This window comes from Capnocytophaga haemolytica, from assembly GCF_001553545.1.
GTDB lineage: Bacteria > Bacteroidota > Bacteroidia > Flavobacteriales > Flavobacteriaceae > Capnocytophaga > Capnocytophaga haemolytica.
In genome coordinates this window covers 1,335,169-1,390,187 of the sequence record NZ_CP014227.1, presented here as the reverse complement: position 1 = coordinate 1,390,187, position 55,019 = coordinate 1,335,169, and the positions used below count along the sequence as shown (strand labels likewise).

Annotated in this window: 64 protein-coding genes and 1 other RNA gene (2 of these 65 only partly in view); 21 read left to right on the top strand and 44 right to left on the bottom strand. The window is 42.2% G+C overall.

Annotated features, from left to right (window positions below; translation table 11 throughout):
• On the top strand, window positions 1-148 hold the 3' portion of the coding sequence (locus AXF12_RS06230) for a succinate dehydrogenase/fumarate reductase iron-sulfur subunit (protein WP_066429271.1). It extends 596 nt beyond the left edge of the window; only the last 148 of its 744 coding nucleotides appear in the window; its start codon lies off the left edge, out of view; it ends in the stop codon at window positions 146-148.
• An 84-nt stretch (window positions 149-232) separates the two neighbouring features.
• On the opposite strand, the gene AXF12_RS06225 is transcribed toward AXF12_RS06230, so the two are convergent.
• Entirely contained in the window at window positions 233-835 is a 603-nt protein-coding gene (locus tag AXF12_RS06225; RefSeq protein ID WP_066429270.1) for a DUF4254 domain-containing protein, read from the bottom strand.
• Between the two features lie 81 nt (window positions 836-916).
• On the opposite strand from AXF12_RS06225, the gene AXF12_RS06220 reads away from it, so the two are divergent.
• The 5 genes from AXF12_RS06220 to AXF12_RS06205 all read left to right on the top strand — a co-directional run bounded on the left by AXF12_RS06220 (window position 917) and on the right by AXF12_RS06205 (window position 4,245).
• Window positions 917-1,468 (top strand): glutathione peroxidase, encoded by a 552-nt coding sequence (locus AXF12_RS06220; protein ID WP_066429268.1) that lies wholly within the window; start codon window positions 917-919, stop codon window positions 1,466-1,468.
• A 341-nt stretch (window positions 1,469-1,809) separates the two neighbouring features.
• Window positions 1,810-2,757, top strand: a complete 948-nt coding sequence (locus tag AXF12_RS06215) for a VirK/YbjX family protein (RefSeq protein WP_231909935.1) — start codon at window positions 1,810-1,812, stop codon at window positions 2,755-2,757.
• A gap of 7 nt (window positions 2,758-2,764) precedes the next feature.
• Window positions 2,765-3,481 (top strand): bacillithiol biosynthesis deacetylase BshB1, encoded by a 717-nt coding sequence (gene bshB1 / locus AXF12_RS06210; RefSeq protein ID WP_066429263.1) that lies wholly within the window; start codon window positions 2,765-2,767, stop codon window positions 3,479-3,481.
• Window positions 3,482-3,509: 28 nt separating this feature from the next.
• A complete protein-coding gene (locus AXF12_RS11890) occupies window positions 3,510-3,704 on the top strand; it encodes a membrane or secreted protein (RefSeq protein WP_074860692.1) in 195 nt (64 codons plus the stop codon).
• A complete protein-coding gene (locus tag AXF12_RS06205) occupies window positions 3,697-4,245 on the top strand; it encodes an RNA polymerase sigma factor (protein WP_066431818.1) in 549 nt (182 codons plus the stop codon). The genes AXF12_RS11890 and AXF12_RS06205 overlap by 8 nt, the downstream gene beginning before the upstream one ends.
• 88 nt (window positions 4,246-4,333) lie before the next feature.
• On the opposite strand, the gene AXF12_RS06200 is transcribed toward AXF12_RS06205, so the two are convergent.
• The 6 genes from AXF12_RS06200 to mutL all read right to left on the bottom strand — a co-directional run bounded on the left by AXF12_RS06200 (window position 4,334) and on the right by mutL (window position 11,295).
• Window positions 4,334-6,181: a DNA topoisomerase IV subunit B gene (locus AXF12_RS06200; protein WP_066429261.1), complete on the bottom strand. Its 1,848-nt coding sequence runs from the start codon at window positions 6,179-6,181 to the stop codon at window positions 4,334-4,336.
• Window positions 6,182-6,197: 16 nt separating this feature from the next.
• Complete coding sequence (locus AXF12_RS06195; RefSeq protein ID WP_066429259.1) at window positions 6,198-7,451, bottom strand: NAD(P)/FAD-dependent oxidoreductase; 1,254 nt, start codon at window positions 7,449-7,451, stop codon at window positions 6,198-6,200.
• A 27-nt stretch (window positions 7,452-7,478) separates the two neighbouring features.
• Window positions 7,479-7,829 (bottom strand): 4Fe-4S binding protein, encoded by a 351-nt coding sequence (locus tag AXF12_RS06190; protein ID WP_066429258.1) that lies wholly within the window; start codon window positions 7,827-7,829, stop codon window positions 7,479-7,481.
• 116 nt (window positions 7,830-7,945) lie between these two features.
• Complete coding sequence (locus AXF12_RS06185; RefSeq protein ID WP_066431817.1) at window positions 7,946-8,662, bottom strand: carboxypeptidase-like regulatory domain-containing protein; 717 nt, start codon at window positions 8,660-8,662, stop codon at window positions 7,946-7,948.
• Between the two features lie 34 nt (window positions 8,663-8,696).
• Complete coding sequence (locus tag AXF12_RS06180) at window positions 8,697-9,461, bottom strand: rhomboid family intramembrane serine protease (RefSeq protein ID WP_066429256.1); 765 nt, start codon at window positions 9,459-9,461, stop codon at window positions 8,697-8,699.
• A 1-nt stretch (window position 9,462) separates the two neighbouring features.
• Complete coding sequence (gene mutL / locus AXF12_RS06175) at window positions 9,463-11,295, bottom strand: DNA mismatch repair endonuclease MutL (protein WP_066429254.1); 1,833 nt, start codon at window positions 11,293-11,295, stop codon at window positions 9,463-9,465.
• Window positions 11,296-11,773: 478 nt separating this feature from the next.
• Here mutL and AXF12_RS06170 point away from each other — a divergent pair, with 478 nt between their 5' ends.
• The 3 genes from AXF12_RS06170 to AXF12_RS06160 are packed head-to-tail and all read left to right on the top strand — an operon-like array spanning window position 11,774 to window position 15,884.
• Window positions 11,774-13,291, top strand: coding sequence for a S41 family peptidase (locus AXF12_RS06170; protein ID WP_066429253.1), 1,518 nt, complete (start codon window positions 11,774-11,776; stop codon window positions 13,289-13,291).
• Window positions 13,292-13,327: 36 nt separating this feature from the next.
• A complete protein-coding gene (locus AXF12_RS06165; RefSeq protein ID WP_066429252.1) occupies window positions 13,328-14,812 on the top strand; it encodes a S41 family peptidase in 1,485 nt (494 codons plus the stop codon).
• A gap of 25 nt (window positions 14,813-14,837) precedes the next feature.
• Complete coding sequence (locus AXF12_RS06160; RefSeq protein ID WP_066429250.1) at window positions 14,838-15,884, top strand: ferredoxin--NADP reductase; 1,047 nt, start codon at window positions 14,838-14,840, stop codon at window positions 15,882-15,884.
• On the opposite strand, the gene rnpB is transcribed toward AXF12_RS06160, so the two are convergent.
• The 3 genes from rnpB to lptB all read right to left on the bottom strand — a co-directional run bounded on the left by rnpB (window position 15,884) and on the right by lptB (window position 18,430).
• Window positions 15,884-16,187, bottom strand: an RNA gene (gene rnpB, locus AXF12_RS06155) — RNase P RNA component class A. The two genes, AXF12_RS06160 and rnpB, sit on opposite strands and share 1 nt — an antisense overlap.
• Window positions 16,188-16,369: 182 nt before the next feature.
• Window positions 16,370-17,593 carry a peptidase T gene (pepT, locus tag AXF12_RS06150; protein WP_066431815.1) on the bottom strand — a complete coding sequence of 408 codons (1,224 nt, stop codon included), beginning with the start codon at window positions 17,591-17,593 and terminating at the stop codon, window positions 16,370-16,372.
• Between the two features lie 99 nt (window positions 17,594-17,692).
• Complete coding sequence (gene lptB / locus AXF12_RS06145; RefSeq protein WP_066429248.1) at window positions 17,693-18,430, bottom strand: LPS export ABC transporter ATP-binding protein; 738 nt, start codon at window positions 18,428-18,430, stop codon at window positions 17,693-17,695.
• A 431-nt stretch (window positions 18,431-18,861) separates the two neighbouring features.
• On the opposite strand from lptB, the gene AXF12_RS06140 reads away from it, so the two are divergent.
• The 5 genes from AXF12_RS06140 (at window position 18,862) to AXF12_RS06120 (ending at window position 23,104) form a co-directional block, all read left to right on the top strand.
• The gene (locus tag AXF12_RS06140) at window positions 18,862-19,209 is read left to right on the top strand and encodes a type II toxin-antitoxin system RelE/ParE family toxin (RefSeq protein ID WP_066429245.1); all 348 of its coding nucleotides are present in this window, start codon (window positions 18,862-18,864) and stop codon (window positions 19,207-19,209) included.
• Window positions 19,175-19,477, top strand: coding sequence for a helix-turn-helix domain-containing protein (locus AXF12_RS06135; RefSeq protein WP_066429244.1), 303 nt, complete (start codon window positions 19,175-19,177; stop codon window positions 19,475-19,477). The genes AXF12_RS06140 and AXF12_RS06135 overlap by 35 nt, the downstream gene beginning before the upstream one ends.
• Window positions 19,478-19,502: 25 nt before the next feature.
• Window positions 19,503-19,970 (top strand): DUF805 domain-containing protein, encoded by a 468-nt coding sequence (locus tag AXF12_RS06130; RefSeq protein ID WP_074860695.1) that lies wholly within the window; start codon window positions 19,503-19,505, stop codon window positions 19,968-19,970.
• 224 nt (window positions 19,971-20,194) lie between these two features.
• A complete protein-coding gene (locus tag AXF12_RS06125) occupies window positions 20,195-22,027 on the top strand; it encodes a DUF262 domain-containing protein (RefSeq protein WP_066429243.1) in 1,833 nt (610 codons plus the stop codon).
• 519 nt (window positions 22,028-22,546) lie between these two features.
• Window positions 22,547-23,104, top strand: coding sequence for a hypothetical protein (locus AXF12_RS06120; RefSeq protein WP_066429241.1), 558 nt, complete (start codon window positions 22,547-22,549; stop codon window positions 23,102-23,104).
• 101 nt (window positions 23,105-23,205) lie between these two features.
• On the opposite strand, the gene AXF12_RS06115 is transcribed toward AXF12_RS06120, so the two are convergent.
• Complete coding sequence (locus AXF12_RS06115) at window positions 23,206-23,862, bottom strand: hypothetical protein (RefSeq protein ID WP_066429239.1); 657 nt, start codon at window positions 23,860-23,862, stop codon at window positions 23,206-23,208.
• Window positions 23,863-23,910: 48 nt separating this feature from the next.
• A complete protein-coding gene (tatC, locus tag AXF12_RS06110; RefSeq protein WP_394336592.1) occupies window positions 23,911-24,714 on the bottom strand; it encodes a twin-arginine translocase subunit TatC in 804 nt (267 codons plus the stop codon).
• Window positions 24,715-24,992: 278 nt separating this feature from the next.
• On the opposite strand from tatC, the gene AXF12_RS06105 reads away from it, so the two are divergent.
• Genes AXF12_RS06105 through AXF12_RS06090 form a run of 4 tightly spaced genes read left to right on the top strand, consistent with a single transcriptional unit; the run spans window position 24,993 to window position 27,361 of the window.
• The gene (locus AXF12_RS06105; protein ID WP_066429235.1) at window positions 24,993-25,277 is read left to right on the top strand and encodes a hypothetical protein; all 285 of its coding nucleotides are present in this window, start codon (window positions 24,993-24,995) and stop codon (window positions 25,275-25,277) included.
• A gap of 46 nt (window positions 25,278-25,323) precedes the next feature.
• Window positions 25,324-25,560, top strand: coding sequence for a hypothetical protein (locus AXF12_RS06100; protein ID WP_066429230.1), 237 nt, complete (start codon window positions 25,324-25,326; stop codon window positions 25,558-25,560).
• Window positions 25,561-25,565: 5 nt separating this feature from the next.
• The gene (locus tag AXF12_RS06095) at window positions 25,566-26,075 is read left to right on the top strand and encodes a DUF4252 domain-containing protein (RefSeq protein WP_066431813.1); all 510 of its coding nucleotides are present in this window, start codon (window positions 25,566-25,568) and stop codon (window positions 26,073-26,075) included.
• A 2-nt stretch (window positions 26,076-26,077) separates the two neighbouring features.
• Window positions 26,078-27,361 (top strand): dihydrolipoamide acetyltransferase family protein, encoded by a 1,284-nt coding sequence (locus tag AXF12_RS06090; RefSeq protein WP_066429229.1) that lies wholly within the window; start codon window positions 26,078-26,080, stop codon window positions 27,359-27,361.
• A 58-nt stretch (window positions 27,362-27,419) separates the two neighbouring features.
• On the opposite strand, the gene mazG is transcribed toward AXF12_RS06090, so the two are convergent.
• The gene (gene mazG, locus AXF12_RS06085; protein ID WP_066429226.1) at window positions 27,420-28,205 is read right to left on the bottom strand and encodes a nucleoside triphosphate pyrophosphohydrolase; all 786 of its coding nucleotides are present in this window, start codon (window positions 28,203-28,205) and stop codon (window positions 27,420-27,422) included.
• Window positions 28,206-28,544: 339 nt separating this feature from the next.
• On the opposite strand from mazG, the gene AXF12_RS06080 reads away from it, so the two are divergent.
• Complete coding sequence (locus AXF12_RS06080; RefSeq protein ID WP_066429224.1) at window positions 28,545-28,949, top strand: HU family DNA-binding protein; 405 nt, start codon at window positions 28,545-28,547, stop codon at window positions 28,947-28,949.
• Between the two features lie 576 nt (window positions 28,950-29,525).
• Window positions 29,526-30,722 (top strand): pyridoxal phosphate-dependent aminotransferase, encoded by a 1,197-nt coding sequence (locus AXF12_RS06075; protein WP_066429223.1) that lies wholly within the window; start codon window positions 29,526-29,528, stop codon window positions 30,720-30,722.
• Window positions 30,723-30,851: 129 nt separating this feature from the next.
• Here the strand turns inward: AXF12_RS06075 and AXF12_RS06070 are convergent, their stop codons facing one another.
• The 3 genes from AXF12_RS06070 to AXF12_RS06060 form a co-directional block, all read right to left on the bottom strand.
• Entirely contained in the window at window positions 30,852-32,198 is a 1,347-nt protein-coding gene (locus tag AXF12_RS06070; RefSeq protein WP_066429221.1) for a TolC family protein, read from the bottom strand.
• Window positions 32,199-32,205: 7 nt separating this feature from the next.
• Window positions 32,206-32,823, bottom strand: a complete 618-nt coding sequence (locus tag AXF12_RS06065) for a TetR/AcrR family transcriptional regulator (protein WP_066429219.1) — start codon at window positions 32,821-32,823, stop codon at window positions 32,206-32,208.
• A gap of 174 nt (window positions 32,824-32,997) precedes the next feature.
• Window positions 32,998-33,855, bottom strand: a complete 858-nt coding sequence (locus tag AXF12_RS06060) for a hypothetical protein (protein ID WP_066429217.1) — start codon at window positions 33,853-33,855, stop codon at window positions 32,998-33,000.
• A gap of 279 nt (window positions 33,856-34,134) precedes the next feature.
• Here AXF12_RS06060 and AXF12_RS06055 point away from each other — a divergent pair, with 279 nt between their 5' ends.
• Complete coding sequence (locus tag AXF12_RS06055; protein ID WP_066429215.1) at window positions 34,135-34,425, top strand: AAA family ATPase; 291 nt, start codon at window positions 34,135-34,137, stop codon at window positions 34,423-34,425.
• Between the two features lie 92 nt (window positions 34,426-34,517).
• Here the strand turns inward: AXF12_RS06055 and AXF12_RS06050 are convergent, their stop codons facing one another.
• The 28 genes from AXF12_RS06050 to AXF12_RS05915 all read right to left on the bottom strand — a co-directional run.
• Window positions 34,518-38,771 (bottom strand): tape measure protein, encoded by a 4,254-nt coding sequence (locus AXF12_RS06050; RefSeq protein WP_066429214.1) that lies wholly within the window; start codon window positions 38,769-38,771, stop codon window positions 34,518-34,520.
• Window positions 38,772-38,786: 15 nt separating this feature from the next.
• Window positions 38,787-39,236 carry a hypothetical protein gene (locus AXF12_RS06045; protein WP_074860698.1) on the bottom strand — a complete coding sequence of 150 codons (450 nt, stop codon included), beginning with the start codon at window positions 39,234-39,236 and terminating at the stop codon, window positions 38,787-38,789.
• Between the two features lie 22 nt (window positions 39,237-39,258).
• Complete coding sequence (locus AXF12_RS06040; RefSeq protein ID WP_066429213.1) at window positions 39,259-39,978, bottom strand: ParB N-terminal domain-containing protein; 720 nt, start codon at window positions 39,976-39,978, stop codon at window positions 39,259-39,261.
• Window positions 39,956-40,645, bottom strand: coding sequence for a phosphoadenosine phosphosulfate reductase domain-containing protein (locus AXF12_RS06035; RefSeq protein ID WP_066429212.1), 690 nt, complete (start codon window positions 40,643-40,645; stop codon window positions 39,956-39,958). The genes AXF12_RS06040 and AXF12_RS06035 overlap by 23 nt, the downstream gene beginning before the upstream one ends.
• Window positions 40,646-40,901: 256 nt before the next feature.
• On the bottom strand, window positions 40,902-41,387 hold the full coding sequence (locus tag AXF12_RS06030) for a hypothetical protein (RefSeq protein WP_066429210.1): 486 nt from the start codon (window positions 41,385-41,387) through the stop codon (window positions 40,902-40,904).
• Between the two features lie 155 nt (window positions 41,388-41,542).
• The gene (locus AXF12_RS06025) at window positions 41,543-41,743 is read right to left on the bottom strand and encodes a DUF6722 family protein (protein ID WP_066429208.1); all 201 of its coding nucleotides are present in this window, start codon (window positions 41,741-41,743) and stop codon (window positions 41,543-41,545) included.
• Between the two features lie 99 nt (window positions 41,744-41,842).
• Window positions 41,843-42,163, bottom strand: coding sequence for an SH3 beta-barrel fold-containing protein (locus AXF12_RS06020; RefSeq protein ID WP_066429205.1), 321 nt, complete (start codon window positions 42,161-42,163; stop codon window positions 41,843-41,845).
• Between the two features lie 365 nt (window positions 42,164-42,528).
• Complete coding sequence (locus AXF12_RS06010) at window positions 42,529-43,236, bottom strand: phage regulatory protein/antirepressor Ant (protein ID WP_066429201.1); 708 nt, start codon at window positions 43,234-43,236, stop codon at window positions 42,529-42,531.
• A 4-nt stretch (window positions 43,237-43,240) separates the two neighbouring features.
• Complete coding sequence (locus AXF12_RS06005; protein ID WP_066429199.1) at window positions 43,241-43,585, bottom strand: hypothetical protein; 345 nt, start codon at window positions 43,583-43,585, stop codon at window positions 43,241-43,243.
• Window positions 43,586-43,976: 391 nt separating this feature from the next.
• Window positions 43,977-44,384 carry a hypothetical protein gene (locus tag AXF12_RS06000; protein WP_066429197.1) on the bottom strand — a complete coding sequence of 136 codons (408 nt, stop codon included), beginning with the start codon at window positions 44,382-44,384 and terminating at the stop codon, window positions 43,977-43,979.
• A gap of 47 nt (window positions 44,385-44,431) precedes the next feature.
• Window positions 44,432-44,617: a type II toxin-antitoxin system HicA family toxin gene (locus AXF12_RS05995; RefSeq protein WP_066429196.1), complete on the bottom strand. Its 186-nt coding sequence runs from the start codon at window positions 44,615-44,617 to the stop codon at window positions 44,432-44,434.
• A 192-nt stretch (window positions 44,618-44,809) separates the two neighbouring features.
• Window positions 44,810-45,454 carry an antA/AntB antirepressor family protein gene (locus AXF12_RS05990; RefSeq protein ID WP_066429194.1) on the bottom strand — a complete coding sequence of 215 codons (645 nt, stop codon included), beginning with the start codon at window positions 45,452-45,454 and terminating at the stop codon, window positions 44,810-44,812.
• A gap of 1 nt (window position 45,455) precedes the next feature.
• Window positions 45,456-45,722: a hypothetical protein gene (locus AXF12_RS05985; RefSeq protein ID WP_066429193.1), complete on the bottom strand. Its 267-nt coding sequence runs from the start codon at window positions 45,720-45,722 to the stop codon at window positions 45,456-45,458.
• 19 nt (window positions 45,723-45,741) lie between these two features.
• On the bottom strand, window positions 45,742-46,185 hold the full coding sequence (locus AXF12_RS05980; protein WP_082752977.1) for a VRR-NUC domain-containing protein: 444 nt from the start codon (window positions 46,183-46,185) through the stop codon (window positions 45,742-45,744).
• Window positions 46,160-46,375, bottom strand: a complete 216-nt coding sequence (locus AXF12_RS05975; RefSeq protein WP_066429191.1) for a hypothetical protein — start codon at window positions 46,373-46,375, stop codon at window positions 46,160-46,162. The genes AXF12_RS05980 and AXF12_RS05975 overlap by 26 nt, the downstream gene beginning before the upstream one ends.
• A gap of 13 nt (window positions 46,376-46,388) precedes the next feature.
• The gene (locus AXF12_RS12085) at window positions 46,389-46,589 is read right to left on the bottom strand and encodes a hypothetical protein (RefSeq protein WP_143324998.1); all 201 of its coding nucleotides are present in this window, start codon (window positions 46,587-46,589) and stop codon (window positions 46,389-46,391) included.
• Between the two features lie 22 nt (window positions 46,590-46,611).
• Window positions 46,612-46,803 (bottom strand): hypothetical protein, encoded by a 192-nt coding sequence (locus tag AXF12_RS05970; RefSeq protein WP_143324999.1) that lies wholly within the window; start codon window positions 46,801-46,803, stop codon window positions 46,612-46,614.
• Between the two features lie 22 nt (window positions 46,804-46,825).
• Window positions 46,826-47,731 carry a hypothetical protein gene (locus AXF12_RS05965; protein ID WP_143325000.1) on the bottom strand — a complete coding sequence of 302 codons (906 nt, stop codon included), beginning with the start codon at window positions 47,729-47,731 and terminating at the stop codon, window positions 46,826-46,828.
• Window positions 47,628-48,599: a DUF6291 domain-containing protein gene (locus tag AXF12_RS05960; protein ID WP_066429183.1), complete on the bottom strand. Its 972-nt coding sequence runs from the start codon at window positions 48,597-48,599 to the stop codon at window positions 47,628-47,630. Before AXF12_RS05960 ends, AXF12_RS05965 begins: the two co-directional genes overlap by 104 nt.
• Before the next feature lie 216 nt (window positions 48,600-48,815).
• Entirely contained in the window at window positions 48,816-51,095 is a 2,280-nt protein-coding gene (locus tag AXF12_RS05955) for a DNA methyltransferase (RefSeq protein WP_066429181.1), read from the bottom strand.
• Window positions 51,096-51,248: 153 nt separating this feature from the next.
• Complete coding sequence (locus AXF12_RS05950) at window positions 51,249-51,983, bottom strand: hypothetical protein (protein WP_066429179.1); 735 nt, start codon at window positions 51,981-51,983, stop codon at window positions 51,249-51,251.
• A gap of 17 nt (window positions 51,984-52,000) precedes the next feature.
• Window positions 52,001-52,417, bottom strand: coding sequence for a hypothetical protein (locus tag AXF12_RS05945; RefSeq protein ID WP_066429178.1), 417 nt, complete (start codon window positions 52,415-52,417; stop codon window positions 52,001-52,003).
• A 32-nt stretch (window positions 52,418-52,449) separates the two neighbouring features.
• Complete coding sequence (locus tag AXF12_RS05940; protein ID WP_074860704.1) at window positions 52,450-53,223, bottom strand: KilA-N domain-containing protein; 774 nt, start codon at window positions 53,221-53,223, stop codon at window positions 52,450-52,452.
• Between the two features lie 17 nt (window positions 53,224-53,240).
• The gene (locus AXF12_RS05935; RefSeq protein ID WP_074860707.1) at window positions 53,241-53,630 is read right to left on the bottom strand and encodes a hypothetical protein; all 390 of its coding nucleotides are present in this window, start codon (window positions 53,628-53,630) and stop codon (window positions 53,241-53,243) included.
• Window positions 53,627-53,875 (bottom strand): hypothetical protein, encoded by a 249-nt coding sequence (locus AXF12_RS05930; RefSeq protein ID WP_066429177.1) that lies wholly within the window; start codon window positions 53,873-53,875, stop codon window positions 53,627-53,629. The genes AXF12_RS05935 and AXF12_RS05930 overlap by 4 nt, the downstream gene beginning before the upstream one ends.
• A gap of 2 nt (window positions 53,876-53,877) precedes the next feature.
• Window positions 53,878-54,129 (bottom strand): hypothetical protein, encoded by a 252-nt coding sequence (locus AXF12_RS05925; protein WP_066429176.1) that lies wholly within the window; start codon window positions 54,127-54,129, stop codon window positions 53,878-53,880.
• A 12-nt stretch (window positions 54,130-54,141) separates the two neighbouring features.
• The gene (locus tag AXF12_RS05920) at window positions 54,142-54,618 is read right to left on the bottom strand and encodes a DUF3127 domain-containing protein (RefSeq protein WP_066429174.1); all 477 of its coding nucleotides are present in this window, start codon (window positions 54,616-54,618) and stop codon (window positions 54,142-54,144) included.
• A 12-nt stretch (window positions 54,619-54,630) separates the two neighbouring features.
• On the bottom strand, window positions 54,631-55,019 hold the 3' portion of the coding sequence (locus AXF12_RS05915; RefSeq protein ID WP_066429172.1) for a hypothetical protein. It continues 265 nt past the right edge of the window; 389 of the gene's 654 nt are visible here — the last part of the coding sequence; the start codon falls outside the window, past its right edge; it ends in the stop codon at window positions 54,631-54,633.

Genomic DNA, 55,019 nt, shown 5'->3' with positions numbered 1-55,019 from the left:
TGTGCTGAATATGGTGAACCAGATGGAGCACGAAGGCTTTGGTAACTGTACCAACACAGGAGCTTGCGAAGTGGAATGTCCTAAGGGCATCTCATTGGAGAATATTGCGCGCCTCAACCGCGAATACCTCAAAGCAAGCATTAAATAGGCATTATTGTTGTTAAGGTTTGAATAAAAAAGCTGTCGGCTTAGGTGCTGACAGCTTTTTTTATCAATTTATGGGGAAAGTTAATTATTTTCCGCGCAAAACGGGGTTCAATTCCTCGTCGTTGTACATTTTCATCTGTTTATAGACCTTCATATACTTGCGTCCAGCAGTAATATCGTCTAAAAGGCAGTCAAGAGCCTGTGAAAGGTCGGTTTTTTGCTCCAAAAGTACATCGAGCTTTTCCTGACACTTAGCACGATGCTCTGGCGAGGCATCTTGGCGGTTTACCTCCTCCTGCATGTGATAAATCTTCAATGCCAAGATAGAAAGCCTATCCACTGCCCACGCTGGACTCTCGGTGTTGATAGTTGCCTCAGGAAGTGGCTGCACATCCTTGTATTTTTCCAGAAAATAACTGTCGATGTACTCCACCGTGTCCGTCCTATCTTGATTGGAAGCGTCTATTTGGCGTTTTAGCACGAGAGCCGCCGCGGGATCAATGTCTGGGTCGCGAATAATATCCTCATAATGCCATTGCACAGTGTCAATCCAGTTTTTGCGATAAAGCAAGTGCTCCAACAGCGAAGATGAGGGATAAGGATTGGTAAAAGGCTGATAAACATCGTCTAAGATGTGATATTTGGCGATGCTTTCTTCAAAAATCTTAAAGGCTTTTTCACTAAACATAAATGTAATTTTTTGCAAATATATAAAAACTTATCCAATTGTAAGCTTTTTTTGCGTAACTTTGCAGCCAAAAGAAATATTATGACACGAATTATTTTTATTATCACTTTATGTATCAGCTTTATGGAAAATCTACAAGCACAACAAAACAACGACAAAACCATCTACCAATTCACCGTAACGGACATCAGCGGCAAGGAATTTCCGATGGTAAGCCTCAAAGGCAAGAAGGTGATGATCGTTAATACGGCATCAAAGTGCGGACTCACGCCTCAATACGAGCAATTGGAGGCTTTGTACCAAAAATACAAAGATCGTGATTTTATTATCGTAGGTTTTCCCGCCAATAACTTCTTAAAGCAAGAACCTGGCAGCAATGACGAAATAGCGTCCTTCTGCAAGATCAATTATGGCGTAACCTTCCCGATGATGAGCAAAATATCGGTAAAAGGCAAGGATATGCACCCTCTTTACCAATTTTTGACCCAAAAAAGCAAAAATGGCTTCGAAGATAGCAAGGTAAGCTGGAATTTTCAGAAGTATTTGATAGGAAAAGATGGCAAATTGGAGAAAATCATCGACCCAAAGACGCTGCCTAACGACCCAAGCGTGATTGAATGGATTGAGAAGTAAAAACACCCAGTTTTAACTAAATTTGTAGTAGCTTTAAATAAAAGTATACAATATTATACGTAGAATAGATAATTTTAGTACTTTGGCATATAATATGAGTCGTTTAGAATACAAAATAAGTTGTTCAGTATACAATATTAGTGTAAAAACACACGACTTGAGCCTTCCGACACGCAACATGAGTCTTCCGACATACGATTTAAGTCCTCCGACGCACGACTTAAGTCTTCCGACACACGATTTTAGTCTCCAGCCATACAACTTAAGCTCTCAGCCATACGATTTAGGTCTCCAGCCATACAACATCAGTCATTTTTAATTCAATTTCAATTTATAGGTAGATGATGACGACAAGAGAAATGATAAAAATTTCCTTAGACCTTACAGAAAAAGGGTTCAAAGGAGAAAATCCGAAGTATATTGCCAAACAAAAGAAGAAAATACTCTTCCACACGCTTCTTAGCCCAAGTTTTGCAAAAAAATGGTTCGATATCATCCTTTCTAAGGAGCATAATTGGATCACAGAACACCGTCCGCGTTTGTATTTTAAGCCTTTTCGCGTGTATATGTCCACCCGATGGCGAAAACAACGCAGATTGGAGGCGTTAGAGAGCTGTTACTCCTTCGTAAAGCAACATTCATTCCTTTTTAAGGTAATTACAACTGAAAATCCTATAAAAATAGCTGAGTTTTCACTAAAAAACAGCGAAAACAAGGGTGAAGTCTTCATCGGATATAACGAACGCTTTAGAAAAGAGGGTGAATTTTCCATTTCTGTACACTGTCCGCCTTTTGAGCAGGCTATTTGCGAACTTTCTTTCCTTATTGAGGAAGAAAATACAGGGGAATGGGTTTGTAGAATGGGCTGCGTGCAAGGAAATAAGGCTTCGGAGACGGAAAATAGCATCAAAGAGCTACAAAAGCAAATGTATGGGCTTCGCCCTAAGGCATTTATGGTTTTTATAATGCAAGAAATCACCAAAGCCTTAGGTTGCTCAAAATTATACGGAGTGAGCAACAAAATACAGGCACACAACAAAAAACACTTCATTCACATCGGGTTTTTACACAATTTGAGCTTCAATTACGACGCTCTTTGGCGCGAGGTCGACGGAAAGCCATCAGCAGAGGGCTGGTTCTTGCTGCCACGCGAATTACATCGAAAAGATATGAGTGAAATCAAATCTGCCAAAAGAAATCTCTACCGCAACCGATATGAGCTCTTGGATAGCATCGCAAGGCAGATAGAGGACACTTTTAACGAAAAAAACACTAATAATTTATCATAAAACAGCTATGAAGTTAGATATCTTAGCCTTTGGCGCACATCCCGACGATGTTGAGTTGGGTTGTGGAGGAACGCTCGCCAAAGAAATCAGTTTAGGCAAAAAAATAGGCATTATCGACCTTACTCAGGGCGAATTGGGCACGCGAGGCTCTGCAGAAATACGTTTGCGTGAGTCTGAAGAGGCAAAACGCATCCTTGGGGCTTCAATTCGTGAGAATTTAGGCTTTGAAGACGGATTTTTCGTCAATAATAGAGAAAATCAGTTGGAAATTATCAAAAAAATCCGTCAATATAAGCCCGAAATCGTACTTTGCAACGCCATTGACGATCGGCACATCGATCACGGCAAGGGAAGTAAGCTCGTAAGCGACGCTTGTTTCCTCAGCGGGCTCAGACGTATAGAAACACTTCTGGAAGGCACACCACAAGAGGCTTGGCGCCCAAAACACGTTTACCATTATATACAATGGAAGAATTTACAACCAGATTTTGTGGTAGATATAAGCAATTTTATCCAAAATAAGCTCGATGCGGTGCTCGCCTATGCTTCTCAGTTCTACGACGCGAAAAGTAACGAGCCGACGACGCCCATTTCTGACAAAAACTTTCTAGAGAGCGTAAGCTACCGCGCTCACGACCTCGGACGCCTCATTGGCACGGATTTTGCGGAAGGTTTTACCGCAGAACGCGTCATTGCAGTCGATACGCTCACCAATTTGAAATAACACCCAATAATTATAAAAAACACACAATATGAAATTAATAATCATCACCATCGGACTCTTAGCCTTGGCAATTGGCGGAATGGCTATCAAGATTTGGGGCAAAAAAGGCGGCAAATTCTCAGGAACGTGCGCCAGCCAAAGCCCATACCTCAATCCTGAAGGAGAAGCGTGCAGCTTCTGCGGAAGACTACCAGATGAACAAGAATGCCGCAAAAATGGATAAAAAAACACTCGATGAAAGGATAAAAGCAGCCAAAGAAGGCGATCAGCGGGCATTTAGTGCGCTGCTGGACGAGTTTTGGCAAGATGTTTACAACTTTCAGCTAAAAAGAGTAGGAAATGAGGGTGATGCTGAGGATATTACCATCCAAACCTTTGCAAGAGCCTTTGATAAGATCCATAATTTTGACCCAGCATACAGTTTTAAGACGTGGCTAATCACCATTTCGAAGAATATACACATCGATATGCTCCGACGGCAAGATAGCGTGTTTTTACACTCGACCTCGGAAGAAAAAGAGGCAAAAACGATTGCCGATGATACACCTTCGATTGAGGATAGCCTGATAATGGAGCAACAATTCAACAATTTGCTCTATTGCATCAAGCAACTTAAAGATCCGTACCGAACTGCGATACAATTGCGCTATTTGCACGAGAAATCATACAAAGAAATCGCAGAAGAGATGCAAACATCGCTCAGCAATGTAAAAATAACCTTATTACGGGCAAAAAAAATACTCGCTGAGCTACTAAAACGATAAAACACACAAAAAATCAGCCCAGAATAGCTGTTTTCTCAAAAAAGAAACGATTATTCTGGGCTGATTTACATTTATACGTAAAAACAGACTAATCCACCTTGTCAATTTCCACCCTTAGATTGTCTATAATGAACTCTTGCCGTTCTGGAGTGTTCTTTCCCATATAAAAGTCCAAAAGTTGATCAGTATGGATGGTTTTATCCATCATTACAGGATCTAAGCGGATATTTTCACCAATAAAATGCTTAAACTCATCAGGAGAGATCTCCCCGAGCCCCTTAAAGCGCGTTATCTCGGGTTTTCCCTTCAATTTATCGATAGCGAGCTGTTTTTCATCCTCGGAATAGCAATAAATCGTCTCTTTTTTGTCTCGAACACGGAAAAGAGGCGTTTGTAATATATAAAGGTGCCCTTCTTTTATAATTTCAGGGAAAAATTGCAAGAAAAACGTGATAAGAAGCAACCTAATGTGCATTCCATCGACATCGGCATCGGTAGCGATCACAATATTGTTATAACGCAGATCTTCCATCGAATCTTCGATATTTAAAGCCGCCTGCAAGAGATTAAACTCCTCATTTTCATACACAATCTTCTTAGTCATCCCATAAGAGTTCAGAGGCTTACCTTTGAGCGAAAATACAGCCTGTGTGTTCACATCCCTCGACTTTGTGATGGATCCAGAGGCAGAATCGCCCTCAGTGATGAAAAGTGTGCTCTGAAGGTTGCGATCGTTCTTGGAATCGTTGAGGTGAATCCTGCAATCACGGAGCTTGCGGTTGTGAAGACTCGCTTTTTTGGCGCGCTCACGGGCTAACTTGCGAATACCTGCAAGATCTTGGCGTTCGCGCTCAGCTTGGATGATTTTTCGTTGGATAGCATCGGCGATTTCAGCGTTTTTATGTAAAAAATCATCAAGATGTTTGCCGATGAAGTCATTAATATACGTCCGCACGGAAGGCATCCCCTCTCCCATCTCAGTTGAGCCGAGTTTCGTCTTGGTTTGGCTCTCAAACACAGGCTCCATCACCTTTATGGAGATCCCTGCGATGATTGACTTGCGAATGTCGGAGGCATCATAGCTTTTTTTGTAAAAATCACGGATTGTTTTCACAAAAGCCTCGCGAAAAGCGTTCAGATGCGTACCTCCTTGAGTTGTATTCTGCCCATTGACGAAAGAATAGTACTCTTCGCTGTATTGTGTACGACTATGCGTGATAGCCACCTCAATATCCTCGCCTTTGAGCTGCACAATCGGATAAAGGAAGTCTTCCTCGTTGTTATTATCAGCGAGAAGGTCTTTAAGCCCATTTTCCGAGTAAAACTTCTCACCATTGTAAGTAATCGTGAGCCCAGGGTTCAGATATACGTAGTTTTTGAGCATTCGCTCGATATATTCGGTGCGATACTTAAAATTCTTGAAAATTGTATCATCGGGGATGAATGTGACGCAAGTTCCTCGGCGTTTTGAGCTTTCTTCCACGGGAAGATCCTCTAAAAGCTCCCCACGCTCAAAAATCGCTACTTTCGTCTGATTATCGCGGACGGACTCCACTTTAAAGTAAGAAGATAGAGCATTGACGGCTTTGGTACCAACTCCATTAAGCCCGATAGACTTTTTGAACACCCGCGAATCATATTTTCCGCCAGTGTTCATCTTCGAGACGACATCAACGACTTTGCCCAGCGGAATACCACGACCGTAATCGCGCACCTCTACTTTATTCTCGTTGATCTTAATATCGATGGTTTTGCCCGCTCCCATCACGAATTCGTCGATGCAGTTGTCAATAACCTCCTTTAAAAGGATATAAATACCGTCATCAGCTGAGGAGCCATCGCCGAGCTTCCCGATATACATACCAGGGCGCATACGGATATGCTCTTTCCAATCTAAGGAACGGATATTATCCTCGTTATATTGTATTTCTTCCATAGAGACTGACTTGTGCTTAGTTTTCGTTCATTTCCATACCGTTTTCCACAAGATAAGCCATATTTTTGATGATATTCTTGTGTTTTACTACAAAAGGATTGTTCTTATCCCAAACATAGCCCGCCAGCACGGAACATATCTTGCGTTTTACCTCTGGATTTTCTGGTTTGTGGAAGAATAGCGTTTGTAGGTTGCCTGTGTACCATTCTCTTACATAAGAGGTAAAGACATCGATACCACTTTGCATATATTCAGCATATTCTTTTTGCCAATCCACCTTTTCGCCTGCAAGCACTCGCTTTACAAGTTTTGCAGCCAACATTCCTGACTCTGTGGCAAAAGCTACACCAGAAGAGAAGACAGGGTCGAGGAATTCAGTACTATTGCCCGTAAGGACATAGCCATTGCCGTATAATTGCTTCACTGAGCAGGAATAACTTTGGATTTTAATCGGTGTGAAGAGGAATTCGCTATTTTGGAAGCGTTCTTTGTAAAAGTCAGAGGACTTTATCGCTTTACGCAAGGCTTCGGCAGTGTCGCCATCCTCTGATAGAGCGTTAATATACGAAGTAGGACCTACAATGCCTACACTTGTGTTGCCATTAGAGAAAGGTATCACCCAAAGCCAAACTTCTCTCTCCAAGATATCAAAAGAGATAAGCGTACCTTCCTCACCTGCAGGTCGCACGTTATCTTCTTTAATATGAGTGAATATAGAGGAGTGGTCGTCCAACTTTGATGGAGAATTGAGGTTAAGCAGGCGAGGTAATACACGTCCATAGCCACTGGCATCAATAACAAACTTTGATTCTATCTCATAACTTTCACCCTCTTTATTTTTTACAGTAGTAAGCTGCTTTCCATCAAAAAACTCTACATCTGTCACTTCTTGTTCGAACTGAAGGTCAACGCCCTTACGGATGAGCTCCTGTGCGAGCACATTGTCAAAGTCAGCACGAGGCACCTGCCAAGTCCAGCCCCATCCACCTGAAAAATTATCACTAAAATCAAAGTGGCAAACCTGTTCGCCACGGATAAAGCGTGCTCCTGGTTTTTTCTCAAAATTCATTGCTTTCAATGCTGGCAGAAAGCCTGCCTCATCAAAGTGATCCATCACTCTGGGGATAAGGCTCTCTCCTACTACCAAGCGCGGGAATTTTAGCTTTTCAACTACCTTTACTTTTACGCCATTGTTGTGTAAGTAGGCTGCTGAAACGCAGCCTGAGGGACCTGCCCCTATAACTAAAACGTCTGTAATTTCTTTTTTCATATTATTTCTTCTAACTCAATATTTCTATTATTCATTATGCAAAAAGCGTTTTTTTGCATATAGTTCTTCTTCAGTTTCTCGGTGATCTTCATCGGGTACACAACAATCCACTGGGCAGACAGCAGCACACTGAGGCTCCTCGTGAAAACCTATACACTCAGTACACTTATCTGTGATGATAAAGTAGTAATCATCACAGATAGGCTCTTGGGGTTCATCTGCATCAGCTTCTTTTCCACTGGGGGTAACAATATGACCTCTTAGCGCTGTTCCATCGCTATAACGCCAATTATCTGCCCCTTCATAGATAGCATTGTTAGGGCATTCAGGCTCGCAGGCACCACAGTTAATACAATCATCTGTTATTTTTATAGCCATTGTAGTTTTTCCTTAGTTTTTCTTTTTAGAGGGCAAAGGTACGATTTTTATTGTAATTACAGCTAATAGAAGGTGAGTTTTTCATATTTTTTACAACTATAGAACTCTCTATCAACTTATTTTTCAGAACTTTTCCTCTGGTATTCGCCCCACGCCTCAATAAGAAGGAACTCGAGCTTCTTATCTTCTTTTTTCTCAATAGCAGCGTGAAATTCGGGCTTATCCATCACGTAGTAAGCCAAGATAGCGCAATCCTCATCGGAGAGCTTGAGTTCTTTCTGCATAAAGTCATACTTGTGATCAAGGATATAATTGGCAACTGCACGGTTGCGATCATTTACTACAATCTGTTTGAGCATTTTACGATGCCCTGTGAGGCTATTAATCACCCAGTCTACCCCTAAGATGGATCCTCGACTGCTACTCAGGCGTTTTTCGTTATAGGTCATCTCCTGTGGGGTATGCTGCAATATACCCAGCTCTTGGGCAGTAATCTTTTTATACTTAGAGACTTCAACCTCACTAAGTTCGGTAACGGATTCTTTCATCTTCACAAGTAAGCCAGAGAACTGAAAATCAGCTTTGCTAACTGTATGATAAGCTGTCTGCATTGATACGTGAGTAAACTGTAAGGTCTGATTTACTGCTGCCTTGATCGTAAAATAACCATCGGCAGAAGTAGTGGTTACTTGCTTGGTATAGAGGTTCTGGATATGCACCCCACTTAATGGCAAGGTATCGCCTGCCATCACCCGCCCACGAAGCTCGTTATGGCTCTGGGCTGAGAGGTAGTAAGGCAGCAAAAGGAGTAGAAAGAGAAGATATTGCCTCATAATGGTATTGATTATCAGGTTTAGAACGATCCTATTAGCTATACCTAAATTGGTTATTATCAATGGAATTACCCTTACGCCAGTACCACATAATGACAAAGCCGATAAGAGCACCTCCCACGTGAGCAAAGTGGGCTATATTTCCACCGAAGAGCGATACCCCTGTTACTCCTGAGAAGAGGTCGAGTCCCACTAAGATCGGGATAAAGTACTTCGCTTTAATCGGCACTGGGAAGAATATCAACATCAGTGCTGCATCAGGAAACATAAAGCCGAAGGCTACAAGGATGCCATAAATAGCCCCCGAAGCCCCTACTGTTGAGACAATATATGACGATGCCATATTGTTAAAATCGCTTACTGTGATGACTTCCTTCCAAGCTTGTAGGTATTGTCCTTTATCGAAGAGTGAACGGATCATCTCCTCAGGTATCCCCTTCGCAGTAAGTGCATTGAGCCCCTGATGAAAGTAATAGTAATTGACCCCAGTATGCAGAAGTGCAGCACCAATACCACAGGAGAAATAGAAGAAGAGAAACTTTTGTGCCCCCCATATTTTTTCAAGTGGTGTACCAAAAGCCCAAAGCGCATACATATTGAAGAGAATGTGCATTACCCCTCCGTGCATAAACATATAAGTGATGTACTGCCAGAGATGGAAGTGGCTGTTCTCAAAATAGTAGAGTGCAAGCATTTGGTTGAGGTCAATGCCTGAAGTGCGCAACATTATTTCGGTTGCTAAGAAAAAGATGACATTGATGATGATAAGGTTCTTAACTATGGGTGTTATTCTTTCCATTCTATAAAAATTTATCTAAGTCGGTAAGTGAAAAATTTGTGTATATTCGTCTGCCAAAAGGTGAGAGCATCGGCTCTTGACAACTAAACAGGTTGTTGATAAGGCTTTCTTGCTCTTCCTCGGTGAGAGTTTGCCCTGTTTTGATAGCTAAGCTATAACTCATTCGCTTGGCAAAAGCCTCTTGCTGGCTATCCTCAGGAGAGGATTCTACCTCAAGGTGCTCGTGGATGATTTCAGTGAAAATCTTAGGGATGTCGCTGTCGGAAAGGTGAATTGGTATGCCACTGAGCACTATCCTATCCTCGAGGATATCTATCATAAAGCCAATGCTCTCAAGCATCGGTTTGAGTTCTTCTATCAGTTGTAGTTCCACCTTTTGGAAGGGGATTTCATAGGGGAACATCAGCTGTTGGCTCGCGGTGTACGACACCTCTAAGCGCTTGAGAAAATCCTCATAAAGTACTCGCTGATGGGCGCGTGTAATGTTAATGACAATCAACTCGCCCGCCAACGTGGTGATGAGGTATTTTTTGCCGAGTGAGATGATCTTTTTAGTTTGTGGAAGTGTAGGTTCCTGCTCAAAAAGTGAACTTTCAATAGCCTGACTTTCAAACTTCTGCTCTTGAATACCTGCGTAGAGACTCTCCCACGAGGCAGTCTTCTTACTGAAAGAAGGATACGCCTCCCCTCCTACTCTACTGCTGATCTGCTCATAGCTTTCCTCTTTAAAAGGGTTGAAATCGGGATTTACCTCCACGCGAGGCATCACCGACTCCTTATCTTTATAGGAGTAAGGCACGTCGAATATCGGGTCTTTATCGAAATCAATAGGCGGGGTGATCTGGAACTGCCCTAAGCTATGCTTTACTGCCGAGCGGAGAAGTGCGTAAATGCTATGCTCCTCCTCAAACTTAACTTCGGTTTTGGTAGGGTGTATATTGATATCAATCGTTGCGGGATCGACCTCTAAGTTGATGAAATACTCAGGTTTCTGATCGCTATGGATGAGCCCCTCATAAGCCATTGTGATGGCGTGGTGTAGGTATTGGCTCTTGATATAGCGATGGTTTACAAAGAGGTATTGGTAACCTTTGGTTTTACTGAGGTATTCGGGCTTGACGATGAAGCCACTGATCTTTACCAATGGGGTTTCTTCCTCAAAGATAGGCACGAGCTTTTCGTTCATCTTAGCTCCAAAAAGATTGACAATGCGCTGCCTAAACTGCGACGTCGGTAGGTTGAATAGGTTTGCGCCGTTGCTAAACATATTGAAGTGTATGGCGGGGTGCGCCAAGGCAACGCGGTAGAACTCGTCGAGAATGTGGCTAAGTTCAACGCGATCGGACTTTAAGAAGTTGCGGCGTGCAGGAATGTTGAAGAAAAGGTTCTTCATCGCAATTGAGGTGCCGTCAGGGCATACGCAAGGCTCGTGGCGGGTGATTTTGCTTCCCTCAATGTGGAGGGCTGTACCGAGCTCATCCTCAGGGCGCTTGGTGGTCATCTCGACGTGGGCAATAGCAGCAATGGAAGCCAATGCCTCGCCGCGAAATCCTTTGGTGGTAAGGTGAAAGAGATCCTCTGCCTGCTGTATTTTAGAAGTGGCGTGCCTTTCGAAAGCAAGGCGGGCGTCGGTAGTGCTCATACCTATTCCATTGTCGATGACTTGGAGGAGGCTTTTGCCTGCCTCCTTGATGATAAGCGTTATTTCGGTAGCGCCAGCATCGATAGCGTTTTCAAGGAGCTCCTTGGCGGCTGAGGCAGGGCGCTGAATGACCTCCCCCGCAGCGATCTGGTTGGCTACGTGGTCAGGAAGTAAACGTATTATATCACTCATTTTCTATCAAAATCACTATTATTAGTTATTTTTGCTGAAACTGACAGTTTTTTCAGTCATGCAAAAATCGGTTTTGTAGGGGTCGTTGTTCGGTCGTGATTCGATCGTCCTTCGAAGGTGCTTCGAAGTAGCTCCGTACAGCAAATCTTTCTACTTGGGGGGTGATAAATGACACCTACATTATTTTTATTGTTATTATTTTTCACTAAATTTTTGCAAATATAAAAAAAGTATTACTTTTGTGGAAATTATTTGTGTATAAATAACAGTGCTTTCCCATCGCTATATTTGATAATCAATATATTAGATTATTTTTATCTATGTAAAAATTAGTGCAGAAGTAGTGAAAAAAGCCTGTAAAGGCTATGGGTATACTCGTAATGTGGTCGGTAATTTTCTTGCTTTTTTAGGTGATTTTTTCGCTAAAAGAAGTGATGAGTTGCGAAGTATTATCTGTTTAGATTTATAAATTATTTTTATGGTAAAGAAATTTCTATTAGTAAGCCTTATAGGATTGAGCGTGCTCTCTTGTGGGGATGATTTTGATGATAAGCCAGTGGTTCCTCCTGTGAATAAGGAACCTGTAAATGAGGATCCTAAATCCGATAGTGAAGATGTGAATTTGCACGTGAAGGACTTCATTTGGCAGGGGTTGAACAGCTATTATCTGTGGCAAGGAGATGTAAAAGACTTGGCTGACAAGCGCTTCGGGGATTCAATTCCTGATTTGAAGAATGCGAAATACAAGAAGTTTTTAGAGGGTTATGATAACCCTAAAACACTCTTTTACAATTTATTGAATAACTATGGACGTATAGATAGGTTTAGCTATATCACTGATGATTACACGGTGCTTGAGGAGGCTTTTAAGGGTATCTCGCTGAGCTCGGGTATGGATTATCAGTTGATGGCTTATGATAACAATGGTGTGGTTGCAGTGGTGCGGTATGTGCTGCCTAATTCGGGTGCTGAGGCGGCTGGAATAAAGCGTGGTGATGCTTTTACTAAGGTTGATGGAGAGCTGCTGAACACAAGTAATTACAGGAGTTTGCTACTGAGCGGTAAGACACAGCTGACCCTTGAAATGGCTAAGATTGAGGTTGGAGAGAACAATAGATACAAGGTCATTAACACTGGCAAGACTGTGACACTTACACAGACGAAACTCACTGAGAACCCAATACTTATCAGTAAGGTGATTGAGAAGGGCGGGCATAAGATAGGCTACCTGATGTATAACTCGTTTGTGGCTGACTTTGACTTAAAGCTCAATGAGGTATTTGCTAAGTTCAAGGCTGAGGGCGTTACTGATTTGGTGCTTGACTTGCGGTACAACGGTGGTGGAAGGGTATCGTCAGCGATATATCTATCATCGATGATTACAGGTCAGTTTAACAAGCAACTTTTCTCAAAAGAACAGTGGAACAGTAAGCTGCAACCTATCCGCGAGAAGATAGGCGGTGTAGAGAACTTCTTTGTCGATAAGATTTACAACAATACAGGTACGACCTCTTTGGCGAATATTAACAGCTTGGGGCTTACACGCTTGTACGTCCTTACTACTGGTAGGACTGCTTCGGCAAGTGAGTTGGTTATCAACGGGCTAAGGGCTTATATTGAGGTAACACAGATCGGAGGTACGACTGTGGGCAAAAACCAAGCTTCGGTAACGGTATACGACTATATAGGCACTGGAAGGAGCCGTGTGAAGAACCCGTCACACAAGTGGGCAATGCAGCCTTTGGTGCTCAAAATGGCTAATGCTAAAGGCTTTAGCGATTATACCAGTGGCTTGGCTCCTACTATTGAGCTCAAAGAGAACCTCAGCAATATGGGTGTGCTAGGCGAGGAGAGTGAGCCTTTCTTAGCCAAAGCCATAGAGAGAATTACTGGGCAGACAAGTAGAGCTTATACACGCAAAACGGTTGCCCCTTCGTTGGAGGTTATCGATGACTCAAAATCTGGTATTTTTGGTTATAATGAAATGTACAAATAGCTCCTTGAAAAGAACTACACAATTAAGGTTACGAGAATGAAAAGAATATTTATAGGCTTGCTGCTGGCAGGCACATTGCTGGGCTGCACAAAGGATATGACTGATAGCGACCGCTTTGGAGGGTCGGACTATCAAGGGAATGATGTCGACTTGCGCATAAAGGACTTTATATGGAAGGGCTTGAACTCGTGGTATCTGTGGCAAGGTGATGTCGATGACTTAGATGATCATCGCTTTGGGAAGACGCCTTCGGTAACAGGCAACGCTCAGTACAAAGCCTTTTTAGATAGGCATAGCGACAAGGAGGCTTTCTTCTACGGCTTGCTAAATAACTATCCCACTACCGACCGTTTTAGCTTTATCACCGATAATTACTCCGAACTTGAAGATACTTTTAAAGGAATCTCAATGAGTGCTGGTATGGATTTTGCTTTGGGGGTTATCCCTAATAATGATAGGGTGTTCGGGTTGGTTCGTTATGTGGTGCCTAATTCAGGGGCTGCTACTGCCAATATCAAGCGTGGAACTGTATTTACAAGAGTTAATGGAACAGCGCTCACTAAGAGTAATTACACGCGATTGCTACAGAATAACAATACTTCAATGACCTTAGGGCTGGCTAAAATAGAGGGTACAAGAGGTAAATACTCTCTTGTTGAGACAGAGGAGACTGTTACTCTTACCAGATCGCGATTTGTGGAGAACCCCATCTTAATCCATAAAGTGATAGAACAAGGAGGCAAGAAGATAGGCTACTTGATGTACAACGCCTTTGTATCTGACTTTGACGTGCAACTTAACAATGTGTTTGGTGAATTTAAGAGTCAAGGTATTGATGAGTTAGTACTTGACTTACGCTACAATGGCGGTGGCAGTGTATCAAGCGCTATCTACCTATCATCAATGATTACTGGGCAGTTCAACGGGCAAGTTTTCTCAAAAGAGCAGTGGAATAAGAAGTTACAACCTATTGTGGAGCAACAAGGGAGCAGCATTAACTATTTTACTAATGAAATAAAGGGTGAAGGCAGCCGAAAGATAGCTACTATCAATAGCTTGAACCTGAAGCGTGTATACATACTGACTACTAAAAGTACAGCCTCAGCCAGTGAACTTGTAATCAACAGCTTGAAAGCCTATATCAATGTGGTGCAGATAGGCACTATTACCACAGGGAAGGACAAGGCTTCTATAACTATTTACGATTATACCGACGCTAATAATAAGGTAAAGAACCCTGCACACAAATGGGCTATGCAACCTTTAGTGCTTAAAATGGTTAATGCCAAAGACGAAGGCAATTACACAAACGGGCTAACTCCTACTATCCCACTTGAAGAAGATGTAAAGAATATGGGAACCTTAGGGGATACTAACGAACCTCTATTAGCAAGGGCCTTACAAAGTATAACAAGTGCAACCAGACGTACAACGCGCTCAGTGGCTGAACCTGCGCTGCCTCTACAGGAAATAAGCCATTCCAAAGCAGGACTACTTGGCTATAACGAAATGTACAAATAGCTCAAAGATCATAGCATATAAAAGAATGAACTCATTTTACGAACTTACAGTCTCAAAGATTACACCTCTGACTGCAACTGCCGTTAAGATTACCTTTGACGTCCCTGAGCTACTACAAAGAGCTTTTCGCTTTGAGGCTGGTGAATATCTCACCTTACAACACACTTTTGATGGCAAGAAAGTACGGCGTGCTTACTCTATTTGCTCAGGCATCACGGAAGGTGAGCTAAGCGTAGCTGTGAAGCGCGTTCCCAATGGGCTATTCTCTACTTTTGCTACTGAGGCACTACGCGAAGGTGATACCCTTGAAGTGATGCCCCCAATGGGTTCGTTTGTATTCTTCTACGACATCTTTGGCAATAAGGATATTATGCTTTTCTCAGCAGGAAGTGGAGTGACCCCAATGATGAGCATTGCTAAAACAGCACTGCACAAAACCAATATCAAAGTGATATTCATCTACGGCAATAAAAGCAAGGAAGAAACACTCTTCTTTGACGAGATAGAAGGCTTGAGAGTTGCTTTCCCTGAGCGCTTCTTCGTGCACTACGCTTTCAGTCAGCAGCCTTGGGGAGGCCATTTCACAGGGCGTATCAATGATGCTATTATCAATAAAGTATTCGATTTGTATAAAGACCTAAACTGGGGGCGATACTACGCTTGCGGTCCCTCAGAAATGGTCAAGAACGTACGGGATACCATCCTAATGCGAGGCATCAGCGAGGATAGAATATTCACAGAGCTCTTTGAAGCACCCCCTACCGAAACAGACTTCTCAGCCTTAGAAGGCAATGCCGATATCACATTGATAGAAGGTGATAAAGAACACACTTTCAAGGCCGCAAAGAATCAAATATTATTGAACTCCATACTGATGCAGGGCTACGATGCACCTTACTCGTGCCTCAATGGCGTGTGCAGCAGCTGTATTGGCAAAGTTGAAAGCGGAGAGGCTCAAATGGCTAAGAATGAAACGCTCAATAAAGAGCAAGTTGAAAAAGGGTACATACTCACCTGTCAGGCTTATGCTTTGAGCGATAAAGTAACTATTTCCTTAGATAAAAGAGTATAAAAAAGAGCAAATCATAAGCCGGATTCTGTGCTTACCCTAAGGTAAGTGCTTATCATTTATCTTGGCTTGCAATCACTTACAAGCTCAAACCGCCTACCCCCTAACTTTGGGCGAGCTACCCTATAAATGTTAGTTTACGCGGCGTTGCACCACATAGAGTTTACCTGATTTCACTATGGCATTACCCATACATTCTTTCTGTTGCACTTGTCCTCACCTTACGGTGGACGGGCGTTACCCGCTATGCTGCTCTACGGTGTCCAGACTTTCCTCTATAAGAATAGCGATAAGCTGATTTGCTCTTGGGCGCAAAGGTAAGAAATTTATCTGACTTATCTCGTAGATAGTGAGAATTAATTTTTATAACACCCTATTCGGAGATATAATAAAAGCAAGAGTGAATACAAAAAAGGGGGCTACAATCCTTCCGATGCCTCGGGTGAGACAACGGACGATTGCAGCCCCATAATATGGAAAAGATAATTCTATTCCGCTGCTACTAATTCTGCAATCTTTACGATCACCTCTGTGGCTTTCACCATACTTTCGACAGGCACATACTCGTATTTCCCGTGGAAATTGTGTCCCCCTGCAAAGATGTTTGGGCAAGGTAGCCCCATAAAACTCAGCTGCGAGCCATCGGTGCCACCGCGTATCGGTTTGGTGATTGGGGTGATGCCTAAAGCCTTCATCGCGCGCTCCGCCACCTCCACAATGTGGATCACAGGCTCTATCTTCTCGCGCATATTGTAATATTGGTCTTTGAGGGTGAGCTCCACTACATTCGGATGTTGCACATTGAGTTCTGCTACAACCTTCTCGAGGAGCGCCTTGCGGGCTTCAAACTTCGCCCTGTCGTGGTCGCGAATGATCAGTTGCACTACCGTCTGCTCCACATCACCCGCAATATCGGTAACGTGGAAAAAACCCTCACGCCCTTCTGTGCGCTCAGGCACCTCATCGGCTGGCAACATACCGATAAACTTAGCAGCAATGAGCATTGAGTTGATCATCTTGTTCTTAGCCGTGCCTGGGTGTACGTTCTTCCCGTGAAAAACGACCTTCGCCCCTGCGGCGTTAAAGCTCTCATACTCCAACTCGCCTATCTGCCCACCGTCCATAGTGTAAGCCCAATCAGCACCGAACTTCTTCACATCAAAGAAATGTGCCCCTCTGCCTATCTCCTCATCGGGGGTAAAGCCCACGCGAATGTCGCCGTGCTTGATTTCAGGGTGTGCGATGAGGTACTCCATAGCGGTAACAATCTCCGCCACGCCTGCCTTGTCGTCAGCTCCTAACAGGGTTGTGCCATCGGTGGTGATGAGCGTCTGCCCTTTGTAAAGGAGTAAATCCTCAAAATACGAAGGCGAGAGCACGATGTTCTGCTCCTTGTTGAGTACGATGTCCTTACCATCATAATTCTCAATAAACTGCGGTTTGACCCCTTCCCCAGAGAAATCGGGCGAGGTGTCAAAATGCGAGATAAACCCTATGGTAGGCACCCTCTTATCGATGTTTGACGGCAGCGTAGCCATCACATAGCTCTTCTCATCTATACTAACATCCTTCAAACCAACCTCTTCCAATTCCTTCGCGAGCTTGCGGGCAATGTTCCACTGTTTCTCAGTGCTCGGTGTGGATTCACTCTCTGGGTCGGACTGACTGTCGATGGCGATATACGAGAGGAATCGCTCTACTACTTTTTGCATATAATTTATTGTTTGAGCTTTGAGCTTTGAGCTTTGAACTTTGAGAACAGGATGTGTCGCCAACCTTCTCAAAGCTCAAAGCTCAAAGCTCAAAGCTGGTTAAAGTATCTTTTTCTTTCTCAGCTCAAAATTCTGTCCGAGGTACACCTTGCGCACCATCTCATCAACAGCAAGCTCTTCGGGTATGCCTGCCTTGAGGATACCCCCCTCGAACATCAAGTAAGTACGGTCGGTGATGGCCAAAGTCTCTTGCACATTGTGGTCGGTGATGAGAATACCGATATTGCGGTCTTTGAGGTGTGCCACAATGCGCTGAATGTCCTCCACCGCCACAGGGTCTACCCCCGCAAAAGGCTCATCGAGCAATATAAACTTCGGCGAGGTCGCTAGTGCGCGGGCTATCTCCGTACGCCTACGTTCACCTCCCGAAAGCAGGTCGCCACGGTTCTTGCGGATATGCCCCAAACCAAACTCCTCAATAAGGGCATCGGTGCGCTTCTGCTGCTCGGCACTGCTGAGATTGGTCAGCTGCAACACACTCTTGATATTATCCTCCACACTCAGCTTACGGAACACCGATGCCTCCTGTGCCAAGTAGCCAATACCGCGTTGTGCACGCCGATACATTGGGTAAGTGGTGATGTTCTCACTATCGAGGTAAATCGTACCCCCATTGGGCTTGATAAGGCCTACAATCATATAGAAAGAGGTAGTCTTCCCCGCCCCATTCGGACCGAGCAAGCCCACAATCTCCCCTTGGCTTACCTCAAGCGAGACGCCCTTTACCACCTTGCGCCCCTTGTATATCTTAATAATGTCGTTTACAATTAACTTCATATACAGAATTTTCCGTTATTAGCCATTGCGCAACATACTGCTGACAATAGTTTTGCAAAGGTACGAATTAATTTTACATCACAACACACCTCATCAAAATTATTTACCACTAAACATTTAATAAATCTGATTTACAGCAAATTACAAAAGAAAGATCACTTCAAATCCTTTACCCATCACCCTTATCTCCTCAAACAGAAAATTTTTCTAACGGCACCAGTACGGAATAGGTACGGTACCAGTACGGATGGAGACAAGTGATTTTTAGACAAGCCTAAATCAGGTCTTTTCTTAAATATTGGTAAAATAAACTTTTAGATAGCATAAATATAGAAAACCCGTTAAGCCATCTTTACTCTCTACTTTTTATTCACTTACAAAAATTATCCATTATCCATTGTGCATTATAAATTAATCCGTACCTTCGCAGAATGAAACGAGAAATTATAGCATTCGGAGATTACTACGATGATTTCAAAAATACACTCACCGATAAAGAGCTATTGAAATTAGAGTATATTCTCTCTTTGCTTGAAACACAAGACAGACTTCCCACTAGGTTTATAAAATACATCAAAGAAGAGGTTTATGGACTCAGAATAGAATATAACGGCAATATTTATCGCATATTTTTTATCTTTGATGAAGGCAATATTGTAGTTCTATTCAATGGGTTTCAAAAGAAAACACAAAAAACACCAGAAGGTGAAATAGCCAAAGCAATAAGAATTAAAAAAGAATATTATGAGTACAAAGAGCAAAATAAAAAGCATCAGTAAAGAGTTAGCCGAAAAGCACGGAGCCATAGGTACTACCGAGCGAGCCAAATTTGATGAAGAGGCTTATGCCTTTTACATAAGCCAACTATTACAAGATGCCCGCAAGGAGGCAAAAGTAACCCAAAGCACCCTCGCCAAGCAGATAGGCACAGACACCTCCTATATCTCTCGAATAGAAAATGGCACTATCTCACCAAGCGTCAGCACCTTTTATCGCATCATAGACGCCTTGGGCTTACGTGTAGAAATATCAAAAGTCATTGGATGAAAACAATAAACAGAATAGATACATTATGTTTAAAGCACCTTTCTCATTTAACGGACGCATTCGTCGATTAGAGTATGCACTTAGTGCATTGATTGCTGGCGTGGTTAGCAGTATATATACCAATATTGTTATATTGATTGTAGTGGGTATGTCCGAATCCGTACAAAATGATGAAACTATTGTATGGATAATGCTCATTGCGTTTCTTCTTTACTTCCCTTTTCTCCTTTGGTTTTCTTGGGCACAGAATGCTAAACGTTGCCACGATGTTGGGGTAAGTGGCTGGTATCAGCTGATACCCTTTTATGGCATTTATCTCCTTTTTGCAGAAGGACAATACGGCACGAACCCATACGGAAAAAATCCCAAGGAAACAACGTACCTTTTTAATACTACTGACTTATCCCCACAAAGTAATGATTCACACAACAGTAGCGCCTCTTCTTATGATGATCGCAAAGATGAATATGCAAGTGGAAGTTTAAACAATTAATCTTCTATCACTGTTGCTACCTCATCCTACAGCTGTCCACTCGGTAGCTTTTTGTATCTACTATGAATGATAAACTATTTACTAACAATTACCTACTTACAAACTTCTCTTTAAATTTTAATATTTTTTCCTTGTTCATTTCAAAAAATATCACAAATTTGCCACCTGAATTTAAACGAGAAAAATACACATAAATAAACATTTAGACTAAAAACATTTTATATATGAATCAGAATATTACACCAGAGAAGCAAACCATAGAGTCTTGCCTAAAAGGGAAATCCTATTACATCGATTTTTATCAAAGAGAATATGTATGGTCAAAAGAAACCGTAGAAACGCTTTTAAATGATATTTTCTATCAATTTAATTTGTCCTATACTGCTCATAAGAATGAAGAACTAAATGAAAAGACAATGCTTAAGTATAATTGGTATTATCTTAATGTCTTTATTACTAATAATGTTGAAGGAAAGGTTTATATTGTCGATGGGCAACAAAGGCTAACAACCCTTACGCTTATCGCTTGTAAATTATATCATATTGTCAAAAAAGATGGTCTAAAAGATATACTCAAAGAGTGTATTTTTTCAAGAGATATATTCAGTGATTATATATTTTGTATAGATGATGAAAAAAGAAAAGAGATTATGCAGCAGATTTTGAATGATAATTTGCAGCAAACAACATATAAAAATAGAACGGAAGAAAATCTTATTGCCCGCTATCAAGATATTAGTAACTTTGTAGATAAAAATTTGCCTACGGAAGCTATTGAAATATTTGCTTCTTACTTTCTTAAAAGACTTATTATGGTTGAATTATCCATAGAAAAAGATGATACTCCTATGGTTTTTGAAGTTATTAACGATAGAGGTGAAGCCCTTAAACCATTTGAAATCATTAAAGGAAAAATGGTAGGTGCACTGCCCAAAAGCGATACGGAAACTTATTCTGACAAATGGGATACTTCTATGTTGCGATTAAAAGGCATAGAAGATAGCTTTTTTGCTGATTATCTCAAAGCTAAATTTATCTCCAAACCCGACTCAAAAACAGAAGCACTGATAAATCAATCTTATCACAGGTATATTTTTGACAATAATGAAATTGCTGATAAATTAGCGCTTAGAAAAACAGATAAGGCATATATTAGTAATATAAGAAACTTTATAAAAGTAACACTCGACTATTATGCTCAATTATACAGCAAAATTAGAAGCAACAAGAATAGATATTTAGAATTTACAAATGAAATCAATGGTCTTTCAGGGCAATACCAAATAATTATGGCAGCCTGTGAAGTAAATGACCCTCAAGAAGAGGAAAAAATCAACGCTATAGCAAAAGAGTTTGACAGGTTATGGATACTTTTAATCTTAAATGATGTTTATGACAGTAATAATTTCCAAGATATTTGTTATAAACTCAATGACTTATTAAAAGAAAAGAGTATAGCAGACTATCGCCCTACTTTTGATAAAGTAATCTTAGAAAGAATTGGAGAAAAGAAAAACACCCCTCCTACTTCTGTATTAGACTATTCGAATTTCGTCAAGAAAAGTTATAGCAATATGAACACCAAAGTATTAAGGTATATCTTTGCACGAGTAGAAGAGTATATCTGTGGGGAGAAAAATATGCAAAATAGCATTAAAGATATTACCACTAAAACAGGAGCTAAAACAGGCTATCATATAGAGCATATTCTATCCCACAATGACACAAATAAAAGTTACTTTGACAGTGTAGATGATTTCGAAGATAAAAGAAATCTATTAGGAGGCTTACTGTTGCTAAAAGGGACTGATAATATAAGCTCAGGAAATGAAGAATACACAGAAAAACTCAAGACTTATAGTACAGGCTTAACTTGGGGGCATTCTCTATGTGCTGATTTTTATCATACCAATAAGGATTTTTCTAAGTTCAATGCTGAATTGAAAAAGAAAACAGGTGTAGAATTTAAACCTATCACGAAGTTTGATAAAAAAGCCTTATACGATAGAAGTAAACTCTTATATAACTTAGTAAAGATAATTTGGGAAGTTAAATAGCTGTTGTACTATCTCCTATTGGTTCGTATAAAGTGAAGCGTACACTCAAAAATACCCCTGAAAGTTAGAGTTAAAACTTTCAGGGGTATTTTTTTTACCTTAAACCCAACGAGCTTACCCCTCCTTACTCTATGAAAAACAGCTTGTTAAAACAACTGTTGATAACTCTGTTTATAACTTTTTAACAAGTCGGGTATAATTCACAACCTTTCGCCGTACCTTTGCCCCAGCAAAACGAAACAGAGCTCATATTCCGCTTTTGCAGCCGAGGCAGTTTAAAAAGTAATTGCGTTATACAATACTAGTCAGCTATAACAATCTTACTCTTTAGCAGTCTCAACTAAAAAAGCGTGTGCAGTATAGCCAGTTGCTGTATACGTATTTGAAAACAATAATAAAACCCGTGTCTGATGGTACTGGCTACATTGGGCATACAATATGTTTAATATATGATTAATTTATTTTTTAAAACAAAAAAAGTGAAAATGAAATCTTTGATTATTAGAAAGGAGGTGCGTTATGGCATTTGTTGATGAAAGCATCTTCGTTGACGGCGCACGTGGCAAGGTAAACAAAGCCGTGTACCGTCGTTGGAAAGGACATACCGTCCTAAGCCGTGTTCCTGCTCGTGCAGGCGAGTTAAAACCCAATCAGAAAGCACAGTGCTCGAAGTTCAAGGAGGCTGTCGCTTATGCTGTTGAGGCACTTAAAGACACTGATCTTAGGGAACAGTATCTCCAAAAGGGAAAGAACAAACAGCTCTCAGCTTATAATATGGCTATTGCTGATTTTCTTACCCCTCCAGTTATTGATGCAATCAATACAGAAAATTACAAAGGAGCTATAGGTAACAAGATCTCTATCACCGTTACCGACAACTTCAAAGTAACCTCTGTATTGGTGAAAATTCAGAAGCCAGACGACACTCTTATAGAGTCGGGCAATGCCGTTCTAAAGCTTCAGCAGTGGGTTTATACCACTACGGTAGCCAACCCTGATCTTACTGGCTGTAAGATTGTAGTAGAAGCGAAGGATACCCCTGCCCATACTTCTGAAAAAGAAGTGTTACTATCTTAAAAAAGTAGTATGTTATAAAAAAAACCTCTCAGAGCACCCGCCCTGAGAGGTTTTTGTTTATCTATCATACACACTATCCACTATTCACTATTCACTATTCACTAAAATTCGTATCGATAAGGTATTTCGTTGAGTTCAGCCTCCAAGTCCGACCAATCGTGTACCTCGCTTACCAAGCTCAGCACCATTGCTTCGGTCAGTGGTTTGCCGTTGTAGATGTCAGTGATGGTCTGTGTTGACATATCATCTTTTACGTACGATTCATCGCCGAGGAACTCACTTGCCCAATCTTTGTAGAGCTCAGGGTCGGCAGTGATGGCGTTGAACTTAGTAACCTCTTCCTCAATAGGGAAATGCTCTGCGCATTGCCAGCTTTGCCCGTCCACTGACCAAATCACGAAAGGGATGTCTGCATTGTTGAAATTCTTTTGGTAGTAAGGCAAGAACACTTTTGGGATACGCTTCTCAAAAGCCCTGTCATCGCCCTCTTTGCTGCTTTCGTCGCTTTGTGAAGGCAGGATAAGGCAGGCCTTATTATCGGCGAAGTAAAAGGTCAACGAAGTGCCGTCCTCATCCTCAAAGCCGTGCCCCCATTGTGCTTCTGCGCCGTCATACTCTTCTTCTGCGCACTTGTTGTAAGTGTGGTACACTTCAAACTCGTGCCCGCAGATAATCCAATCTAATACTGCTTTGCCTTTGCAAAGTGCCTTCAATGTCGCCACCGAAGGGAGATTCTGTAAGTAGGTATTACAATCCATCTAAATATTAATATAATTGCTTAATTTCTAACTATAAAGGCATTTTCTTTACGCTTTACTCTCTACTGTTTGCTCTCTGCTCTCTTTCCTTGCTATATACGCCGAGATGAGGATACTCGCCTCGTAGAGCAGCATTATCGGTATGGATACGATAATTTGGCTGGCGACATCAGGAGGTGTGATAATAGCCGCGATGATAAGCACCACGATCAGTGCGTGGCGGCGGTACTTCCTCAGGAATGCAGGCGTAACGACCCCCAGCTTCGTTAAGAAGTAGATGATAATAGGCAGCTCAAAGACGATACCAGAGGAGATAACCGATGAGCGCACTACTGAGAAATACGAATCGATGTCGATGTTATTGGTAACCTCGGGGCTTACTGAGTAAGTGCCTAAGAAGTTGATAGAGAGCGGTGTGATGAGGTAGTATCCGAACAGCACCCCCACGAAGAACAAAGCCGATGCTACCAATATAAATCCGCGTGCCAAGCGGCGTTCATTCTCGTAGAGTGCAGGTGCGATAAACCTCCATACTTCGTATAATATGTAAGGGAAAGCGACGATCACCCCAGCCCAAATCGACGTCCATATATGTGCTGAGAATTGCCCTGCCATTGTTCTGCTTTGGATGATAAAGGGCAGGTGTTCCGTGCAGAAGTCGCTCTCGAAGCCGAAGAAGTGCCCCATACGGCAGAAAAAACGATAGGTGACGAAGCTGCCCTCCTTAGGGGCGAAGAGAATGGCGAAGATAAACCGCTTGCACACAAAGGCAACCACCGACACGATTAGCACGGCCAAGGCGGAACGTATCAGGTGCCACCGCAGCTCTTCCAAATGGTCTAAAAATGACATCTCGTCTTTCTGCTCCGTACTCATCGGGATTATTACATCTTAAAATAACGCGGCAAAGATACATTTTATTATTGAGATAGCAGCAGTTTTACACTTTTTTTCTTTTTAAGGCAACTTATAAAAGGCTCCATATATAAGGTGAACCTTTAAGAAAATAAGGCTTCGATTGTATTTCGATAATCTTCATTATAAGGAAGTTATTGATAATTTTGCACAAAAAGACATTTTTTTTCTGTCGAAACGTAACGTATGTAAACTTTTTTTTATACCTTTGCCCTATGAAAATTAAACTATTCCCATTACGAAAGAACAAGCGATTTAACTATACGCCTCGCTATTATGAAGGTAAGGACTTGGGGAACCCGTATGATTTTGACTCGAAGATCAAACGCGATAGAGAGACACAAACCAACCATTTCACAGAAGAGTGGAGGGCTATCCGCAAGGAGAGTAGAAACAAAAAGAACGCTGAGTTTAACAAAACCTTCTGGATTGTGCTGGCGATCTTAGTGCTGCTAACACTCTATTTCCTTGATTTCGACCTATCGATATTCAGGAGATAACACCCAAAACCAAGCCACCCATTAGGCATTATTAAAGCATCAAAACGTGAGACAGAACTTAAGCAACATCTTAGTGTGGAGCATCGTGCTTGGCTCGGCAGCCTTCTCGGTGGTCTTTGGCATACGTGAACACAACCAACGTAAAAGTGCTCAGCTTGCCTATAGACAGGTGAAAAAGAGCCTACTGATGCTTTCCGAGCAATATAATAAAGGTGTAGAAAAGCTCAGCTACCTCAAGGTATACGAGCAAACTGAGCGTAGAATCGTAAAAACTAACGAATGAAAAGTATGAAAATCAAGTTATTATTACTCCTATCGGCAGTGTGCTTTTCTGTGGAGATAAACGTACAATCGCTCCTGCAGAAGTTTGAAAAGAACAAAGACATCACCACCGTGGTCGTTTCGCAAAAGATGTTCCAGATGCTTTCCAAGATTGAAACCAAGGACGCCGACGCTAAGGAATTTATGCAAGTAGCCAACAAACTCACGGGGATGAAGGTGTTCTCCACTGAAAGCAAGGCGGCGATCGCTCAGATGAAGCAGGAGGTAGAGAGCTACGTCAAGGCTGCCGCACTCGGGGAACTGATGCGCGTTAAGGACAAGGCTTCCAACGTAAAGATATATACCAAAGGTGGTAAAGACGCAAACCACGCCTCCGAACTGCTAATGCTTATCGAGGAAGCACAAGGAGGCAAGCAAACCGTCGTCCTTTCCCTAACGGGCGACATCGACCTACAAAAGGTAGGTGTACTAACAAAGAATATGAACCTTCCAAAAGAAGTAAACGATATTAGATAAAAATGGCAAGATATGAATTGAAACTCCCCGCTATGGGTGAGAGCGTTGCTGAGGCAACGGTGACCAATTGGTTAAAGAACGTCGGCGACTTTATTGACGTCGATGAAGCGATTGTGGAAGTAGCTACCGACAAGGTGGACAGCGAGGTTCCCTCCGATGTTGCGGGAACTATCAAAGAGCTCTGCTTTAAGGTGGACGACGTGGTAAAGATCGGGCAGGTGATTGCTATCATCGAAACCGACGCACCTGCCGCAGCAGCACCTGAAAAGGAAACTTCCAAACCAGCAAAAGCCGCTAAGGCAATCGAGAAAGACATCGCTCAGGTGAAGGAAACGACCCTCAGCAGTGCCCCTGCCGATGCTTACAAATCCGAGCGTTTCTACTCGCCTTTGGTGAAAAGCATCGCTAAAGAGGAGGGCATCTCCGTCGAGGAATTGGATCGTATACAAGGTAGCGGCGTCGATAGTCGCGTTACTAAGAACGACATCCTCAACTACTTAGAGCGCCGAGGTACCGCTGCGGCGAGCCCTTCCGTAGCAGCTCCTTCGCCAGTGCCACAGCGCACTTACGTAGGTCGCGGCGATGAAGTGATCGAAATGTCGCGTATGGGTAAGCTCATCGCTGAGCATATGGTGCGCAGTAAGCAAGTATCGCCGCACGTGCAGAGCTTTACCGAAGTGGACGTCACACGCGTGTGGAACTGGCGTAATAAGGTGAAGAAAGCCTTCGAAGCACACGAGGGTGAGAAGCTAACCTTCACACCTATCTTTATGGAGGCAGTGGCAAAAGCACTGGTTGACTACCCACTGCTGAACATTTCTGTGGAGGGAAATAACCTCATCAAACACAAGAATATCAACATAGGGATGGCTACCGCTTTGCCCGATGGTAACCTGATTGTGCCCGTTATCAAGAATGCCGACGAGCTGAGCCTAAGGGGGCTTGCCAAGGTGGTAAACGATCTGGCACGTCGCGCCCGCGCAAGTGAGCTCAAGCCTGACGAGGTGAAGGGCGGCACTTATACGGTGACAAACATCGGTTCCTTTGGTAATGTGTTCGGAACACCGATTATCAATCAGCCGCAGGTAGGCATCTTGGCGATCGGAGCCATACGTAAAGTGCCCGCAGTGATAGAGACTCCTGAGGGCGACACTATCGCAATCCGATACAAAATGATGCTTTCGCACAGCTATGATCACCGCGTAGTCAACGGCGCCTTAGGCGGGATGTTCGTGCAACGCGTGGCTGAGTATCTCGAAAAGTGGGATATGAATCGAACGATTTAATACGTAGCTCATATAAGAAGGTAGGCTGGCTTACTCGCGTAAGTCAGCCTATTTTGTTTCAATGCAAGTGTGGTATCGCCTTAGCCTCCTGCCAGTATTGCTCCATCTCTGCTAAGGTCATATCCTTCAGCGCCTTACCTTTTGCCTCAGCAGTGCGCTCCAAATACTGAAAACGTTGTATGAACTTCTTATTAGTGCGCTCTAATGCGCCCTCAGGGTTCACTTTCAAGAAGCGTGCATAATTAATCAAACTGAAGAAAACATCGCCTAACTCCGCCTCAATGTTGCTTAGGTTTTGATCCTTTACTTCCTTGTGAAGCTCTTCAATCTCCTCTTTTACCTTCTCAAATACGCCGTCGATTGAGTCCCAATCAAAGCCAACTCCCGACACTTTATCCTGTATTCGAGAGGCTTTTACCATTGCAGGCAAGCTCCTCGGTACGCCTTCCAGCACACTTTTCCTGCCTTCCTTGAGCTTGATCTTCTCCCAGTTTTTCTTCACATCTTCGTCAGTTTCAGCCTTTACATCACCGTAAATATGCGGATGCCTCACTATCAATTTATCACAAACAGCGTTGGCTACGTCTGCAATGTCAAATGCTTTTTCCTCACTTCCAATCTTCGCATAGAAGACGATATGCAAGAGCAGATCACCCAGCTCCTTTTTAATCTCCTCGAGGTTGCGGTCTAAAATAGCATCCCCAAGCTCGTAAGTCTCCTCAATAGTGAGATGTCTGAGCGATTCCCACGTTTGCTTTTTATCCCAAGGACATTGCTTGCGCAGCTCATCCATAATGGTCAGCAACCGATCAAACGCCTGTAATTGTTGTTCTCTACTGTTCATCTTTATAAATATTACCTGTATATTCAATTATTTTGCAAAGATAAGTAATATTTTTATAAACGAGCTATTTAAAAATATTTTTCTTCTTTCACCTATATATATAAGGTGAAAAATAGCGCTATATCACCTACTTTTTAATAAAGCTATATTTTAATTTAATTAATTGATAATGTGGTATATATAAATATCACGCTATATTTAAATAAAAATATCACAAAAAAAATCCACAAATACGTTTGTATATTTAAAAAAGATTTGTAACTTTGCCCCGAATATGAAGCGTGCGATGAGCGCAATTCATAGGTAATATTAATTAATAACACATTAAATTTATAAGCAATGGCGATTAAATATAAAACATTAGAAAAGGGGCAACCAGGGGTTGCTGGTGGTGGAACCAAGAAATTCTATGCGAGTATTGTGTACGATGGTGAGCTTACTATCGATGATTTAACCAAGCAAATCGAGAAGTTTTCATCGCTGAGTGAATCGGACATCAAAGGTGTTGTAATTGCATTAGAGAACGTGATCCAAACGGCGCTTGCTGATAGTAAGATTGTACGCTTGGAACGTTTAGGCTCACTCTACCCGTCACTCAGTAGCGAAGGTACTGCGACAGAAAAAGAATTCACCTCATCAAAGATCAAATCCGTAGGGGTGAACTATCGCCCAGGTACGCGCATCTTAGATGCTATGAAGGCTGCTGGATTCGAAAAGAAAAAGAAAGTAGAAAAGAAACCATAAGAAGGTCACCTAAAAACCACGTGTGATTCGAGTAAAAACCACGTGTGGTTTTGGGTAAAACCACGTGTGACTTTGACTAAAACCACGTGTGCTTTTCATCAAAAGCACACGTGGTTTTTTTTCGACCCAAATGTATACTGATTATCAATTACTTGTGAATTAAACGAGAGTATAATTTACCTCAAATTCATCACTAAGCTGCTATTAATGTAATGTTAATGAGTTCTGCGATGAATGCAAATTAGAAACAAAACGAAATGATGTTAGGTATTACTACTTTTCAGATTTGAAAGATACATAAATGTAGTGTAAGTAATAAAAAAGTATTATTTATACTCATTGAATAGCTACTTTTAGGTAATAAAAAACCTACTTATTTTTACAACAAATTGCTGTTGTATTTTCTATTTTTTAAGAGGAGATTTAAGGATGTTTTTACCAATATTTTGTTGTAAAATAAATGTGGTTTTACTTTATATATAAGGTAGAATGAAAAAAAATCACATTTTATTTTTGGTGATATGAAGAATAATTTGTAACTTTGCCACGTATTTTAACATCAACAATTACACGAATATGCCAACAATATCACACAGGGCACAGATATTACCTCAGTCGCCCATACGCAAATTAACGCCGTATGCTGAAAAAGCAAGACGCGAAGGAAAGACGATTTACCACCTTAATATAGGGCAACCTGACATTCATACCCCAGAGATAGCACTCGAGGCAGTGCGCGATTTCCACCCTTCGGTGCTTGAATATACCAAGAGCGAAGGACTCGACTCACTGCGGGAAAAGGTGGTTGAATACTATAAAAAGCACCGTATCAACGTGGATATGAGTGATATTATCATTACCTCTGGAGGATCGGAAGCGCTGACTTATGTGGTTGCCACCGTTGCGGGCGCTGATGATGAGATTATCATTCCTGAACCTTATTACGCGAATTACATCAGTTTCTCACGTGCCTTTGATGCAGTTTGCGTACCAATTACCTCCTCCTTTGACGATAATTTTGCGCTTCCCCCAATAGCGGAGTTCGAAAAGAAGATTACGCCTCGCACCAAAGCATTCCTGATATGCAACCCAGGCAACCCAACAGGCTACCTATACTCGCGGGAGGAAATACTGGAACTTGCGGCACTGGCAAAGAAATACGACTTATTCTTGATCTTCGATGAAGTGTATCGTGAGTTCGTGTATGAGGGAGAACACTTCTCAATTATGGAAGTGCCCGACTTGGAGCAGCACGCCATTATGATCGACTCTGTCTCGAAACGATTCAGTATGTGCGGTGCGCGCATCGGTTGGGTAGTGTCGAAGAATAAGGAAGTGATGCGTGCTTTGCTCAAATTCGCGCAGGCGCGTTTGTCGTCACCTACGTACTCTCAGGTGGCTGCAGAGCGTGCTTTCGATGTAGATGACAGCTACTTTGAGGATGTGCTACGTGAGTATACACGCCGTCGCAACGTACTGATTAAGGAATTGCAAACGGTTGAAGGAGTGAGAGTATCAATGCCAAAGGGCGCTTTCTACTGTATTGCTGAGTTGCCTGTATCTAATGCTGAGGATTTTTGTATCTGGCTTTTGAACGATTTCTCAGTAGATAACGAGACGGTGATGCTTGCCCCTGCAGAAGGGTTTTACGCTACGGAAGGATTAGGGCGCAAAGAGGTGCGTATCGCTTACGTGCTTGAAGTAGAGAAGATAAAGCGGGCTGTGGCGATCCTCAGGCGTGCGCTCTCTGAATATCAGGCGATACATAAGTAGATCTTACGCTACCTATTATAGCACTTATAATGTTACTTAATAAAGAAGAAAAGCACGAAGTAAGTGATTTACCTCGTGCTTTCTTGTTATAAAATGTTTTATTTATGGAATTTTTACGTGTGTGACTGCCTATTTTAAGCTGTCGAGTTTCCCCTGCGATTTGAGGAGTTCGATCTCAGCCAGCTTATATTCGAGCAGGGCGTTGGTGTAGCTATTCTTCGCATCCGACAACGAACGCTCTGACGCCAGCAGATCGGTGAGCGAAGCCAAGCCTTGCTTGTAGTTGTTTTGTGTGTTGGTAAGTACATCCTCTGCCAGCTTCACATTCTCCTTTTGTGACTGTATTGTCAGCAAATTGTTCTGTATCTTGCTGGTAGCGTTCTTGTAAGCCAAGTCCATTGCAAGGCGGGTATCCTTCAGATCTTGGTCGAGGGCGGTCATTTCTATCTGCGCCTGTCGTATCTTTGCACGTGTGCCAAAGCCTGAAAAGATAGGTACGTTCAGCCCAAGGGTAATGGCAGAGTAGTCGCCCCAATACACCTTATCCTTCTCTCCGTAGAATAGTGGTGCCTTGGGTCCCATCCCGAGCCAACCGTAAGTACCTTGCAAAGCCAGTGAAGGGTAGAGTGCCGCACGCTGAACCTTCACATTCAAATCGAGCAACTGACGTTGCTTTTCAAGTACTTGCAGCTCAATGCGCTTATCGGTATTGCCTTGTTCGAAAGCCAATTCATAGTTAGCTTCGAAGCCTTCCTTAGGTAGTGTGATGGTTTCCTCCATTGGCATTCCGATCATATATTTAAGGGCATTCTCCGAAAGCTGCAGTCCGTTGAGGGCTTGTTGCCTTGCCGACTTGAGGTTGTTCAGCGCTACTGTGGTGCGATCCACGTCGATCTTTTTAGCCAAACCTGCTTTGTAAGAGCCTTCTACCACGCTGGCAGTCTTCTCAGTCAATGCGATGTTGCTCTCTATATTCTCCAGTGATTGTCGCGTTTGATACACTTGATAATAGGCTTGAGCTACTTTCTCAATCACCTGCGTCTCAGTAAGCTGCTGGTTGAGCATATAGAACTCTCTGGTGGTGCGTGCTGCTTTCAGCCCCATAAACACGCTTTGGTTGAAGAGCACCTGCGTGAGCTTTGCCCCAGCATTAGCGCTCCATTTCTGTCCCATCTCCATTTTGATGACCTTGTCAGAGGCGGGCATTCCAGGCATAGCAAACGTGCTTGCATCGATATAAGTAGCTTGTATTTTAGGGTTGTAAATCATTGCTCCCGTGGCTGAGAGGTTAGGCAGGGCGTTGGCACGCACTTCTTGTATCTTGTACTTACTCTTCTCAACCTCCAAACGTGCCTTTTCGGCGTCTGCTTTGTTCACTAAAGCATAGCGAATTGCCTCTTTAAGAGTGATTTCTTTCTGCTGTGCCCAACTGCTTGCCACACAGCACAGAGCTATGGTTACGATAATTCTTTTCATTCTTTTTTTATCTATTATAATTCCTTATTATGTTATATTTCTCAATCACACGGTCTAACTCTCTAAGCCCTTGCTCATTGGAGAGAATTCGCAGACAGTATTCGAATAGTGAGTTCAGCGTTTCCCAATAACTAAAACGCGTCTCAGGGAAATTGTCTGAGAGTATCCTTATATGCTGAAAAGTACTGTAAAACGCCAAGAAAAAAGCCCTATTGATATCCTCTCGGAACAAACCTTCGCGCTGCCCTCGTTCAATGAGCTCCTCGACATCTCTCTTGTTGCGCTCCATCACATAGGTCTCAAACTTAGCGTAGAGCTTAGGATAATACTTCTGCAATTCCCTTTTCGGTTTGGCACTGTTAATCTTAAAAATCTCTTGGCATTTTCCAATATTTGCAAATATATTCTCAATCACGTTACTCTCCCCTGCAAACATATCAATACTATTTTCTGTGGCAATCACGTGATCAAGACAAGCCTCTGCAAGGTCAGCCTTCGATTGGAAGTGTTCGTACAATGTCTTTTTCGACATCCCCAGCTTATGCGACAAATCATCCATTGTAAAGGTCTTAAACCCGTATTGAATAAAGTCCTCCAAAGCTCTTTTAATAATTTGCTCTCTCATATTACATTCAATTTCGGGCGCAAAGGTACGTAAAAAACTTTATACACAAAAAACGTTTCCAAAACTTTAAGAAGAATTTAACATTTTAGGGGTTAGAAAAATAGAAATGAGAAATGAGAAGTGAGAAGTCAGAAATCAGAGGTCAGAAATGAGAAGCAAGCAGCGAGAAGCCAGCTACTGACTTCTGACCCCTGACTTCTGGCGAAGCCCTCTACTCATTACATTTAGCAGCCCTCTGCACTCCTGCTCATCTGCCTCAAAGCCTTTGATGTGTTGCATAGCTTGCAGGACAGCTTCTTTTGTAGGGGCAGTGGCGATAGCCTCTGATAGGGCAGCGAAGATCTCCCTATCGGCTTTACGGGGCTGATGCGTAAAGAGCTTATTGGTTGCTGAGAGGAAGTAGTACAACTCAAGCAGCCCCCCGCTGTACAGTGCGCCTTCCTCAAAATAGTAGGGGATAAAGCCGTTGTAATCCCTGATATGGGTGCGGCGACACCTACAAACAGCACACGCCGATTGAGGGTCGGCGGCATCAATAGGCATAAAGGTGTGTTCAGGTATATCGCGTATCTTTTTGAGGGCAGCCAAGCCTGACCGCCATAGCATATGCCCTGTACTCAGGCTCACCAAAAACAGATCGGTGTACTTCTGCTCATCAGCCTTGGCGTATTCCTCAAAGAGAAGCCCTACCAGCTCATCGTGCGTAAAGATGCGTGCCCCTGAGAGCACCCGCTCATAAGGCAGCGGCACCCCTGAGTTTTCCCACGCCTCGTAGGGTATGGCACTGTCCAAGAAATCGTAAAACCGCAACACCTCGTGATAGCTAAACGCACTTGAGAACTGCACAAGGCTATCCGTAAACGTCTCCTCGCGGTCGCCATCAGGAATATCAAAGAACCACCACAAGTATTTCCCCTCAAACTGCAATATCAAATTATAAATATCCTTCTCTACAAACACCTCCCCCAACCGCTCAATAAAAGCGGCTTCATCAATCGCCTTAGGAGTCTTAATAAGTACACTCTTGGACATATATTTAGAAATTAGCGAATAGGAATTAGGAATTAGAAGTCAGAGTGAGCTATCTTCTCATTGCTTGTTTCTTACTTCTGTTTTGGCAAAAGTACGAAATATTTTAAAAGTGAGAAATAAGAAGTCAATGACCTATCTCTAATTGTTTAATAAGTCTTTATGAAATAGCAGAAAACACTGTGATAAGTCTTTATGAAATAGCAAAAAACAACCAGAAAAGTCTTTATGAAATATTATTTTAGTATCTTTGCAGCCTCAATACGAAACACACATAAGAATATGTATTATAAAAGAATCATAGACACCCATCTTCAAGAGTGGGCAACAAGTACCGACCGAATGCCTATACTGCTCAGAGGAGCACTACAAATAGGTAAATCCACAGCTGTAAGACACCTCGCCGAGCAATTCGAACACTATGTAGAAGTTAATTTTGAGTTCAAACCCGATTTTATAGGCTTATTTAAGAAGGATTTAGACGTCAAACGTATCATTGAAGAGATTGAAGTTATAGCAAACACACCTATTGAGGCAGGGAAAACACTTTTATTTCTTGATGAAGTAAAATAACACGCTTTATTCTCTTAACAATCAACAACCTACAAAATTCAGTGGTAACCACAGTGGTAAGTTCTCCCTTAAAATAAACCTTCTTCACTACCCTACTTCACTTTTATTCCGTGCAACTTGATTTCCTCAAACGAGTTCTTGATATTTGCCATATCTTTGCTCATTTGGTGAAGGGTGTAAGTGTTAGCGTCGATATTTGCCAAATGGAACAGCGATTTTAAAGAGTTCTCGCGGAGGGTGTCGAGATTCTCTTTTGCTTTGAGTGCTGAGGCGGTCATCTTTTTGATTTCCTCGTTACTAACACGTTGCAGCTCTGTCATCAGGGTAAAGCGGGCATTGAGTTCGTTAGCTGTATCCTGCCCCATAGCTTGGAAGCCTTTGGTTTGGGCGGTGCGCTGTTTAGTGTCGTCAGGAGCAATACCTAAATCCTTTTCCATTTTTTGCCATTCTTTAAACCAAAATTCAGCTCCTCTCACTCTGTTTTCTAACGCTCCTTTTTCTGAGGCTAACAACGTTTGTAAACTCCTCATTTTCTCACTGTCTGCATTATTGCTTCCTATAATTCCCTTTGCCTTATTTGCTATTTCTTCTAACTTATCTTTAAAGAAACTTTCTAATATAAGCTGCTTACCTATTTTTGAAACAATCTTCTCTACGGCTGTTCCAAAGTATTTCATAGCGTCCTCACCTTGCCTTACAGCGTCCCAAGCCGCGTCAATAAGGTCGTTACCAAATTCTCCAAATACGTCTTTGAAGTATTTGTTTATATCTTCTCGGAGCTTATTAATTTGTTCTTGCTCTGCGACCATCTTTTTTAATTGTTCAAGGTGCTCATCTCGAACTAACTCCTGCTTTATAAGATTTTTGGCGAGTTCTACATTAATATCCCCTTCTTTGGTTACAATCTCTTTGTATTTATCGAGTATATCTTTATGATGGTCAGTTGTTTTTTTCCACCAACTTTTTATTCCTCCGTGAGTTTCTACCCAATCTAATACTCTTATGCCACGAAGTTCATTGTTTATCTTGTTCTTCATATCTGCTGACAGCCTCGAAAGCTCTTGCATTTGTTTACGTGCTCTCTCTATTTTCTTATCTTCAAATACTTCTTTGTTGTTTTCTTTGTAAATGTATTCGTCTGACCATTTTTGTTGTTGTAGGAATAGAGCAGTGTCTTTTGCATACTGTGCCACTCTTGCGGCCTCCTCACGGGCTTCTGCCATATTGTTTATAGCACTTTTGATACCGCCGATGGCTAAACCAACGACTGCGCCGATGGCGGCTCCAATAGGTCCTGCGGATGAACCAGCAGAGACAGCCGTACCTAATGTTGCTCCTAAGCCTGCAAATGATGCTGCACCGCTGAGCATATTAGTCATAGATTGCCCTAATATGTTGGCTTGTTTGAGACCACTACCCCCAAACATTGAATATAAGTCGCCTACGAAGCTGGTGAGCGAACCTGACATATTGCTGAGACTTCCTAACCCTTTAACAAAGCGATTTGCTGCCTCTCCTTTCTCCACTCCTTTGCCGCCGAACATTGTTTTAATATCCTGTGCGAATTGTTGGAAGAATGGACGTGTGTCTCTTAGTTTTTCTTTGAGTTGTTCAAGGCGGTTCGTATATGCTGCAAGGTTGTCAGGGTCGAGTTCATCTTTTACTTTTGCGAACTCTTCCGTTGCTGCTTTAAAGAGTTCTTCAAGGTCTTTAAGGCTCTTTTTACTGAAATCCTCAAAGAGGCGTCCAACAATTTTACCTTCTGCTTTGTATTTCCTTTGGAGTTCGAAGAGTTCTTTGTTTTGGGCTTTTTTGCTTTCAGCGAGGCGTTGTTTAAGGGTTTCACCTGTGAGCTGTTTTTCTAATGCGGCGCGCTCTTCTGCATACTTTTTGTTAATGGAGGCTTCTTCTTCGGCGTAGGTTTTGTACTTGTCGAGGAGTGCTTGGTATAGTTTGTCCTGCGCTTGGAGCTTTTCAGCTTCGTTGTAGTTACGCATTTGGGTAAACTCGCCTTTGGTTGCTTCATCGAGTTGTACGACAGAAGGGTCAAAGCCTTTGGCGTTACCGTGCTCGTATTCGTATTGTTTTTTTCGCTCGGCAATGAGTGTAGCGAGGGCGTCCTGTTCAAGTCGCTGGATGTTGATTTTGCGTTGCTCATAACGGAGACGAATAAGTTCGTCTTCTTTGTCATATCCTTCCTCTAATTGCTGTATGCGTTGTTCTTCATTAGCAAAATGAAGGTCTTCCTGTTGTCGCTCAATACGGCGTTTTTCTGCCTCAATGTCGTAGGGCGTTTTTTCAGCTTTTGTGGTTTTAGTGCCGCCTTTCTTAGTGCTTTTGGTTTCGAGTTTTTCGATTTGAGTGTTTACAGCTTTGAGGGCGGCTTCTTGCTCGGCTAATTGTTTATTTAGGGTTTCATCATTGACGTTAGCTCCTTTGGCTGTTAGTTGTGCCTTGATATTGTTTATGCCCTTCTGCAACTCAGCTCTTTTCTTTAAGAGGTCGTCAAAGGTAGTAATTTGTGCTTTTGAGACTTTAAGGAAGCTATCTGTTTTTTGATTGATAAGCCCTAAATCTTTGAAGTCGAATTGTTCGTAGCCTGTGGACTGAAAGGCTGGCATTGTGAGAGGTATTTGCTTTTGACCTACTCCAACTTGTGCGTTCTTACGGCGGTTGATTTCCTCGCGGATGAGTGCTTGCTGGCGTCTCTGCTCTTCGGGGGATAGGTTAGAGAGTTCGTTTATCTTATTCTGTGTTTTTGTCCACGCTGTGGCTCGGCGGGCTTTGGCAAGTTCGGCTTCTACTGCTTGTATTTCTTTGTCTTTTTTGTAGGCACTATAAAGGTCTGTGCCGTTTGCATTTGCTGAGCTGTCTTTGAGTGTTTTTAGTCTATCCTCTAACCTTCTTACATAGTCTTCTTTACGCTTCGCATCGCTTTCATCTATATCGGCGTATGCTTTTTGGCGAGCCTCTCCTATTTTATTGAGGAGTTCGGCTTCGGTTTGATACTGCTTGAATATAGCGGGGTAGAGGGCTTGCAATTTTAGGAGTGCTTGGTTTTGCTCGCCTCGTGATTTGGTCTCGTCTTTGAGGGTGCTGAGGAGGTCATCGACTTGTTGGCGTTCTTTGTCGCGAAGGTCGGAGAGTTTGCTCATTTCCTTGTTGAAGCTCTCTTGTGCTTGTTCGGCGGCAGTGGTAGCGTTGGAGAACTGCCAAATAGCTGCAATTAGCCCTACAACGGCTGCTGCTACAAGGGTGTAGGGATTAGCGAGCATTGCTTTGGTGAGGCTATTTTGTGCGAGCATTGCTTGGATAGTAGCGCGTATTTGGAGCTTTTTAGTCGCTGCATCTATTACTCCGTATTTGGTTACTATCTGCTGAGCTACACCCTGAGCTATGAGAGATGCTTTGTAAGTACCATAAGTGGCAACAAGTACCGATATTACTTTACCTACTTGCTTATAATGCTCAACGAGGTAGGCGACGCCTGAGATGGCTGAGGATATAGTGCCTTCGGTGGCTTTGCCCATTTCGTTAAACATCTGTTCGATGTTGTCTTTAAGGTTGGAGATTTGCCCTCCAAGTGATTTGCTTTGCTCGGCGGTGAGGTTGTAGAATAGCCCACCCTGATTGGTCATATTCTGAAATACTTGTTGTATCTCAGAAAAGCCTATTTTGCCAGCGGTTACCATATCCTTGATTTCGTTCTCAGCTTTGCCTGTTACTTTGGATAGCTCGGCGATGATAGGGATACCTGCGTTGGTGAATTGGTAGAGGTCGTTGGTGAGTAGTCGCCCTTGTGCTTTTACTTGTCCGTATACGTGGATAAGCTGGGACATAGGCACAGAAAGCCCCGCCGCTACGTCTCCCATACGTCGGAGGGTGTCAGTTACTTGTTCGGCTGGTATTTGGAAGGCGAGCAGTCGTTTTGCACCTTCTGCTACTTCTGTCATTGAGAAAGGTGTGTGTGCGGCGAGGTCTACCATCTCAGCCATTAGCTTGTTTGCCTTGTCCTTGCTTTGTAGCATTGTAGCGAATGAGATTTCGAGGCGCTGGAACTCATCGCGTACGTTCACGAGTTGTGAGACGAATTGTTGTGCGCCTCCGAGCACGAAGAGTGTGCCAGCTACTCGCTTTACATTTCTTAATGCGTCTGCAAGGGCTTGGGCTTCTCTGGTGGCTTTGGGAGCGTCTGGTATTTTGGGGATTTCAGGTGTAGGAATGTTAGGTTTGTTGAATTTCTCCTCTAATTCCTTGAATTTACGCTCTATTTCTTTTAAATTGTCTTGAAATTTCTTAGTATCTAATCCTATTTCAAAATTGATGCTTCCTTCGTTATTATTCATAATTATTTGCTTGTATTAGGAGTTTGTTTCTTCTGTGATAACTTGTTCACGGCGGTCGATGACTTCGATTTTGAAGGCGGGGGCGATACTGCCGCCGTTAGTGGTTATATCCACATTCTCGCCAAATCCTTCTTTGCGTCCAAGTGTGCTCATTAGGTAGCGTACCATTCCGCTATCGGGGCGCTCTGTCCAACCTATGATTTTACCTTGTTCGTCATAAATTGGTATACCTCGTGCGAGTACTCGGGAAATGGATATGCATTCATCGAGTATTTTGCCGCGCTGGTCGTCAATGACGGCTTGGAAGTCGGGGTCTGCTTTGCCCCATTCGTATACTGTTAGCCTATTAACGCCAAAGGTGCGGGCTATGGACGAGATGTTGCCGCCGCACTTTTCTACTACTTCTGTAAATTTTCTGAGTGTAGGTTTTTTGCTGTTTTTGGGTGCTTTTCTATTGGTACTCATAGGGATTGTTTGTTTTATTATGTTATTCTATGATACTGAGGACGTCTTCCCCTTTGGCAAATCGGCTGTCGGGATCGATGCCCAGCAGTTCGCAAAAGTCGCTTTTAGCTTGGTGAGAGGTGAATGATAGGGTAAGGTATGCTTCTTCATTACGCCCTCGCTCTATGGCTTGTTCTCGGATTTGCTGCTTCATTGCTTTGACTTTTTCTTTCTTGTCCTCATAGGAGGGTTCTTCTGAGGTGCGAGCCGCACGAGCGTTTTCTGCGGGTGTGGGAGTTATGAAATCGTCTATGGTTTCAACCACAGGAGGTACATCAGTAGCTATAAGAGCAGAAATAGCCGACAAGTCTTCATCGGATAATCCTATGTTCTTGTAGTCTATTTCATCAATATAGGCGGCTACAAGGGCATAATCGGCGCGGGTATTTCCGAGTGCTTCGTAGGTCATTTGCTCTTTTTCGGTTTTGGGGTCAAACTCCACGACTTCTACTTTTACCTGGTAGTCGGTAGCGGGGGTGCCATCGTATTTGTAATACAAGTCCATAGCCATTAGGCGGCGGTGCCCGTCAATGAGGTTGCCGCTGGTTTTGTTCCACTTGATGCCTCCGTTAAAGCCTACTTTTTTGAAGTTTGCGAGTTGTTCTTTTATCTTTTTGTCGGTGTGCTTTTTAGGGTTGTAGGGATTGAGATGTATTTGGGAACGTTGTATGGTTTGGGTTTCACTCTGTTTTAGTTCTTTCATAGTCGTACTCATATAATATTCGTTCTGTGAGTGGATACTCGTTGATTATCTTTTGGAGGTCGCGCGGGTAGTGGTTGCGGAGGAATAATAAGTATTCAAGGTCATTTATGCTTGTGCCTGATGACTGACTATTCCCGTAACGTTCGGGTGGTATGAGGTTGTTGGTTTCGATGTAATGGAGTATGTCTTTGTTTTTGTATTTGGATAGTGGATAGCACTTTTTGTTTTTTTCGTTGATGGCTTCAAGCTCGTAGGTGCGCAGCATTATACGGCGGTTCATACTATCGGATTGTTTAAAGCCAAATACAGCCCACTCAATGCCTGTGCGTGTGCGGATGCTATCGGTGAGGTCGGCGAGTGTGTAGAGTTTTTGCTTTTCGTTCTGCTTGCAACCTAAATAGCCTGCTTTGATGTATGAGAATACGGCAAAGTGTGGTATTTGTATGATTTTTGCTTTTGGGTACTTCTCGTTGATGTAGTTCATATATCGGTTGATGTGGTCGAGGTTAGGGACTACGTACATAAATACACAGGTTACCTCGAAGTGGGGGTATAAGAGGTTAAGCAAAGCGATACTATCTTTGCCACTCATTGAGTGAAATAGTACCACTTTGCTTGTTTTTTGAGCGAGTTGCTCAATGACTTGGTGTGCGTGGTTGAGTTGCATAGTGTATTAACTATTTTCCGAAACTACGGTCTAATCTCTTATTGGTAGTCCCAAATGAAGATAACTTACCATATTCGAAGTCTCTTTTTGTTCGATACACTTGCCTCTTACCACCTGTCCAACGTACTGCGTAAGGTTCTGGCATAACATTAAATATTAAATAATTAAACAATAAATACAAAAAGAGGTTACACACTACCTTTGCAGCGTGTAACCTCTCTATTAGGTTCTCTTATATTAGTCTGTTTTTGTAGCTTTATGCAAGCCCTCGATGAGATACAACCCCTTTTAACTCAATCGCAAAGAAAGCAGGTGTCCCATCTTCGTTGTCATCGTGTCCATTTGCTTTGTATTCTTTATAGCTTTCTTCAAGGTCGTGAAAATTGAGTTCTTTACTGAGAAATTCCATATCGTCGTCTGTAAACCACAACATAAATATTTGTTCTATCTCAGCTACTAAGTCCCAAGAGTTGTTATAGTTGGTGAAATAGATATACTTTGTATCTTTATATATCTTATCACATTCAGCGACCCCATTTTTATCTATATACTCAAAGTCGGGTTCTTCCATCTTTTTGAGGTATACTTTTTCTTTCTCAGGGTCGATAAACATATCCCCGTATGTTTTACTGAAATCTCGTATTTCGATTTTCTTAGTGCCTTTTAGTATATCGAGGGCGTTTGTTTTTCTCATAATGAGCCGATACGCCTCTACGTCTTTGCCGTTTACTTTTATTGTCATTGCTTTGTCTTTTTATAGGTTTGGTTCTTCTGAGTGCTGGCTTTTACGGTCGTACCAAGTAACGTACCAGCCCCCTACAATTGCGATTAGGCAAATAAAGCCTGAAAATAATAATATGCCCATAGTTCTATCTTTTTTTGTTATTTGTTCGTTTGTTATTCTTCTGAGGGTCTTTTTTTTGCTTGTGGTTCTTTGAGCAAAAACAAACCTACTGCCATTGTGATAAAAACAGCTAAAACGCCGCCTATATAGGCGTATATGCTATTTTCTGTACTGACTAATGTGTTTGATATAAACACTGCTGTTACAATGTATTTGGCTATATCTAACAGCCACTTACCAAATTCTTTTTTCATAATGCGAATGGTAATTGTTTAAATACACCGCAAAGATACAACTTTTTATTGAGGTGTGCAAATATTTAAGTAATTATTTTGCGGTGTATGTTTTTAGTGTTATGCTAATTGTATGATATTGAACTTTTTAAAGCAACGCCACTGGTGGCATTCTGTATCGAAATAGACCTGAACGGTGTCGTTTGGTTTGCGGTTGTTAGTGGTGCTGGTTTGGGGTGTTAGTGCCTCTGAGAGTGTGCCCCAAGCCTCGCGAATTGTGCCGTCTACTTTTTGGAAATAGAAGCGTACGATGCTCTTTTGCATTGCTTTTTTGAGTTTGTAGTTTGCCCACGCTTTTTTGAGGCATTCTGAGAATGCGATGTGGGTTTGGCGAAAGAACTGCCAAGCGAGGCGCATAATGGTTTTTAAATCGTTTTTCATTGTGTGTAAAATATTAAATGTTAGACATTAATAGTTCTTTTGCTTTATCAGCGTGTATTTTAATTTTACCAAGTTCGTAAAATAAGTGTAGTTGAGTTTGCCACTCAACGAGAAGTTCTAATGCTTTGAGGTCGTAGCGCATTTTTGTTTGATACTCATTAGGCAACTTGTCTATAAGTATATTCAGACAATCGAATAAGTGTGCTTTTTTTCTTGGCAAGTTTTGCGTTTGTCCTCAATGCCTTCTCTTATATTATCTATTTTTTGTATGCATTCTAATACTGATGCTGTTAAATCGTTTTTCATCGTGTTTGTTATTTGTTTGTTATTTGTTATTTGGTGGTGGTTGGTTAATGGTGGGTGTATTAACTACTTTTTAAGAGGTTGTGAATAAACAATCTGCCTTTCTCAGTCCATACAGTGAGCATTGAGGTATGCTCTTTGCCTTCATTGCTGACAAATGTACGGGTGATGGTTTTTGTGTAACCTTTGTCCTGATGCTGACTATAAAGCACCCACACGCCACTTTGATTGTACTGCACCCCTAATTGATGCAAACGCTGGTTGAGTTTTATAGCACTCATACCTAACTCTTTTGCGATTAAGGTAGTAGGGTATGTGCTTTCTGATTGTAGCACGTTATCAAAGTAGGCTACCTTTGGGGCTTGCTTTTTCAGTTCAGCGGCTTGCAACTCTAACCGCTCAGCTTGCATTGCTGCTAATCGCAAAGCTTCTGCGAATGTTTGCGGTATAGCTGGCGGGGGCGTTTGTGCCTTTTCTTCAAGCTCTGCCCATCGGCGATTGACTTTTATACGCAACTCAGCACTATAACCCGTTAAAAGGTCGAGCGTCTGCATTTTGGTTAATCTGAACTCTCTGTGCTGCTGGTTACCCGTATTAGGGTGGGTGTAATACCCCTCCCCAATTTTGGGGAGGGCTAACTTTTCATAGCTATTATTCAGATTTTCAACGTCTCTTATTACGTGGTCGTGCCTCTTATTTGTCAGTTCTGCGATTTCGCGGCTTGACATTGTTTGTGGTGCACTTGCTTCGAATTTTACTAACTCTTTCATAATACTATATATTGCTAAGGGTTAATAATTCTTTTGTGTAATAGATGAAGTCCTCTAAGTTACAGAAGTCTCTCGGGGTGATGCACTCAGATAGTACGCCGTCAATGGTCATTAGTTGCCAAACGAAGGGTAATAAGTCCATTTGGTGCTCGTCTGGTAGTTTGCCAATTGCCTCTGAAAGCAAGTTAAAAAGGTGCTTTTTTGTGCTGTTAAGATTATACACCTTAGTTTCTAATTCTGAGCCGATGCGTTCAACCTTTGGTAAGAGTTCTAAGATTGAAGCGGCTGCCTCGCTGTGCACCTCGTTACTAACATTTGCGATTGGTGCGGTTGTTTGGTTTTTAGACATTTGTTTATAAAATATTTAACGGCGTGAGTAGGTGCTGTCTAAAAACCGAGTTTATTCGTTTTTGCTACATATTACTATATAGCTACACCCTCACGCCGTGAGTTATTAAATATTATATTTTCTTAATATTAAGGTATAAATACCTTCTCAGTTTTTAGACGCTGCAAAGGTACGAATAATTTTTAACGTGTCAAGTATTTTAGCAAAAAAGTTTGAAAAAATTTTGTTATATATTTAACAGACGACTATAAGTAGTTGTAATGTAGTGAGTTGTAAATATATAAACTCAGTTGTTAAGTAGTACTTAAATACTGAATAAGAGCACAAAAAAAGCACCACATACATACGTATATAGTGCTTTTAAGGTGTAAAATTAAAACTACAATCTATATCAGGCAAAGGCTACTGAATTGAACTCTTTTGCCAATCTATGCAAGCCCGTTTCTATTTTTGCGGCTTTGCTGTCAGTAAGAGGTACAAGCCCCGCACTGAGTTTGCGCATTGAGCTTTCATTCATACCTATATAGTGGGCAAAGGCGGTTTTATTGAGCATATAAAAGTGCTCAAAGAACTGCACTATATCCAAATAATACACAGGTGTTGCGGTGCGTAATGCAGCAGCTTCCTCGTGCCGTCCTTTTTCATCTAAAAAATCGGCTTGGATATTAATCACATCGGCTACATTTTCACGAAGTTCGCTAAAATCGCTGCCTACGGTAAATATTCCTTCTTCGTCAGGAGCGTACACGCTATAACCTGTATTTGTCCTTTCTACAATAATTTTAATTTTCTTTTTCATTGCTGTAATTCATTTGTGTTTGTTGTTATTCTTTTTTGAGTTGGGAGTTATAGAAGTCCTGCCAACTTCAATATTGCCCTTTCTGTACCTTTGGCGACTTCCTTAGTTTGGTGTCGCTCTAAGGGAATTTGTTTGTCGCTGTCTTTGTGGCGATAGATGTCGTGGTTTGAGCCACTGCGGTATAAATACCATCCTGCTTTTTCTAATTTCCGTCTTAACTCTGATACCTTCATTTGCTTGCTGTTTTAACTTCACACTGCAAAGATAGGAACGTTTTTGTTCCTACGCAAGTTTTTTGTAAAGTATTTTGTTGTATTTGTAACATATTAATGCAAGTAATTGATTTTAAACACTAAAAAGCCACTGCGTTTATAGGTATGCAGTGGCTTTCCGTAACAATGAAAAAATAACAACAAACGATGTCTTTAAATCTTTGTTATAGGAAGGTTGAATACTTCGTTAAGTACGTGCGCGGGGTATGTCTTTACATATCCGAATCGTGGGTCGGTGATGTTATCAGTAGGGATATTGCGCTCTTTGCATATTTTGGTAGCCTTGCGCCCCAAAGAGCTGGCAAGTTGTCGCCCGCAGTCGATTTTATGGAGTGCGGCATATCCTGCTACTGAGAAGTATTCAGGGCGCGTGGTGAGTTTTGCTTCTATGGTATTTACTTGCTGCTGTACTTGCTGGAGTTTGCGTTCTTGCTCTACTAACATTTGTGCTTGTTGCAAAAGGAACTCAGCGGGTGATAGCTGGCGGGCTTTGTACTTCTTTTCTACTTCAATGAAGTAGCGGCGCGCTTGCTTTCCTCGTTCGTTACCTTCTACCATTGCGATTTCTTTGGCGGTGTCGAGGGTGAGTGCGTATTCTATGAGTGGACGCCCTCCGTTAGGGTTTTCGCCAGAATTGGCGAAAACCTCAAAGTCTATCCCTTCGACAAAATCGTATTTGTTTATACGATCTTTAATCCAGTTAGAGAAGTCTTTGCCTACTTCTAAAAACTTGTGTAATTCACGTGCAGACACTGCTTGCACTCCGTTTTGTTCTGTGATTTTGATTAATTCTTTCATCTTATTTCTCCTCATTAACTGCCTCTAAAATTCTTTTCTCAGCTTCTTTAAAAAGCGCATTATATTCGATGTTAGACATCATTTGCGCGTGCTGTTTTAGATAGTAAGAAGCTGAGGAACTTACAGCACCATAGAACTCTGCCATTTCCTTTTGTGTGGCAAGAGAGTATTTTGCAGCTAATCCGCAAAATAGTTTGAGGTTGTAGCTTTTTTCATATAGTTTGCGATGAGTGGTTTCTTCCACTGCTTTTCTAATTCTTTCAAGCATATTTTGACAATTTTAAATGTTAATGTTTATTTTCTTGCTTTTTTAAAAAGGCTTGTATTTGTGCTTCTGTGATTCCTGCAAAGCTACTTTTCTCGGGTGATGGTGTGAGGTAGGCACTTACAGCTCCTGCGAACTGCTCAAAGCTGTAACAGACTACATAGATGCCGCCGACTGTTTCAACTTGCTGCTGAAAGGCTTTTTGTGCTGCTGTTTGCTTGTTGCGCCCTACCTTCATTTCAATGCAGAGGAACGGGCACGGGTGCGAGGGCACGAGTAGTATTAAATCGGATACCCCCGCCGTTACTCCTTGCAGTTTGAGATTGTGCGCCTCGATGGCGTTACGACTGCCTCCGTTGGGTACGGCAAAGAGCAGGTGTGCATACTCAGGATACTGCAACCTGAACCAGCGCACGCAGGCGGTTTGGAGTTGGGCTTCTTTACTCTTCATCGTTATGTGTTTCATAATATTTTATTAGTCGTTTTTGTGCGTTTAAGGTATTTACAATGCTATTGATATACTCGCCAACGATGGCGTATTCCTCATCGGGCATACGGTAATCGTCTGCCTCGAAGCGTTGGGCTTCTATCCAATCATTTGCCTCTATCATTAACTGCATTTGTGTTTCTTTGAGTGCTTTTATGGTCTCTTTCATTGTTTATGTGTTTTTAGAATGTTATATGGTTTTTGATGATCATAAGTTGCTCACGGTGTTTTAAGAACTCACTTATCACGCGGTTCACTTGGTGCACTGTTACCCCAAGCATCGCCGCTATGGTAGGCGCTCCATTCTCTTTGCAGCTCCTGAACGCCCTTATGATCTGATTTCTCTGCTCTTCTGTTATTGGTTTTAATCTTTTTCTTTTCATCGTTTTATCGTTTTTGTCTGTTTTATTCTTGGTATCTGATATAGCTATTAACAACGGCTTTCCTTACTTTGCCTTGTAGGTAGTTGTTTAATACCCTATCTACGTGCCACGCTGAAACGCCTAACTTCTCAGAAATAACGCGCGTTGTATTTTCATTCTCAGTAAGGAATAAGTCAATGATTTTAGCTTCATCCTCCTGCGTTATGTGTGTCATTTTCCTTCTCTTTCTCATACGTCTATCTGCTGTATCTTATCATTTGCAAAATCTCTGCATCGCTTTTCCCGTGTATTTTCTCATCAATCATTTGCGATAAATCTTTTCCTTCTGTGATGATGCTATCGAAGAAATCGCAAAGTATAATTTCCCTTCCTATTCCTTTGAGCCTTCCATCGTCGTCCATTTGTCCTTCGATGATTTGCTTTATCGTTCGGCGCTCTCTTATATCCGTCATTGCTTGCATCTCACGCCTGAGCGCCTCTTTTGCCCGAAGGGTGATTTGCGCCTTGAACTCTTCCGTATGCTCAGGCAGTAGCCCCAAGTAAAACAATGGCAGGTAGTGCCTAAACGCTGCGAATTGTAGGGACTTGTGTGCTTTGTAATACTCGAAATCATTCATCAGGTAGACGAGAAATGATAATACTTTTTCCTTGTCCGAAAGCTCTTTTTGTGGTAACGCTTTCTTCTCAGGGTCGATGTTATGCACTTTGCGTTTTTCCCGTTTCCATTCTTCGTATTTGCCCAAAATGGTTGCTACGTACTCAGTGGAGAAAAACTGGTAATGTTCTGTTTTTACAGGATATGCCAGTTGCCGTTCGAGCTTGAAGGCGTAGGCGATTTCCTCTAACGACAAGCCTCCAAAGCGGCTAAATATCAAATCTTTAATGTCGTTTTTTGCAAAGTCCTGTATACCCTCTTTGACCCCTGCAAGGGTTGAGGCTTGTGATAGTAGCACCCCGAGCACCTGCACTGTTTCGGGAGTGTTAATTTTTCTGATTTGCGTTTGAGTGAACGAGGCTCGTATAAAGTCAAGCTCCGACTTAGATCCAGCCTGTTGCACTTCTAACAACATCCTCGATTGAGGTTCGCCCAATGCGTTGGGGCTGTTGCTGACTGTTTGTAGCGTTTGTGTTTGTGCTTCCATTTGCTTTTTGTGTTTGTGTGTTATTGTTATCAAAGCCGTTGCGCTCCCAAGTGCGTACAGCAGCCTTCCAGTCTTTCATCTGATTGCGCCCTACCTTCCAGCCGTTGCTTTCATAGTAGTCGAAAAACTTCTGCGCATCTACGTTGTTGCCACGCTCCCAGCAGTAGCCTCTAATCTCCTCGACTGTCGGTTTGCAGAAACGTGCTTTTTTCGGCGTTTTTTCAGTCGAGAGGTATACTTGGTTGCCCTCGCTATCAAACTCGATAATTTCGCCCGTTTCGTGCGTTTTTGCCCCATCGTGGCTATCTTCTGCCCGCTGGCATTCGCTTTCTTTTTTTGGCGCAACTTTTTTTCTTTCATCGCCGAAGGCGTTTAAGCCTGAATTGTCATCGGCGTTTAAATGCTCGTCAAAATTTTCAGTCGGCGGCTCTTTTTTTTGCTCGCGCGTTTTTGCTTCTTTTTTTGAAAAAGAAGAAATAACATTTACATTATCATTTACATTAGGGGTTATCTTGGGGTTATCTTGGGGTTTTTTAGGGGTTATCTTGGGGTTATCTTTGGGGTTATCTTTATCCTCGTTACTCCCTGAATAATAAGGATTTGGCTTTCCCTTCTTAAAATTAGGATTACCCCCTTTTTTCCCGTGTTCTGCGCCCATAACTCCATTCTCATACCTTTTGTTGTTAGCGTCTATTTGTGGCTTTATCAAAGTTACAATCGCCCGTGCGACTGGCTTTAGTTGTTCAGTTGTTTCTCCATATAGGCCGTACTCAATTACGGCTGTGAGCACTTCTCCCTGAACATCTCTCGGCAACTCTTTGATAGCGTCCCAAAAAGAGGCGTAAAAAATAAAACTGTCTCGTTTCATAATAGAATGTACTTTTGTTTAAGATTGTTATTAATTCCCTCCGAATTAAGGTCTGAAATTGCAATCGTCTCTCCGTTAGATAACCTCCTGCCCCCTTTGGGCGTTATCGTGAGTGCTGCCCCTTGCAACTTCCTCGCCAAATCTTAATTGTTGTTATTGTTAAACACTCCCAGCGGGCAGCTTCATTCGCACTTCACCGCTGGGGTGCTTCTTATTTTAAAACAGTGTTAATTGTCTTTTGCCGTCAATTACTTTGTTGACGTTCTTCACGGCGGTTTCAAAATAACTGTCTTTGAGTTCTATCCCGATGCCTTTGCGCCCGAGCTTGACTGCCTCATACACCTCGCTACCAATGCCTAAGAAAGGTGTAAAAACCGTCTCACCTACATTTGACCACATCTGTACACATTTGCGGATAACTGAAAGTTGCAAGGGCGCAATATGCTTTTCATCTCCCATAGCCGTCCCCTCTCGATTGTTGAGTACATCGGTCCTCTTAATATCAAACCACGTGTTTACTCTGTACTCTTTCATTATTTCATTAAGGTACTCTATATCCTCCTTTTCTACATTCCATATAGGCGACGCCCATTGTTGCCATACATCTAATGGGAAATTCTCTTTGTTCTTGTTGTTTATCGGAGTCCAATCCTCCTCATTGCCCTCCCATTTGCGAAATACAGTACAGTACTCAGGCATACCTACCCCTGAATAGCTACTATCTTTACGGATTTGCTTATATAATAGCCGTTGTGGTTTAGCACGTTGCATTTCAAGTACGGGGTCTGTCCATATATTGATTTTTGAATGATACTTAAAGCCTGCCAGCTCAACGGCTCGATGGTGTTCGCCTGTAAAGTCATACATACCTGTGTAGCCACTTGAATTTTTGTATACTGCGAGGTCCTTCGTATGGCATACCATCAGGCGACCTGCTTTTAATATTCTGTACAAATCTTTGAGCAGGTAGCTGTATTGCTTAAAGAACTCCTCGTGGCTTTCGTTGTTGCCCATATCGTGGATGTAGTTCGAATAAGTAAATAAAGAACTAAACGGCGGGCTGAATATGATTAAATCAACTGAGTTGTCAGGGATGCGCTTTATTTCGATACAGCTATCGCCCTTCATCAGGTGATAATATTCATTCTTTACTTCTTTGAACTCGTAGCTATCGAGCAGCCCGAAGGCGTTGCCGTTGATGAATTTATTCATCTCGGTTTGCATCTCTTTGAATTGTCGTTCTTTTTTGTTTATGCTTGCTTTTACGTTTTCCATTGTGTCCGTTGTGATTAAATAGATGTTTACTTGCTTTGTTTGCCCAAATCGGTAGCTTCTTCGTATTGCCTGATATAGTCCCTCGAATGAGAAGTCAAGCCCTGCAAATATCTGATTGTGGCAGTTTTGGAAGTTCATTCCGAATTGTGCAATTTTCTTTTTGGTTACCAGCACACGGAACGCACCCGCTGCAAAGCCTAATAGTTTTTCCTCTTTTTTCTCTGAGGGTTCGCTCCCATTGACTGCCACAGCGTCAGGTATAAGCCTTAACGCCTCTTTTTCCTCCTCGTTCTGATTGACCCAAATAATGAAGCTCTCGGTGCTGCTGTTGACAATCTCGGCTACGGCTTCCATACGAGGCAGTAGGGTTACTCTCAGCTCTTTGTTAAACTCTGTGGCACTTACAGAAGTATCGTTAAAGAGTTTGCCGTTCTCTTTGAGCTGTGTTTGTATTTGCTGCTCTATGTAATTGAGCGCAGGCAAATCATAGCCCTCAGCACTGAACCCTATATCGCTGGGCTTGGTGAGCATTGTAGCCCACGAACTCACCCAGCCATAGAAATCGCTTTTAGCGTGTCCCTTCAATCGATAGTTATTCATTCCCTCATCTCTTACGAACCATTTGGCACGCATATCCTGAGCGTCCAAAACGTTAAGGAACTCGGAGTGATTGCCTATTTCATTGAGATCATTCGGGCTTGGTGTGGCTGTACAGCATAGCTTGTAGGGCGTTTGCTTGAACTTCTCAATGATAAGGCGTTTGTATTTGCCTGTAAAGTTCTTCAGTATGGAACTTTCATCGAGCACTACCCCCGCAAAGGGTGTAACGTCTATTTTTTCGAGTTGCTCGTAGTTGGTGATGTATATACCAGCTTCGATGTCCGTCGCCGTCTGCGGGGTTGAGCTTTCAGCTTTCAAGCGTCGTACCTCAATGCCAAACTTTTCGCCCTCCTGAATGGTTTGCCCTGAGACCGCCAGCGGGCAAAGTATAAGCACTGGTTTTTCGGTATGTTTTACTACTTGGTGTGCCCATTCGAGCTGTGAAATCGTCTTACCAAGCCCGCAATCGGCAAAGATGGCATAACGCCCCGCCTCTAACGCCTTTGTAACGATGTACTTTTGAAAGTCAAACAAGTTACTGTTTAACTCCTCACCGGTTACCTTAAAACCCGCTTTAATGACTTTGCGTTGCTTTGTTTTTAAAAAATCATTGTAATCCATTTTTATCTGTTTTAGTGTTTTAGTCCGCGCGCTACTAAAACAGCGTTTATAAAATGCAATTGCTTTGCAGCAAGCGGGGAACTTGAACCCCGTGTACGCCTCGAACGTGCTTGCTTACCATTTTAAACACGATAAAACTAATAATAACAATTTCTACTGCTCAATAATAGCTATGTCAGAAGCTATATCCCTGATGACTTGTAGTATGCCATCAATGGCATTATCTAAAAGGGTTGTAGTCAGCTCGCGGGCACTGGGTGATAAAAGCACAAAGGATACTTCTCGCCCGTCCACTTGTGCAAAGGTTTCGACTTCTAACTTTTCAGCTTGCCCACCTTTGACTATCGGAATATTCAGTACAAACGACGCTGGTAGGTTTGAGTTTACCACCTGTTCAAAGTTGTCCGTACGATTGCCCTTCTCATTCATCGAACGCTCAATAGAGTTATTGACCGTCGCCGTGAAGTTCATTAGCTCCGATACGAGTTTTAGGTTCTCTGCTCTATCGGCAAAATACGCGCGGTTCATTTTGAAGAACATTCCCAGCTGTGTAGGTGTCCATACTTTGCCAGCATTGATACCAAAGGCTTGGAACGCGGGGTGCATTTCAAGCGCGCCCTTAATCTCATCCCTTCGGTAAGGGTCATTCTCATTAATCACGAGGGTGATAGAGGCATTTTCCCTATCGACAAGGATATGAGCGCGCTTGTGGTCGAACTGCTCGAGGCGCTGGGTGATGTACTCGAGGGGTGCGTCCAGTGTGCCTGAAATACCCGCTTTTAGGGGTGCTTTTTCATCTAATAGGCGAGCGGCTTCACCTTCACGGATTACTACTTCCTTAACCCCGTTCTCAACGTTGATACTGATTTTTTGTTCTTTTTCTTGCATTTTGTTACTGATTTTAATTAGTTAAACGTTCCTGTGAGCTTGATTGTCATTTGTCGCTCCTCTTGTTTTAGAGGTCGGGACGAAATCAAATCGCCGTCCTCATTATAGACGTACATTTTGCGCTCGTCTTGGTCATCAATAAGGTACACGGTCTCGGTAACCTCTTGCACCCCTGTGCGGATAGAGTGTAACACAACGTTGCGTTCTGCTTTGGCAACCTTGATGCGCTGTGCGTAATCGGCGGTGACTTCCTTTTTCTCATCTTCGAGCTTTTGCAGAGAAATATCCTGCTTTGCCAGCTCATCTTTCATCTCTGAAAGTTGTTCGCTACTGAGTGTCTTTGGATAAGACAGCTCTTCCATTTTTACGGCGTTGTCCCTTAATAGTCTAACACGCTCGCTTTTGTTCTCGATTTTCTTAAATGGGTTCTCCATAATGTTTATAAATTAAATATTAATATTCTGTGTTAGCTTACAAACACCTTCTGCAGGTGCTTTCTCTTATACGTCTCACGTAGGTAGTTCATCAATTGCTCAAAGCTCTTTATAAAACCTTCTTCAATGAGTGCGGCTACTTTGCGTTGTAGCTCGTATAATTCGTGCTGTTTGTCCTCAGTGCCGTAATCATTACGGACGCCGTGTTTGTGCTCATTAAATACGATGTAATTCAGCGCTTGTGCTACGTTCTTCATCGCTGTAATCATTAGCGATTTAGGGACAACCCGCCCGATGGAGCTTGCCAGCTCTTTGTAAGTATCACCCGCAAAGTTTCGGTACTTTATCATTTCATCGTAGACGAATTTTAGTACATCGTACTTAAATGAAGGATTGAGCCACATAGCAAAGTCAATAAATAGCATCGGGTGCATCCAAGTGCCTCCGTATTTTCCTTTGTGTGCTCTGTACACCTCTTTCACATCTGTGAGGTTCTCTTTCTGCATAATGGTTTTTATGAAGTCTTTGGTAGTGTTGTTGTAAAAGAAATCGTTTAACTCCTTTTGCGCAAACAACTGATTTTCAGAACTATTTTTTAAATAGGGGGAAATCCCCCTATTTAGAACTTCTTGATTTTCAGCATCATTTTCTAATTCCCCAGAATTATGGGGTTTTAAACTTCTCTGAGTTTTTACAAACTCGTTCCATTGTTTGAGTAACGCCGTAGCGTTAAACATACCGTCCTTCGTGCGCTGGGTAACTTCAAAGTCGCCCATCTTTCTAATCATATTCACGTTTGTTGTCATATTCTTTTTAGTGTTTATTAATATCCTGTTTTTGCAATCCTCAGCTGTTCTTTCTCCATTGACAGCAGCGAGCGCATCGCCTCTATTTGGTGCGTACAACTCCTATTAACACGCTCGCACCAATCGACAAGGTATTGTTCCTCTGAGGCGCACGCTTTAGCAAGGGCATTTTGCACACCCATTGATACGCCGTGTTCCTTTGTCAGCTGCCTAATGAGTTGTATCATTTCAGAGTGCATTTTCTCATTATACAACCGCTTTGCATCTGCCAGCATTTGCCCACTACGTGCCATATACACCGCAAGGGTGCGGATACGCTCGGCGTACTCCTCAGGGTTGTCCGATACCTCTATTTCAAGGTATGATTGTATTTGCTGTAACTCCTCTGTATATTGCTCAATGGTCATTCTGCTACTTGCATTATGGTTATAGCTGTTTCAAAAAGGTCCCTTAAATCATTATTACTTTTAAGAAGATTCACAATCATAAGTGTTAATGCCATTTTATCTCCTTCTGCACGAACCATATTGTTTTGCTCGCCTTTTGACAATGTTATTTCCATCTTCAAATGAGCTTTTTCCTTTTTAATTTTCTCAAAAGCGCGTTTTGCTAATTCTTGTACCATTTCCTCTGTTAATTTTTCTACATTCATTTTTACTTATTTTTAATGTTATTGTTATTTAAATTCTGTTTCATACGTAATACATCTATCCCAGCATAAGCGTTCTCCTCTGACAACTCTAACTTATAACGGATAATAAGAACTGAGTCCTTACTAAAATCATCATTCCCTGCCTTTTTGTATGCTTCTTGCAGTTCATCATACATCATTTGCAGTTGCTTGCTGTGGCGTTTGAGCACGTTATAAAGCTCCTCTATTGCTTTTGCGTTTTTTGTCTCTTTCATCTTTGTTATTGATTAAAAAGGCAAATCGTCGTCCTCTTCTTGCTTTGCGGGGGCTTGTCCATAATTGTCAAACATTGACGTTTGTTGTGGAGCTGTTGCAGCCTGTGTGGCTTGCTGTGGAACGGGTGCCGGTTGTCTCTGCACTGCGGGTTGTGCACTCTGCCCTGAGTACTGTGTACTTTGAACTGCCCCCTGATGAGCCACATTGGTGATTTGCACCGTCTCTATTTTCCAAGCGTTGAGGCTTTGAATGATTTTCACTTGCCCTTGTGAGTTCGTCCACTCACGCCCGTTAATGTTGAAAGATACACGAACTGACTGCCCCACGCGTACCGTGTCTAAGAGTGCGCATTTGTCCTTTATGCACTGAAATAGGATTATATCGGGATACTGCCCCTCAGTGGTGATAATAAATTCTCTTTTTTCGAAGCCGTTAGCTCCTAATACTTGCGTTTGTCCGATGTGTTTAATGATACCTTGTATTTCCATTTTTGTAATGATTTATAAATAAAGTTCTTTAATTCGTTCTCCAAATTCTTCTAATGCCTCCTGAGCAATCTCTTCTGACTTAAATACTACTTGATTTATATAACCGTCAATAGTTATATAACTACAACATACCTCTACTACATTACTTACATTAATATGTAATCCAAATATATTTATAGCGTCATTTTCAAAATCAGGCTCCCAGTCTCCATTCCTCACCTCTGCAAAGCGCAGCATTTCAAGGTGAAGTTGTAATTTAAAAACTACTTCATCCACCAAATCTTGTTGATCTTTGTCAAAATAAAACAAAGATTTCTTAGGAATATTTTTACAGTCAACACCTAATTTGCCTATTTCATCCCAAAATCTTAGACATATATTACCTTCTTTTAATTCTTCTT

Excerpts from the sequence above, each read along its gene's own strand:
- AXF12_RS05970 (WP_143324999.1), bottom strand. The coding sequence starts at position 46,803 with ATGACACACATAACGCAGGAGGATGAAGCTAAAATCATTGACTTATTC.
- AXF12_RS06165 (WP_066429252.1), top strand. The coding sequence starts at position 13,328 with ATGAAAAGAATATTTATAGGCTTGCTGCTGGCAGGCACATTGCTGGGC.
- AXF12_RS06060 (WP_066429217.1), bottom strand. The coding sequence starts at position 33,855 with ATGTCCAAGAGTGTACTTATTAAGACTCCTAAGGCGATTGATGAAGCC.
- AXF12_RS06050 (WP_066429214.1), bottom strand. The coding sequence starts at position 38,771 with ATGAATAATAACGAAGGAAGCATCAATTTTGAAATAGGATTAGATACT.
- AXF12_RS05940 (WP_074860704.1), bottom strand. The coding sequence starts at position 53,223 with ATGACAACAAACGTGAATATGATTAGAAAGATGGGCGACTTTGAAGTT.
- AXF12_RS05985 (WP_066429193.1), bottom strand. The coding sequence starts at position 45,722 with ATGCTTGAAAGAATTAGAAAAGCAGTGGAAGAAACCACTCATCGCAAA.
- AXF12_RS06130 (WP_074860695.1), top strand. The coding sequence starts at position 19,503 with ATGTTTAAAGCACCTTTCTCATTTAACGGACGCATTCGTCGATTAGAG.
- AXF12_RS06090 (WP_066429229.1), top strand. The coding sequence starts at position 26,078 with ATGGCAAGATATGAATTGAAACTCCCCGCTATGGGTGAGAGCGTTGCT.
- AXF12_RS05995 (WP_066429196.1), bottom strand. The coding sequence starts at position 44,617 with ATGAAGGTATCAGAGTTAAGACGGAAATTAGAAAAAGCAGGATGGTAT.
- AXF12_RS06070 (WP_066429221.1), bottom strand. The coding sequence starts at position 32,198 with ATGAAAAGAATTATCGTAACCATAGCTCTGTGCTGTGTGGCAAGCAGT.
- pepT (WP_066431815.1), bottom strand. The coding sequence starts at position 17,593 with ATGCAAAAAGTAGTAGAGCGATTCCTCTCGTATATCGCCATCGACAGT.
- AXF12_RS06000 (WP_066429197.1), bottom strand. The coding sequence starts at position 44,384 with ATGAAAAAGAAAATTAAAATTATTGTAGAAAGGACAAATACAGGTTAT.
- AXF12_RS06205 (WP_066431818.1), top strand. The coding sequence starts at position 3,697 with ATGGATAAAAAAACACTCGATGAAAGGATAAAAGCAGCCAAAGAAGGC.
- AXF12_RS05960 (WP_066429183.1), bottom strand. The coding sequence starts at position 48,599 with ATGAAACGAGACAGTTTTATTTTTTACGCCTCTTTTTGGGACGCTATC.
- AXF12_RS05945 (WP_066429178.1), bottom strand. The coding sequence starts at position 52,417 with ATGGAGAACCCATTTAAGAAAATCGAGAACAAAAGCGAGCGTGTTAGA.
- AXF12_RS06125 (WP_066429243.1), top strand. The coding sequence starts at position 20,195 with ATGAATCAGAATATTACACCAGAGAAGCAAACCATAGAGTCTTGCCTA.
- AXF12_RS06160 (WP_066429250.1), top strand. The coding sequence starts at position 14,838 with ATGAACTCATTTTACGAACTTACAGTCTCAAAGATTACACCTCTGACT.
- AXF12_RS06200 (WP_066429261.1), bottom strand. The coding sequence starts at position 6,181 with ATGGAAGAAATACAATATAACGAGGATAATATCCGTTCCTTAGATTGG.
- AXF12_RS06105 (WP_066429235.1), top strand. The coding sequence starts at position 24,993 with ATGAAAATTAAACTATTCCCATTACGAAAGAACAAGCGATTTAACTAT.
- AXF12_RS12085 (WP_143324998.1), bottom strand. The coding sequence starts at position 46,589 with ATGAAAAGAAAAAGATTAAAACCAATAACAGAAGAGCAGAGAAATCAG.
- AXF12_RS06045 (WP_074860698.1), bottom strand. The coding sequence starts at position 39,236 with ATGAGTACCAATAGAAAAGCACCCAAAAACAGCAAAAAACCTACACTC.
- AXF12_RS06195 (WP_066429259.1), bottom strand. The coding sequence starts at position 7,451 with ATGAAAAAAGAAATTACAGACGTTTTAGTTATAGGGGCAGGTCCCTCA.
- AXF12_RS06095 (WP_066431813.1), top strand. The coding sequence starts at position 25,566 with ATGAAAATCAAGTTATTATTACTCCTATCGGCAGTGTGCTTTTCTGTG.
- AXF12_RS05920 (WP_066429174.1), bottom strand. The coding sequence starts at position 54,618 with ATGGAAATACAAGGTATCATTAAACACATCGGACAAACGCAAGTATTA.
- AXF12_RS06225 (WP_066429270.1), bottom strand. The coding sequence starts at position 835 with ATGTTTAGTGAAAAAGCCTTTAAGATTTTTGAAGAAAGCATCGCCAAA.
- AXF12_RS06135 (WP_066429244.1), top strand. The coding sequence starts at position 19,175 with ATGAGTACAAAGAGCAAAATAAAAAGCATCAGTAAAGAGTTAGCCGAA.
- AXF12_RS06080 (WP_066429224.1), top strand. The coding sequence starts at position 28,545 with ATGGCGATTAAATATAAAACATTAGAAAAGGGGCAACCAGGGGTTGCT.
- mutL (WP_066429254.1), bottom strand. The coding sequence starts at position 11,295 with ATGAGTGATATAATACGTTTACTTCCTGACCACGTAGCCAACCAGATC.
- AXF12_RS05930 (WP_066429177.1), bottom strand. The coding sequence starts at position 53,875 with ATGAATGTAGAAAAATTAACAGAGGAAATGGTACAAGAATTAGCAAAA.
- AXF12_RS06215 (WP_231909935.1), top strand. The coding sequence starts at position 1,810 with ATGATGACGACAAGAGAAATGATAAAAATTTCCTTAGACCTTACAGAA.
- AXF12_RS05975 (WP_066429191.1), bottom strand. The coding sequence starts at position 46,375 with ATGAAAGAGACCATAAAAGCACTCAAAGAAACACAAATGCAGTTAATG.
- AXF12_RS06010 (WP_066429201.1), bottom strand. The coding sequence starts at position 43,236 with ATGAAAGAGTTAGTAAAATTCGAAGCAAGTGCACCACAAACAATGTCA.
- AXF12_RS06020 (WP_066429205.1), bottom strand. The coding sequence starts at position 42,163 with ATGAAAAACGATTTAAAAACCATTATGCGCCTCGCTTGGCAGTTCTTT.
- AXF12_RS05980 (WP_082752977.1), bottom strand. The coding sequence starts at position 46,185 with ATGAAACACATAACGATGAAGAGTAAAGAAGCCCAACTCCAAACCGCC.
- AXF12_RS06170 (WP_066429253.1), top strand. The coding sequence starts at position 11,774 with ATGGTAAAGAAATTTCTATTAGTAAGCCTTATAGGATTGAGCGTGCTC.
- AXF12_RS06185 (WP_066431817.1), bottom strand. The coding sequence starts at position 8,662 with ATGAGGCAATATCTTCTCTTTCTACTCCTTTTGCTGCCTTACTACCTC.
- AXF12_RS06035 (WP_066429212.1), bottom strand. The coding sequence starts at position 40,645 with ATGCAACTCAACCACGCACACCAAGTCATTGAGCAACTCGCTCAAAAA.
- AXF12_RS06005 (WP_066429199.1), bottom strand. The coding sequence starts at position 43,585 with ATGTCTAAAAACCAAACAACCGCACCAATCGCAAATGTTAGTAACGAG.
- AXF12_RS06120 (WP_066429241.1), top strand. The coding sequence starts at position 22,547 with ATGGCATTTGTTGATGAAAGCATCTTCGTTGACGGCGCACGTGGCAAG.
- lptB (WP_066429248.1), bottom strand. The coding sequence starts at position 18,430 with ATGAAGTTAATTGTAAACGACATTATTAAGATATACAAGGGGCGCAAG.
- AXF12_RS05925 (WP_066429176.1), bottom strand. The coding sequence starts at position 54,129 with ATGAAAGAGACAAAAAACGCAAAAGCAATAGAGGAGCTTTATAACGTG.
- AXF12_RS05965 (WP_143325000.1), bottom strand. The coding sequence starts at position 47,731 with ATGGAAGCACAAACACAAACGCTACAAACAGTCAGCAACAGCCCCAAC.
- AXF12_RS06190 (WP_066429258.1), bottom strand. The coding sequence starts at position 7,829 with ATGGCTATAAAAATAACAGATGATTGTATTAACTGTGGTGCCTGCGAG.
- AXF12_RS05935 (WP_074860707.1), bottom strand. The coding sequence starts at position 53,630 with ATGACCATTGAGCAATATACAGAGGAGTTACAGCAAATACAATCATAC.
- AXF12_RS06115 (WP_066429239.1), bottom strand. The coding sequence starts at position 23,862 with ATGGATTGTAATACCTACTTACAGAATCTCCCTTCGGTGGCGACATTG.
- AXF12_RS06030 (WP_066429210.1), bottom strand. The coding sequence starts at position 41,387 with ATGACAATAAAAGTAAACGGCAAAGACGTAGAGGCGTATCGGCTCATT.
- AXF12_RS06065 (WP_066429219.1), bottom strand. The coding sequence starts at position 32,823 with ATGAGAGAGCAAATTATTAAAAGAGCTTTGGAGGACTTTATTCAATAC.
- AXF12_RS06140 (WP_066429245.1), top strand. The coding sequence starts at position 18,862 with ATGAAACGAGAAATTATAGCATTCGGAGATTACTACGATGATTTCAAA.
- AXF12_RS06055 (WP_066429215.1), top strand. The coding sequence starts at position 34,135 with ATGTATTATAAAAGAATCATAGACACCCATCTTCAAGAGTGGGCAACA.
- AXF12_RS06075 (WP_066429223.1), top strand. The coding sequence starts at position 29,526 with ATGCCAACAATATCACACAGGGCACAGATATTACCTCAGTCGCCCATA.
- mazG (WP_066429226.1), bottom strand. The coding sequence starts at position 28,205 with ATGAACAGTAGAGAACAACAATTACAGGCGTTTGATCGGTTGCTGACC.
- tatC (WP_394336592.1), bottom strand. The coding sequence starts at position 24,714 with ATGTCATTTTTAGACCATTTGGAAGAGCTGCGGTGGCACCTGATACGT.
- bshB1 (WP_066429263.1), top strand. The coding sequence starts at position 2,765 with ATGAAGTTAGATATCTTAGCCTTTGGCGCACATCCCGACGATGTTGAG.
- AXF12_RS06180 (WP_066429256.1), bottom strand. The coding sequence starts at position 9,461 with ATGGAAAGAATAACACCCATAGTTAAGAACCTTATCATCATCAATGTC.
- AXF12_RS06220 (WP_066429268.1), top strand. The coding sequence starts at position 917 with ATGACACGAATTATTTTTATTATCACTTTATGTATCAGCTTTATGGAA.
- AXF12_RS11890 (WP_074860692.1), top strand. The coding sequence starts at position 3,510 with ATGAAATTAATAATCATCACCATCGGACTCTTAGCCTTGGCAATTGGC.
- AXF12_RS06040 (WP_066429213.1), bottom strand. The coding sequence starts at position 39,978 with ATGAAAGAACTAAAACAGAGTGAAACCCAAACCATACAACGTTCCCAA.
- AXF12_RS06025 (WP_066429208.1), bottom strand. The coding sequence starts at position 41,743 with ATGAAAAAAGAATTTGGTAAGTGGCTGTTAGATATAGCCAAATACATT.
- AXF12_RS05950 (WP_066429179.1), bottom strand. The coding sequence starts at position 51,983 with ATGCAAGAAAAAGAACAAAAAATCAGTATCAACGTTGAGAACGGGGTT.
- AXF12_RS05955 (WP_066429181.1), bottom strand. The coding sequence starts at position 51,095 with ATGGATTACAATGATTTTTTAAAAACAAAGCAACGCAAAGTCATTAAA.
- AXF12_RS05990 (WP_066429194.1), bottom strand. The coding sequence starts at position 45,454 with ATGAAAGAATTAATCAAAATCACAGAACAAAACGGAGTGCAAGCAGTG.